The 55730-nt window shown below is 70.7% G+C and carries 59 protein-coding genes and 1 pseudogene (2 of these 60 running past the window's edge); 25 read left to right on the top strand and 35 right to left on the bottom strand.

What is annotated here, in order from left to right:
- Both AB0J91_RS18605 and AB0J91_RS18600 read left to right on the top strand, forming a co-directional pair.
- Positions 1–1073, top strand: partial view of a CBS domain-containing protein gene (locus AB0J91_RS18605; protein WP_363789523.1) — the 3' portion only. It extends 211 nt beyond the left edge of the window; 1073 of the gene's 1284 nt are visible here — the last part of the coding sequence; its start codon lies off the left edge, out of view; its stop codon occupies positions 1071–1073.
- Complete coding sequence (locus AB0J91_RS18600; RefSeq protein ID WP_363870249.1) at positions 1073–1594, top strand: DUF1003 domain-containing protein; 522 nt, start codon at positions 1073–1075, stop codon at positions 1592–1594. Before AB0J91_RS18605 ends, AB0J91_RS18600 begins: the two co-directional genes overlap by 1 nt.
- On the opposite strand, the gene AB0J91_RS18595 is transcribed toward AB0J91_RS18600, so the two are convergent.
- Together AB0J91_RS18595 and AB0J91_RS18590 are read right to left on the bottom strand one after the other, a co-directional pair.
- Positions 1589–1984 carry an NUDIX domain-containing protein gene (locus AB0J91_RS18595; RefSeq protein ID WP_363870246.1) on the bottom strand — a complete coding sequence of 132 codons (396 nt, stop codon included), beginning with the start codon at positions 1982–1984 and terminating at the stop codon, positions 1589–1591. The genes AB0J91_RS18600 and AB0J91_RS18595 overlap by 6 nt on opposite strands.
- A gap of 4 nt (positions 1985–1988) precedes the next feature.
- A complete protein-coding gene (locus AB0J91_RS18590; RefSeq protein WP_363789520.1) occupies positions 1989–2477 on the bottom strand; it encodes a MarR family transcriptional regulator in 489 nt (162 codons plus the stop codon).
- 211 nt (positions 2478–2688) lie between these two features.
- On the opposite strand from AB0J91_RS18590, the gene AB0J91_RS18585 reads away from it, so the two are divergent.
- A complete protein-coding gene (locus AB0J91_RS18585) occupies positions 2689–3828 on the top strand; it encodes an Mrp/NBP35 family ATP-binding protein (RefSeq protein ID WP_363789519.1) in 1140 nt (379 codons plus the stop codon).
- A gap of 117 nt (positions 3829–3945) precedes the next feature.
- On the opposite strand, the gene AB0J91_RS18580 is transcribed toward AB0J91_RS18585, so the two are convergent.
- Positions 3946–4563, bottom strand: a complete 618-nt coding sequence (locus tag AB0J91_RS18580) for a class I SAM-dependent methyltransferase (protein ID WP_363870243.1) — start codon at positions 4561–4563, stop codon at positions 3946–3948.
- Positions 4564–4875: 312 nt separating this feature from the next.
- Here AB0J91_RS18580 and sigE point away from each other — a divergent pair, with 312 nt between their 5' ends.
- From sigE to tatB, 4 genes are all read left to right on the top strand, one after another.
- Positions 4876–5499, top strand: coding sequence for an RNA polymerase sigma factor SigE (sigE, locus tag AB0J91_RS18575; protein ID WP_235875309.1), 624 nt, complete (start codon positions 4876–4878; stop codon positions 5497–5499).
- Positions 5496–6245: a zf-HC2 domain-containing protein gene (locus AB0J91_RS18570; RefSeq protein ID WP_363870240.1), complete on the top strand. Its 750-nt coding sequence runs from the start codon at positions 5496–5498 to the stop codon at positions 6243–6245. Before sigE ends, AB0J91_RS18570 begins: the two co-directional genes overlap by 4 nt.
- A 145-nt stretch (positions 6246–6390) precedes the next feature.
- Positions 6391–8046 (top strand): trypsin-like peptidase domain-containing protein, encoded by a 1656-nt coding sequence (locus AB0J91_RS18565; protein WP_363870237.1) that lies wholly within the window; start codon positions 6391–6393, stop codon positions 8044–8046.
- Between the two features lie 156 nt (positions 8047–8202).
- Entirely contained in the window at positions 8203–8622 is a 420-nt protein-coding gene (gene tatB, locus AB0J91_RS18560; protein WP_363870234.1) for a Sec-independent protein translocase protein TatB, read from the top strand.
- A gap of 162 nt (positions 8623–8784) precedes the next feature.
- On the opposite strand, the gene AB0J91_RS18555 is transcribed toward tatB, so the two are convergent.
- The 3 genes from AB0J91_RS18555 to AB0J91_RS18545 form a co-directional block, all read right to left on the bottom strand.
- On the bottom strand, positions 8785–9966 hold the full coding sequence (locus AB0J91_RS18555; protein WP_363870231.1) for an MFS transporter: 1182 nt from the start codon (positions 9964–9966) through the stop codon (positions 8785–8787).
- A 70-nt stretch (positions 9967–10036) separates the two neighbouring features.
- Complete coding sequence (locus tag AB0J91_RS18550; RefSeq protein WP_363870228.1) at positions 10037–11599, bottom strand: leucyl aminopeptidase family protein; 1563 nt, start codon at positions 11597–11599, stop codon at positions 10037–10039.
- Between the two features lie 214 nt (positions 11600–11813).
- A complete protein-coding gene (locus tag AB0J91_RS18545; RefSeq protein ID WP_009949794.1) occupies positions 11814–11981 on the bottom strand; it encodes a DUF3117 domain-containing protein in 168 nt (55 codons plus the stop codon).
- A gap of 375 nt (positions 11982–12356) precedes the next feature.
- Here AB0J91_RS18545 and AB0J91_RS18540 point away from each other — a divergent pair, with 375 nt between their 5' ends.
- Positions 12357–13139: an enoyl-CoA hydratase-related protein gene (locus tag AB0J91_RS18540; RefSeq protein WP_363789512.1), complete on the top strand. Its 783-nt coding sequence runs from the start codon at positions 12357–12359 to the stop codon at positions 13137–13139.
- A 152-nt stretch (positions 13140–13291) separates the two neighbouring features.
- Here AB0J91_RS18540 and AB0J91_RS18535 read toward each other — a convergent pair whose 3' ends face one another.
- The 3 genes from AB0J91_RS18535 to AB0J91_RS18525 all read right to left on the bottom strand — a co-directional run bounded on the left by AB0J91_RS18535 (position 13292) and on the right by AB0J91_RS18525 (position 14641).
- Positions 13292–13870 (bottom strand): DNA-3-methyladenine glycosylase I, encoded by a 579-nt coding sequence (locus AB0J91_RS18535; protein WP_363870225.1) that lies wholly within the window; start codon positions 13868–13870, stop codon positions 13292–13294.
- On the bottom strand, positions 13863–14219 hold the full coding sequence (locus tag AB0J91_RS18530) for a DivIVA domain-containing protein (protein ID WP_363870222.1): 357 nt from the start codon (positions 14217–14219) through the stop codon (positions 13863–13865). The genes AB0J91_RS18535 and AB0J91_RS18530 overlap by 8 nt, the downstream gene beginning before the upstream one ends.
- Positions 14220–14311: 92 nt before the next feature.
- The gene (locus tag AB0J91_RS18525) at positions 14312–14641 is read right to left on the bottom strand and encodes a helix-turn-helix transcriptional regulator (RefSeq protein WP_363870219.1); all 330 of its coding nucleotides are present in this window, start codon (positions 14639–14641) and stop codon (positions 14312–14314) included.
- A gap of 228 nt (positions 14642–14869) precedes the next feature.
- Between AB0J91_RS18525 and AB0J91_RS18520 the strand changes: the two genes are divergently transcribed.
- The gene (locus AB0J91_RS18520; RefSeq protein WP_363870216.1) at positions 14870–15223 is read left to right on the top strand and encodes a hypothetical protein; all 354 of its coding nucleotides are present in this window, start codon (positions 14870–14872) and stop codon (positions 15221–15223) included.
- Between the two features lie 6 nt (positions 15224–15229).
- Here AB0J91_RS18520 and AB0J91_RS18515 read toward each other — a convergent pair whose 3' ends face one another.
- Entirely contained in the window at positions 15230–15772 is a 543-nt protein-coding gene (locus tag AB0J91_RS18515) for a TIGR00730 family Rossman fold protein (protein ID WP_363870213.1), read from the bottom strand.
- Positions 15769–16554, bottom strand: coding sequence for a TIGR00730 family Rossman fold protein (locus tag AB0J91_RS18510; protein WP_363789505.1), 786 nt, complete (start codon positions 16552–16554; stop codon positions 15769–15771). Before AB0J91_RS18510 ends, AB0J91_RS18515 begins: the two co-directional genes overlap by 4 nt.
- 234 nt (positions 16555–16788) lie before the next feature.
- Between AB0J91_RS18510 and AB0J91_RS18505 the strand changes: the two genes are divergently transcribed.
- Positions 16789–17718: a slipin family protein gene (locus AB0J91_RS18505; RefSeq protein WP_363870210.1), complete on the top strand. Its 930-nt coding sequence runs from the start codon at positions 16789–16791 to the stop codon at positions 17716–17718.
- A gap of 143 nt (positions 17719–17861) precedes the next feature.
- Here the strand turns inward: AB0J91_RS18505 and dapE are convergent, their stop codons facing one another.
- Entirely contained in the window at positions 17862–18938 is a 1077-nt protein-coding gene (dapE, locus tag AB0J91_RS18500; RefSeq protein ID WP_363870207.1) for a succinyl-diaminopimelate desuccinylase, read from the bottom strand.
- Between the two features lie 128 nt (positions 18939–19066).
- On the opposite strand from dapE, the gene AB0J91_RS18495 reads away from it, so the two are divergent.
- The 7 genes from AB0J91_RS18495 (at position 19067) to AB0J91_RS18465 (ending at position 24637) form a co-directional block, all read left to right on the top strand.
- Positions 19067–19360 (top strand): hypothetical protein, encoded by a 294-nt coding sequence (locus AB0J91_RS18495; RefSeq protein WP_363870204.1) that lies wholly within the window; start codon positions 19067–19069, stop codon positions 19358–19360.
- A gap of 5 nt (positions 19361–19365) precedes the next feature.
- Positions 19366–21102: an alpha/beta hydrolase gene (locus tag AB0J91_RS18490; RefSeq protein WP_363870201.1), complete on the top strand. Its 1737-nt coding sequence runs from the start codon at positions 19366–19368 to the stop codon at positions 21100–21102.
- Positions 21099–21614, top strand: coding sequence for an LppA family lipoprotein (locus tag AB0J91_RS18485; RefSeq protein ID WP_363870198.1), 516 nt, complete (start codon positions 21099–21101; stop codon positions 21612–21614). The genes AB0J91_RS18490 and AB0J91_RS18485 overlap by 4 nt, the downstream gene beginning before the upstream one ends.
- 4 nt (positions 21615–21618) lie before the next feature.
- Complete coding sequence (locus AB0J91_RS18480; protein ID WP_363870195.1) at positions 21619–21954, top strand: hypothetical protein; 336 nt, start codon at positions 21619–21621, stop codon at positions 21952–21954.
- A 109-nt stretch (positions 21955–22063) separates the two neighbouring features.
- Positions 22064–22498 carry an LppA family lipoprotein gene (locus AB0J91_RS18475; protein ID WP_363870192.1) on the top strand — a complete coding sequence of 145 codons (435 nt, stop codon included), beginning with the start codon at positions 22064–22066 and terminating at the stop codon, positions 22496–22498.
- A 52-nt stretch (positions 22499–22550) separates the two neighbouring features.
- Entirely contained in the window at positions 22551–23537 is a 987-nt protein-coding gene (gene dapD, locus AB0J91_RS18470) for a 2,3,4,5-tetrahydropyridine-2,6-dicarboxylate N-succinyltransferase (protein ID WP_363789497.1), read from the top strand.
- 176 nt (positions 23538–23713) lie between these two features.
- Positions 23714–24637: a CHAD domain-containing protein gene (locus AB0J91_RS18465; RefSeq protein ID WP_363870189.1), complete on the top strand. Its 924-nt coding sequence runs from the start codon at positions 23714–23716 to the stop codon at positions 24635–24637.
- Positions 24638–24716: 79 nt separating this feature from the next.
- On the opposite strand, the gene dapC is transcribed toward AB0J91_RS18465, so the two are convergent.
- The 7 genes from dapC to typA all read right to left on the bottom strand — a co-directional run bounded on the left by dapC (position 24717) and on the right by typA (position 32719).
- Positions 24717–25832 (bottom strand): succinyldiaminopimelate transaminase, encoded by a 1116-nt coding sequence (dapC, locus tag AB0J91_RS18460; protein ID WP_363870186.1) that lies wholly within the window; start codon positions 25830–25832, stop codon positions 24717–24719.
- The gene (gene fdxA, locus AB0J91_RS18455) at positions 25829–26149 is read right to left on the bottom strand and encodes a ferredoxin (protein WP_363789494.1); all 321 of its coding nucleotides are present in this window, start codon (positions 26147–26149) and stop codon (positions 25829–25831) included. The genes dapC and fdxA overlap by 4 nt, the downstream gene beginning before the upstream one ends.
- 140 nt (positions 26150–26289) lie before the next feature.
- Positions 26290–27057 (bottom strand): hypothetical protein, encoded by a 768-nt coding sequence (locus AB0J91_RS18450; protein ID WP_363870183.1) that lies wholly within the window; start codon positions 27055–27057, stop codon positions 26290–26292.
- A gap of 97 nt (positions 27058–27154) precedes the next feature.
- The gene (locus AB0J91_RS18445) at positions 27155–27502 is read right to left on the bottom strand and encodes a hypothetical protein (protein ID WP_363870269.1); all 348 of its coding nucleotides are present in this window, start codon (positions 27500–27502) and stop codon (positions 27155–27157) included.
- A gap of 11 nt (positions 27503–27513) precedes the next feature.
- Positions 27514–28425 (bottom strand): N-acetyl-1-D-myo-inositol-2-amino-2-deoxy-alpha-D-glucopyranoside deacetylase, encoded by a 912-nt coding sequence (mshB, locus tag AB0J91_RS18440; RefSeq protein WP_363870180.1) that lies wholly within the window; start codon positions 28423–28425, stop codon positions 27514–27516.
- Between the two features lie 246 nt (positions 28426–28671).
- Positions 28672–30423, bottom strand: a complete 1752-nt coding sequence (locus AB0J91_RS18435; protein ID WP_363870177.1) for an ABC transporter family substrate-binding protein — start codon at positions 30421–30423, stop codon at positions 28672–28674.
- Between the two features lie 382 nt (positions 30424–30805).
- Positions 30806–32719, bottom strand: a complete 1914-nt coding sequence (typA, locus tag AB0J91_RS18430) for a translational GTPase TypA (protein ID WP_363870174.1) — start codon at positions 32717–32719, stop codon at positions 30806–30808.
- Positions 32720–33070: 351 nt separating this feature from the next.
- Here typA and AB0J91_RS18425 point away from each other — a divergent pair, with 351 nt between their 5' ends.
- Positions 33071–33229, top strand: a complete 159-nt coding sequence (locus tag AB0J91_RS18425; RefSeq protein WP_363870171.1) for a hypothetical protein — start codon at positions 33071–33073, stop codon at positions 33227–33229.
- Between the two features lie 43 nt (positions 33230–33272).
- Here AB0J91_RS18425 and AB0J91_RS18420 read toward each other — a convergent pair whose 3' ends face one another.
- Positions 33273–33584 (bottom strand): YciI family protein, encoded by a 312-nt coding sequence (locus AB0J91_RS18420; protein ID WP_132678267.1) that lies wholly within the window; start codon positions 33582–33584, stop codon positions 33273–33275.
- Positions 33585–33781: 197 nt separating this feature from the next.
- Here AB0J91_RS18420 and AB0J91_RS18415 point away from each other — a divergent pair, with 197 nt between their 5' ends.
- Complete coding sequence (locus AB0J91_RS18415; RefSeq protein WP_363870168.1) at positions 33782–34459, top strand: Uma2 family endonuclease; 678 nt, start codon at positions 33782–33784, stop codon at positions 34457–34459.
- On the opposite strand, the gene AB0J91_RS18410 is transcribed toward AB0J91_RS18415, so the two are convergent.
- Genes AB0J91_RS18410 through AB0J91_RS18400 form a run of 3 tightly spaced genes read right to left on the bottom strand, consistent with a single transcriptional unit; the run spans position 34456 to position 37310 of the window.
- Positions 34456–35289 (bottom strand): NUDIX domain-containing protein, encoded by an 834-nt coding sequence (locus AB0J91_RS18410; protein WP_363870165.1) that lies wholly within the window; start codon positions 35287–35289, stop codon positions 34456–34458. The genes AB0J91_RS18415 and AB0J91_RS18410 overlap by 4 nt on opposite strands.
- Before the next feature lie 21 nt (positions 35290–35310).
- Positions 35311–36630: a HAMP domain-containing sensor histidine kinase gene (locus tag AB0J91_RS18405; RefSeq protein WP_363870162.1), complete on the bottom strand. Its 1320-nt coding sequence runs from the start codon at positions 36628–36630 to the stop codon at positions 35311–35313.
- Positions 36627–37310, bottom strand: a complete 684-nt coding sequence (locus AB0J91_RS18400) for a response regulator transcription factor (RefSeq protein WP_132619623.1) — start codon at positions 37308–37310, stop codon at positions 36627–36629. Before AB0J91_RS18400 ends, AB0J91_RS18405 begins: the two co-directional genes overlap by 4 nt.
- Before the next feature lie 142 nt (positions 37311–37452).
- Here AB0J91_RS18400 and AB0J91_RS18395 point away from each other — a divergent pair, with 142 nt between their 5' ends.
- Entirely contained in the window at positions 37453–37746 is a 294-nt protein-coding gene (locus tag AB0J91_RS18395) for a 4a-hydroxytetrahydrobiopterin dehydratase (RefSeq protein WP_363789483.1), read from the top strand.
- A 15-nt stretch (positions 37747–37761) separates the two neighbouring features.
- Here the strand turns inward: AB0J91_RS18395 and AB0J91_RS18390 are convergent, their stop codons facing one another.
- The 3 genes from AB0J91_RS18390 to AB0J91_RS18380 all read right to left on the bottom strand — a co-directional run bounded on the left by AB0J91_RS18390 (position 37762) and on the right by AB0J91_RS18380 (position 39677).
- Positions 37762–38709, bottom strand: coding sequence for an FAD-dependent oxidoreductase (locus AB0J91_RS18390; RefSeq protein ID WP_363789482.1), 948 nt, complete (start codon positions 38707–38709; stop codon positions 37762–37764).
- Positions 38710–38777: 68 nt separating this feature from the next.
- Positions 38778–38975: a hypothetical protein gene (locus tag AB0J91_RS18385; RefSeq protein WP_363789481.1), complete on the bottom strand. Its 198-nt coding sequence runs from the start codon at positions 38973–38975 to the stop codon at positions 38778–38780.
- A 189-nt stretch (positions 38976–39164) separates the two neighbouring features.
- Complete coding sequence (locus AB0J91_RS18380) at positions 39165–39677, bottom strand: hypothetical protein (protein WP_363870159.1); 513 nt, start codon at positions 39675–39677, stop codon at positions 39165–39167.
- A gap of 232 nt (positions 39678–39909) precedes the next feature.
- On the opposite strand from AB0J91_RS18380, the pseudogene AB0J91_RS18375 reads away from it, so the two are divergent.
- Positions 39910–41064 (top strand): annotated as a pseudogene (locus AB0J91_RS18375) (CHASE3 domain-containing protein); the annotation flags it as partial.
- Positions 41065–41216: 152 nt separating this feature from the next.
- Positions 41217–42413: an EAL domain-containing protein gene (locus AB0J91_RS18370; RefSeq protein WP_363870156.1), complete on the top strand. Its 1197-nt coding sequence runs from the start codon at positions 41217–41219 to the stop codon at positions 42411–42413.
- A gap of 80 nt (positions 42414–42493) precedes the next feature.
- Here the strand turns inward: AB0J91_RS18370 and AB0J91_RS18365 are convergent, their stop codons facing one another.
- From AB0J91_RS18365 to ychF, 5 genes are all read right to left on the bottom strand, one after another.
- Positions 42494–43231, bottom strand: a complete 738-nt coding sequence (locus AB0J91_RS18365) for a hypothetical protein (protein WP_363870153.1) — start codon at positions 43229–43231, stop codon at positions 42494–42496.
- Positions 43232–43503: 272 nt separating this feature from the next.
- Positions 43504–43923: a type II toxin-antitoxin system VapC family toxin gene (locus AB0J91_RS18360; protein ID WP_363870150.1), complete on the bottom strand. Its 420-nt coding sequence runs from the start codon at positions 43921–43923 to the stop codon at positions 43504–43506.
- Positions 43920–44159: a type II toxin-antitoxin system prevent-host-death family antitoxin gene (locus tag AB0J91_RS18355; protein WP_363870147.1), complete on the bottom strand. Its 240-nt coding sequence runs from the start codon at positions 44157–44159 to the stop codon at positions 43920–43922. The genes AB0J91_RS18360 and AB0J91_RS18355 overlap by 4 nt, the downstream gene beginning before the upstream one ends.
- 271 nt (positions 44160–44430) lie before the next feature.
- Positions 44431–44613 carry a PspC domain-containing protein gene (locus AB0J91_RS18350; protein ID WP_363870145.1) on the bottom strand — a complete coding sequence of 61 codons (183 nt, stop codon included), beginning with the start codon at positions 44611–44613 and terminating at the stop codon, positions 44431–44433.
- 69 nt (positions 44614–44682) lie between these two features.
- Positions 44683–45762, bottom strand: a complete 1080-nt coding sequence (ychF, locus tag AB0J91_RS18345) for a redox-regulated ATPase YchF (RefSeq protein ID WP_363870142.1) — start codon at positions 45760–45762, stop codon at positions 44683–44685.
- A gap of 106 nt (positions 45763–45868) precedes the next feature.
- Between ychF and AB0J91_RS18340 the strand changes: the two genes are divergently transcribed.
- Together AB0J91_RS18340 and AB0J91_RS18335 are read left to right on the top strand one after the other, a co-directional pair.
- Complete coding sequence (locus tag AB0J91_RS18340; protein ID WP_363870139.1) at positions 45869–47356, top strand: AlkA N-terminal domain-containing protein; 1488 nt, start codon at positions 45869–45871, stop codon at positions 47354–47356.
- The gene (locus AB0J91_RS18335) at positions 47350–47853 is read left to right on the top strand and encodes a methylated-DNA--[protein]-cysteine S-methyltransferase (protein ID WP_363789748.1); all 504 of its coding nucleotides are present in this window, start codon (positions 47350–47352) and stop codon (positions 47851–47853) included. The genes AB0J91_RS18340 and AB0J91_RS18335 overlap by 7 nt, the downstream gene beginning before the upstream one ends.
- 172 nt (positions 47854–48025) lie before the next feature.
- Here the strand turns inward: AB0J91_RS18335 and AB0J91_RS18330 are convergent, their stop codons facing one another.
- A complete protein-coding gene (locus AB0J91_RS18330; protein WP_363870136.1) occupies positions 48026–50995 on the bottom strand; it encodes an SMC family ATPase in 2970 nt (989 codons plus the stop codon).
- Complete coding sequence (locus AB0J91_RS18325; RefSeq protein WP_363870133.1) at positions 50992–52176, bottom strand: exonuclease SbcCD subunit D; 1185 nt, start codon at positions 52174–52176, stop codon at positions 50992–50994. The genes AB0J91_RS18330 and AB0J91_RS18325 overlap by 4 nt, the downstream gene beginning before the upstream one ends.
- A 262-nt stretch (positions 52177–52438) precedes the next feature.
- Here AB0J91_RS18325 and AB0J91_RS18320 point away from each other — a divergent pair, with 262 nt between their 5' ends.
- Entirely contained in the window at positions 52439–53374 is a 936-nt protein-coding gene (locus AB0J91_RS18320; RefSeq protein WP_132673997.1) for a DNA recombination protein RmuC, read from the top strand.
- Between the two features lie 79 nt (positions 53375–53453).
- On the opposite strand, the gene AB0J91_RS18315 is transcribed toward AB0J91_RS18320, so the two are convergent.
- Both AB0J91_RS18315 and AB0J91_RS18310 read right to left on the bottom strand, forming a co-directional pair.
- On the bottom strand, positions 53454–54377 hold the full coding sequence (locus AB0J91_RS18315) for an alpha/beta hydrolase (protein WP_363870130.1): 924 nt from the start codon (positions 54375–54377) through the stop codon (positions 53454–53456).
- A 240-nt stretch (positions 54378–54617) separates the two neighbouring features.
- Positions 54618–55730: the 3' portion of an FGGY-family carbohydrate kinase gene (locus tag AB0J91_RS18310; RefSeq protein WP_363870127.1), read on the bottom strand. 420 nt of this gene lie beyond the right edge of the window; the window shows 1113 of its 1533 coding nt (coding positions 421–1533); the start codon falls outside the window, past its right edge; its stop codon occupies positions 54618–54620.

Below are 55730 nucleotides of genomic sequence, written 5' to 3'. Positions count from 1 at the left end.
CGGTCACCCTCACCACCGGCTCGGTGAACCTGCGGGCCTTCACCAAGCGCCCCAACGAGATGCTGGTGCTCGGCGAGCTGCTCGACGCCCAGGTGCGCATCGAGTCGGCCTCGGCGGTGCTGGTCGACTCCGCGCTGGAGCAGACCCGCACCCGCGACTGGCAGCTGACCAAGCTCGCGGTCCGCGAGCGCACCGGCAGGCTGGGGCGCCGCGGACCGACGAGGGTGCTGGACTGGGACCAGGTGGAGGGCCTGGAGTTCGCCGAGGTCACCGGCAGCCCGCAGGGCGTGCAGCAGCTGCTGTCGATGTTCGACACCATGCGCGCGGTCGACGTCGCGAGCACCTTGCACGAACTGCCGAGCAAGCGGCGCTACGAGGTCGCCGAGGCGCTCGACGACGAGCGGCTGGCCGACATCGTGGAAGAGCTCCCCGAGGACGATCAGAAGGACCTGCTCGCCTACCTCGACGACGAGCGCGCCGCCGACGTCCTCGAAGCGATGAACCCCGACGACGCCGCCGACCTGCTCGCCGAACTGCCCGAGATCGACAAGGTCCGGTTGCTGGAGCTGATGGCTCCGGAGGAGTCCGAGCCGGTCAAGCGCCTGCTGGAGTTCTCCGCCGACACGGCGGGCGGGCTGATGACGCCGGAACCGCTCGTGGTCACGCCGGACGCCACCATCGCCGAGGCCCTGGCGATGGCCCGCAACCCGGACCTGCCGATCGCGGTGGCCAGCATGGTCTTCGTCTGCCGCGCGCCCAGCGCCACCCCGACCGGCCGCTACCTGGGATGCGTGCACCTGCAGCGGCTGCTGCGCGAACCGCCGTCCACGCTGGTCGCCGGCGCGCTGGACACCGACCTCGCGAGTCTGCCGCCGCTGGCGCCGCTGTCGGAGCTCACCCGCTACTTCGCCGCCTACAACCTGGTGTGCGGGCCGGTGCTCGACGACGAGGAGCACCTCATCGGCGCGGTCACCGTCGACGACCTGCTCGACCACCTGCTCCCCGGTGGATGGCGGCAGAGCGGCCTGCCCGACCGGGAACCGGAGGAGCCGACGTCCCAGGAGGCCCGCTGATGCCCGAGCTGCTCACCCACCGCCGGCTGGACCAGCCCCGCGCCGAAAGGCGGTTGACCGTCTCGTTCGACCCGGAGATGTTCGGGCGGTTCTCCGAGCGCATCGCCCGGTTCCTGGGGACCGGCAAGTTCCTGTTCTGGATGACGGTGCTGGTGATCAGCTGGATCGCGGTGAACCTGCTCGCGGTCGGATACGCCTGGGACCCCTACCCGTTCATCCTGCTGAACCTGTGCTTCTCCACCCAGGCGTCGTACGCGGCGCCGCTGATCCTGCTCGCCCAGAACCGGCAGGACGACCGCGACCGGGTCTCGCTGGAGGAGGACCGGGCGCGGGCGGAGCAGACCAAGGCCGACACCGACTACCTGGCGCGCGAGCTCGCGGCGCTGCGGCTGGCCATCGGAGAGGTCGCCACCCGCGACTACATCCGCGGCGAGCTCGACCGCCTCCGCGAGGAGATCCCCGGCCTGGAGAGCCCGCAGGAGAAGCGCAGGGCCCGCACCGGCCGGGGGCACACGTCATAGCCCGGAGTCGAGATCGGCGAAGAGCTCGACGATCGCCGGAGCCGTGACGCGGTGCTCGGCGTACTCGGCGCGGGTGAACCAGCCGAGCTCGGCGATCTCCGCCGAGGCGACCGGTTCGCCGTCGACGGCGCCCGTGTAGCAGGCGAGATCGACCTGGACGCCGTCGCCGCGACCGACCGCGTCGGTGCGGTAGCGGGCGAAGAACTCGGGTTCGCGCAGGGCGACGCCGAGCTCTTCGGCGACCTCGCGGTGCAGCGCGTGCTGCTCGGTCTCGCCGGGTTCGATGGTGCCGCCGGGCAGGTAGAAGGCCACCTGGTCCTGGGAGCGCACCAGCAGCAACCGCTGGTCCACGTACCGCACCAGGCCGACCGCCTTGATCGGGGAGTTCACCCGCTCATGCTTGCGCACGCTGACCGGGAGGCGAGGGCACACCCCCGTCCGCGAGGCGTTCGCAGGCGCGCACCAGGGTCTCCAGCTCGCCGTCGGCGGCGTCGAGGAAGTAGCGCGCGACACCGTGCCGGTGGGTCGACGCGGCCATCCGCAGCCGTCCCTCACCTCGTTCGGTGATCACCGCCTGCACGCCGCGCCCGTCGGAGTCGACCCGCACGCGGCGGACGAGTCCGAGCCTTTCGAGCCGGTCGACGAGTCGGGTCACCCCTGAGCGGGAGAGCAGCACGACATCAGCTAGTTCGGTCATCCGGAGCCGTTGCTCCGGCGCTTCGGTCAGCGCTTCCAGCACGTCGTAGGCGGCCAGCGTCAGCCTTTGCTCGGCGATCAGATCGCCTTCCAGGCAGCGCGTGACCCGGGCGTGCGCGCGCAGGAAACTGCGGTACGCCAGCAGTTCGTTTCGAGTCGGTAATCGGTCCAGAGCCGTCTCGGCCACGTGACGGATATTACTGTCCGCATCCCCTTGACTCCGCAGCGCCCCGGCCGAGAACACCGGGTGACGGTCCTACCGGCGGCGATGGTGTTGGCCGTCGCGGGCTACTCGTCCGTAACATGGGAATTGCCGATTGGGGGTGTGAGACCCTTTTCTGGTTCGGCGGGATTCGTTCCCGTCCCCACCACGTTCACCAACGCTTGTCGAGGTAACCGTGACCAGTACGCAGTCCGCACCGACCGAGGAAGCCGTCCGCCAGGCCCTCACGAAGGTCGAGGACCCGGAGATCCGCAAGCCGATCACCGACCTGGGCATGGTCAAGGGCGTGTCCATCGGCGACGGCGGGGCGGTCGAGGTCGGGGTCTACCTGACGGTTCAGGGCTGCCCGATGCGCGAGACGATCACGCAGCGGGTGACCGACGCGGTCTCCGCCGTCGACGGCGTGTCCTCGGTGCAGGTCGAGCTCGACGTGATGAGCGACGAGCAGCGCACCGAGCTGCGCCGCAGCCTGCGCGGCGACGCCGAGGAGCCGCGCATCCCCTTCGCCGAGCCGGGCTCGATGACCCGCGTGTACTGCGTGGCCTCCGGCAAGGGCGGCGTCGGCAAGTCCAGCGTCACGGTCAACCTGGCCGCCTCGATGGCCGCCCGCGGCCTGTCCGTCGGCGTCGTCGACGCCGACATCTACGGCCACTCGGTGCCGCGCATGCTGGGAGCCGGCGGCAAGCCCACCCAGGTCGAGAAGATGATCATGCCGCCGCAGTCGCACGGCGTGAAGGTCATCTCGATCGGCATGTTCACCCCGGGCAACACCCCGGTGGTCTGGCGCGGGCCGATGCTGCACCGCGCGCTGCAGCAGTTCCTCTCCGACGTCTTCTGGGGCGACCTGGACGTGCTGCTGCTCGACCTGCCGCCGGGCACCGGTGACGTCGCGCTGTCCACCGCCCAGCTGATCCCCAACGCCGAGATCCTGGTCGTCACCACCCCGCAGCAGGCGGCCGCCGAGGTCGCCGAGCGCGCCGGTGCGATCGCCATGCAGACCCGCCAGCGGCTGGCGGGCGTCGTGGAGAACATGTCCTGGATGGAGATGCCCGACGGCCAGCGCATGGAGGTCTTCGGTTCCGGCGGCGGCCAGATCGTGGCCGACTCGCTGAGCCGCGCGCTGGGCACCGAGGTGCCGCTGCTGGGCCAGATCCCGCTGGACCCGAGGCTGCGCGAGTGCGGCGACGCGGGTGAGCCGCTGGTGCTGCAGGAGCCGGACTCCCCGGCGGCTGCGGCGCTCAGCGACATCGCCAAGCGCCTCGGCACCCGCGCCCGCGGCCTGGCGGGCAAGCTCCTGTCGGTCTCGCCGGCCTAGGCTTCCCTTCCTGAGAAAGCGGCGGCAGCCGCTTTCTCAGGAACATGAGTTGCGGCTCCCGGAGCCAGAGGACCTCTGAGGTTCCGCCACCGCTGAGGAGCCTGGAGCAGTGAGACGTCAGCGCTTCGCGACGGCGAGGAGACCTGGCCCGGTCGGCAACGTCACCGGGACCAGGTCCTCGTCGTCCTGCACGGCTTTGACCAGCGCGCGGACGGCAGCGGCCAGCGCGCTGCGGTTGTCGTGCTCGCCGCCGAGCTGGACCCCGGCGAACACGATGACCCCGCCGGGCCGCAGCAGCCGCGCGCCCAGCTCCAGGTAAGCGGGGTAGTCGGTGCTGGCGACGCCGACCGACACCAGGTCGTAGCCGCCTTCGGTCAAGCGCGGCAGCATCTCCACAGCGCGCCCGTTGATCAACCGCGTGCGCGCGGGCGCGATGCCTTCCTCGCGCAACGCGGCTCGGGCCGTGCGGTGGTTGGCCGGATCGCCGTCGATCGAGGTCAGCACGCCGTCCGGCACCATCCCGCGGAGCAGCCAGCGAGCGCTCTCGCCGGATCCCGTGCCGATCTCGACGACGGCCTTGGCCCGCAGCGCGGCAGCGAGGAACTGCAGCACGTGCAGCGACGACGCACCGACCGGCTGACCCTGCGGACCATCGCCGATCGGGCGGGCGCGTGCCTGCTCACCCACCTCATCGCCGCTCATCGAGTAGCGGGCCACCGACCTCTCGGGTATCACAACGCGAAAGGTTATCGGCGTTCCGCCCGCAGATGATGTTTCCGGACGACATCGTTAGACGGCCGTTTCCATGTGCGACATTCCGTCACGCAGGGTGATCAACGGTGCAGGGCCGAGCGGGTGAGAGCAGCCTCACCCAGACTCTCAGGCCCTTCTCAGGCCGCTTTCATGCCGGTTTCACCAGGGAGGACGACAGTGGCCGTCACAAACCGACACCCATCGGCGTCTCACCGGTGAACGAGGCGCGGGAACAAGGCTCCCGCCCCAGTCGTTCTGGTAGATGCAAGCCCACAGGAGGTGGCTTTTCGCCCGATGGCAACACAGCCGATGAGCGTGGCCCCCGGCACCGACCGGTCCCACGAGAAGAGCGTTACGCCGAGCACCGTCTCGCCCGGCGCGGAGGAAGCGGCCTGGACCCCGCCCAGCTGGGACGAAGTGGTTCGGCAGCACGCGGACCGGGTCTACCGGCTCGCCTACCGCCTGTCCGGAAACCAGCACGACGCCGAGGACCTCACCCAGGAGACGTTCATCCGGGTGTTCCGCTCCCTGGCGTCCTACAAGCCGGGCACGTTCGAGGGCTGGCTGCACCGGATCACGACCAACCTGTTCCTGGACATGGCCCGCCGCAGGTCTCGCCTGCGCATGGAGGGCCTGCCGGAGGACACCGACCGGTTGCCCGGTGGCGGTCCGACGCCGGAGCAGGTCTTCCACGACACCCACCTCGATCCCGACCTGCAGGCGGCGCTGGACCAGCTTCCGCCGGAGTTCCGCGCGGCCATCGTGCTCTGCGACGTCGAGGGCCTCTCCTACGAGGAGATCGGTACCACCCTGGGCGTGAAGCTGGGTACCGTGCGCAGCAGGATCCACCGCGGGCGCCAGATGCTGAAGTCCACGCTCGAAGCGCGTCGCGAACAAGCCGGGAGGATTGACGGATGACGGTTCTGCGGGGGTGGGGGCTGCCCGAGCAGCACCTCGCGCTGGACGCTCTCGTCGCTTTCGTCGACGGTGAGCTCAGCCCGAGCGCCCACGACCGCGCGGTGGCCCACCTGGCCGGATGCCCCGCGTGCACGGCGGACGCCGCCGCTCAGCGGCAGGCCCGCGCGGCGGTCCGCGCGGCCGACACCCCGTCGGTCTCGCCGGAGCTCCTGCAGGCGCTGCAGGCCATCCCCTCCAGCGCCGAACTCCCCGCACAGCCCGAGAACCTGGCTCTGACCGAGGACGGCCAGCTCGTCACCGTGTCCCGCCCGGAACGCCTGAAGCGCTTCGGCAGCGGACCGGTGCTCGGGTCGTCCACGCCGCTCGGCGGCTCGCACCAGCCGCTGGGAACCAGCGTCACCTCCTACGACGACCCGCCTGAGGACTCCGCCGACCGGCGGGCCTCGCGGCGCACCAAGCAGGGCGCCGGCGTCGTGTTCTCCGGGCTGGTGCTCGGTGCTCTGGCGTTCATGAACCTGCCCATCACCGACGAGGACGGGCACCCGCTGCCGGGCGCTCCCGTACCGCTTCCCGGTGGTGCCTTCACCAACGCCGTCATCCCGGCCGCGGGCAACACCGCGCTGCCGTCGGAGAACGTCCCGGCGAGCTCGACCGCGCCACCGAAACCGCAGGTCGCAGCCGTTCAACCCGCACCACCCGCGTCGGCCCCACCGGCTGTCGCCTCCACCGCGCCGCCCAGCGAGTAGCGGGCTGGCGATTTCGCGCCCACTCCACGCGGACTTCACCGAGCTGCGGGCAAGATGGGGTCGTCGGCACCATGCCGGTGAGGCGGGCCGTGCGCCCGTGTGATCCACTCGAACCGACGAGCCCGATCGGACAGCCCGGGGAGCGATGAGCGACCAGCCAGGAACGCCCGCGCAGGGTCCCGACGAGCACCGGGACGGCCCTGCACGAGGTCAGCAGGGGGCAGAGCCGGTGCACCCGTGGCAGGGCGGCGCCATGACGAGCCGCGGCGTGCCCGCGGACCAATTCGCTTCCGCTCCCGCCCGGTCCCACGACAGCAACGGGCGCACGCCCGATCGGCTCCAGCCGCGCCCCCTGGATCGGCCCGAGGTCGACCCGTCGCAGCGCAACGCCTTCGCCCGGCCTCATGGCGTGTCGGGCAGCTTCGATCCCCACGAGCACGGTCTGCCCGCGCGCGGCATCGAACAGGCCCCTCCCCCGCCGGATGCGCTGGTGCAGGCGTTCGGCCGCCCGCCGCAGAGCAGCGACCCGCTGCAACGCGCGCCGGGCGAGCAGCCCATGACGGCGGAGACCGAGCCCGACCCGGTGCTGTGGAACTCCGGCGACCGGGACCCGTGGCGGGACCCGACGGCTGGCGCGATCCTCGGCCCGCCCGCGGTGTCCGAGGAGCAGCCCGACGACGACGGCGAACGCGAACGGGGGCCGCTGCTCAGCGCCCGAGAAGTGATCTTCGGCCATCGTGTGCACCCGCGCGCTCTGGCGATCCTCGGCGTGGTCGCGCTGCTCGTCGGCCTCGTGGGCGGTTTCCTCGGCCGGATCACGGCCGAGGAGGGGAACCCGCTGGTCAACCCGGACGTCACGCTCGCCGAGGTCGATCAGGGCTCCGGTGACCGGCCGCGCGGCGCGGTGTCCCAGGTGGCCCAGCGCGTGGTTCCTGCGGTGGTCTCCATCGAGGTCCGCATCGGTGGGCAGGGCGGTTCCGGTTCGGGCGTGGTCATCGACGGCAACGGCTACGTGGTCACCAACAACCACGTCGTCTCGATGGCCGCCGACACCCCGAACGCGCAGGTCTCGACGGTCTTCCACGACGGCACCCGGGCCCCGGCGAGGGTCGTGGGCCGGGACGTCAAGACCGACCTCGCGGTGCTCAAGGTCGAGGTCTCCAACCCGACCGTCGCCCAGCTCGGCGACTCGGACGAGCTGCGGGTCGGCGACGACGTCATCGCGATCGGCTCGCCGCTGGGCCTGGCGGGCACCGTCACCACCGGCATCGTCAGCTCGGTGCACCGGCCGGTCCGGCTGGCCGGGGAGGGCACCGACACCAACGCGGTCATCGACGCCATCCAGACCGACGCCGCCATCAACCCGGGCAACTCCGGTGGCGCGCTGGTCGACGGATCGGGCGCGGTGGTCGGCATCAACAGCGCGATCCGCACGCTCGGTTCGGGCGGCGAGGGCGGCTCGATCGGACTCGGGTTCGCGATCCCGATCGACGACGTCCGGCGCATCGCGCAGGAGCTCATCCGCACCGGCACCGTCCGGCACGCCGACCTCGGCGTCAACGTGAAGTCCGTCAGCGACGGGCTGGCCGACGGCGCTCAGGTGCAGAACGTGCAGGACGGCAGTTCCGCCGCAGGTGGCGGGATGGCCGAAGGCGACGTGATCATCAAGGTCGGCGACCGCAAGGTCGGTAGCGCCGACGAACTCATCGTGGCAGTGGACCGGCACCAGGTCGGCGACCGCGTTCCCGTGACCGTGGTCCGGCAGGGCCGCGAGCTGGTGCTCGACGTGACGCTGAAATGACCGATCACGAAGGCGTGAACGGCGAGCCACCGGGAGGACACGGCGTGAAGTTGCGCCAGTTCCCCCCTTCGACCGCTGTCACCCGGTCGGTACGCTGGCGATGTCGGCAGCTCGGCGTCGGTTCGCGAGCCACGAGGATCCCAGAGGAGTCGAGAGGTGTTCGATAGCGTCGGCTGGCCCGAGATCCTGATCCTCGCGCTGGTCGGGTTGTTCGTGCTCGGCCCGGAGCGGTTGCCCGAGGGCGCGGCGTGGCTGGGCAAGGCGGTCCGCCAGGTCAAGGAGTACGCGACCGGTGCCCGCGAGCAGATCCGCTCGGAGATCGGCCCGGAGTTCGACGAGCTGAAGAAGCCGCTCGACGAGCTCCGCAGCGTCCGCAACTTCAACCCGCGCACGGCGGTGACCAAGCACCTCCTGGACGGCGAGAACCCGTTCGAGGAGTTCAAGAAGAACTCCTCCCCCCTCAACGGCGCCGCTTCCACCAGCACCAACGGCAGCGCCCCAGCGGCCACCCCCAAACCGGTCGAACGCCCCCTCTCCCCGGGCGAACGCCCCCCGTACGACACAGACGCCACCTGACCAGGCGTTCCCCTTCGTGCCCAGGGGGCACGCCCGTCCCTCGGACCCGATTTCAGTGGAAACCCGGGATCGGACTTCAGTGGAAACCCGGGACCCGATTTCAGTGGAAGTCCGAGACCGGACTTCAGTGGAAATCCGGGTCTGATTTCCACTGAAATCGGGTCAACCGCGTGGGGCGGGGCCGGGGCGGGAGAACAGGACTGCGATTCCGGCCACGGCGAGCCAGGCCGTGAGCAGGAGGGTCATGCCTGACCAGCCCCAGGTGCCATAGGCGATGCCGCCGAGGACTCCGCCGATGCTGCTGCCGCCGTAGTAGGCGAGCTGGTAGAGGGCGGACGCCTGGCCTCGGGCCTGCTTGGAGGCCCTGGTCCCGACCCAGCCGTTCGCGACCGAGTGGGCGCCGAAGAAACCTCCGGTGAAGATCACCAGTCCGACCAGGATCACCGGCACCGAGTCCGGCAGCATCAGCAGGAGCCCGGCGACGGTGACCGCGAGACTGCTCAGCAGCACCCGCACGCGCCCCCAGCGATCGGCCGCGCGCCCGGCCACCGCCGAGGTGACGGTGCCCGCCGCGTAGGCGAGGAACGCCAGCGCGGCCAGCGCCGGGGGCAGCAGCAGCGGCGGTGCCGTGATGCGGAAGGCGAGGACGTTGTAGACCGTCACGAAGCTGCCCATGCCCAGCGCCGCGACCAGGTACGGCGGGTGGAGCCCGGGGTCGCGCAGCGCCGCGCTCAGGCCGCCGAGCAGCGGTTTCCACCGCAGCGGTTGTCTCTGGTGGTGCAGTTCGGACGGGAGCAGGACGACGAACGCGACGGTGCACACCGCGGCGAGCAGAGCGACCGCCAGCACACCGCCGGACCAGCCCCAGAAGTCGCCGACGATGCCGCCGAGCAGCCGGCCGGTCATGCCGCCGATGGTGGTACCCGCGACGTAGAGGCCGACGGTGGTGCCGAGCCGCACGCCGCCGGTCTCGTCCGCCAGGTAGGCGGTCGCGACGGCGGCGAGCCCGGCGATGGCCGCGCCCTGCACCAGCCGGAGCCCGACCATCAGCGGGAACGAGTGCACCCACGGCAGCAGGAGGCCGAGGACTTCGGCGATGACCAACGTCGTGATCATGGTGCGGCGGCGGCCGATCGCCTCCGACAGCGTGCCCAGCGGGATGGCCGAAACCGCCAGACCGAGCGTCGCGGCCGACACCAGCAGCGCGGCCGCACCCGGGCTCAGGCCGTACTCGTCCGCCAGCTGCGGCAGCACCGGCTGCGGCGCGTAGAGCAGGGCGAACAGGGCCAGCGCGCCGAGCAGCAGCGCGAACCGGATCCTCCGCAAACGTCCAGCCGACACCATGGTTTAGACGTTAAACACCAACGATCACCGACGCCCGCGAGCGTGCCGGTCATCACCGGTGGCGAGCGACTCAGGCCAGCGAAGCGGCCAGCTCCGCGAGGGTGCGAGCGGCGAAGCCGGTGCCGCCGACGGTCACCTCGGAGTAGTCCTTGTCGGCCCGCGCGGGACCCGCGATGTCCAGGTGCGCCCAGCGGGTACCGCTGGTGAACTCGCGCAGGAACAGCGCGGCGGTGATGCCACCGGGACCCGCCGGGGTCTGCTTGACATCGGAGAGCGAGCCCTCGACGGCGTCGGCGTGGTCCTCCAGCAGCGGCATCCGCCACCAGGTCTCGCCGACCCGGGCGCCGGCCTCGGTGATCCGCTCGGCCAGCTCGTCGTCGGTGGCCAGCATGCCGCCGGTGCGCAGCCCGAGCGCGACCTTCATCGCCCCGGTCAGGGTCGCGACGTCCACCAGCAGATCGGGCTGGAGCTTGTCGACGGCGTAGGCCATGGCATCGGCCAGCACCATCCGCCCCTCGGCGTCGGTGTTGCCGACCTCGGTGGTCTTCCCGCCGTAGTGCCGCACGACGTCACCCGGCCGGTAGGCGGACCCGGAGACGTGGTTCTCGGCGGAGGGCACCAGACCGGTCACCTTCACCGGCAGGCCGAGCCGGGCGATCGCCAGCAGCGCGCCGATGACCGCCGCGCCACCCGACATGTCGGTGCGCATCAGGTGCATGCCGTCGGCGGGCTTGAGCGAGATGCCGCCGGTGTCGAAGGTGATGCCCTTGCCGACCAGCACCAGGTGCGGCCCGGTCGCGTCCTGCGGCCGGTAGTCGAGCTGGAGCAGTCGCGGCGGGCGCGAGGAACCGCCGCCGACCGCGAGGATGCCGCCGAAACCGTTGTCGGTCAGCCACTTCTCGTCCCGCACGGTCGCGGTCAGGTTCGGGACCGGACCCGCGAGCTCAGCGGCCAGCCCGGTGAACCAGGCGGGGTCCTTGACGTTGGACGGAGCGTTGGCGAGGTCGCGGGCCAGCGCGGTGGCCGCCGCCAGTTCGCGCGCGCGGCGCACCGCTTCGCGCAGCGCGTCGACGTCGGCGCCCTCCGGCGCGACCAGCAGGACCTTGCGCAGGCGCGGCGGGGCGGGATCAGCGGTCACCTTGAACCGGTAACCGCCGAGCGCCAGGCCGAGGGTCAGTTCGCCGACCAGCTCCTCGCCGGCGTCATCGGGCAGCCGGACCTGCAGGTAGTCGGCGTCGGACGCGTCGCCGAGATCGCCGGGCTCGGAGTCGGCGTCGACAGCGCTGGAGAGGCGATCGCGCACCGAGCGGGCCAGCGCCGCACCAGCGGTGCGCCACTTCGCCGGCTCGCCGGAACGCACGCCGACGACCCAGCCGGTGCCGCCGGAGCGCAGCGGGAACGCCTTCGCGTCACCGGCCGACGCCGAGGCGCCGATCGCGGTGAGCACCTCGGCGTCCACAGAGAACGGTTCGGCCGCAGCGGCCAGGTCCGGGCCGGCCTCGCCGTCGAGGACCGCCGTCGCGCCAGGAACTCCGTCCCGCCACCGCTGCACCACGTCCACTTCGACCAGAGCGGTCGGGATCACGGGCAGCTCGGGCTCCACCCCGCGGGCGGGCTGGGCGGAACGGAACACGGAGGAACCTGGCACGAGTAGACCTTCCTGCACGGGCCGGGCCGTGCGAACTCGAACTGGGGCCGACGAGAGCCCCGGCACCGCGCTCGGCACCGGGGCCCGACAGCGGCGAAGCGTTCTCACCACTCGTCGACGTGATCATGAGTTGTCGCCTCGGCCGGGAGGCGCCGTGACCGGGTCCGGCCGGCAGCGCGTCCCGGGCCGCCTGGCGGCCTCAGCCGGTAGCCGACTCCAGGGCGTCGCCCAGGTTCTTGGCCTCCTCGACCGACATCTCGACGACGAGCCGCCCACCACCCTCAAGCGGAACGCGCATCACGATGCCGCGTCCCTCCTTAGTCACCTCGAGGGGACCGTCACCGGTCCGGGGCTTCATGGCCGCCATAGCGTGCTCCCTCCGTGAAATCTTCCCCCGCTGGTCGCCACAACCAGTTCGGGTCCACGTCCATTCTCCCCTATCCCGAGGCATGGACGAAACCGAACCGATCAACTCGTGTCGCCCGTGCGCTGGTCGAATATCGCCGACGGCTGGCAGACTCACCGTTCGTGTGGGGTGTTTCGACGCCGTTCGGCACATCGCGGGAGGCCTCCGCGATCACCGTGAGGAGTCGTTTCGCTCCGGCGTGTCACCGATCTCGCGGCGGCCATCCCGTCGACCAGCGGGGACACCGTCCACCCGGGACGGCGCGCCGGCCGCGCGGTCCACAGTGGAAGTGCTCGCGCGACCCGCCACAACGGACGTCAAGGCAAGGAGCTTGGAGTGACCGACGTACTGCTGACCGAGGACACCGCGGGTGTGCGGCTGCTCACGTTGAACCGCCCTGAGTCGTTCAACTCGCTCAACATCGAGCTCAAGCAGGCGCTGCTGACGGCCCTGCGCGAGGCCGCGGCGGACGACTCGGTGCGAGCCCTGGTGATCACCGGCTCGGGCAAGGCGTTCTGCGCGGGACAGGACCTCAAGGAGCACATCGAGCTCCTGTCCACCGGCGACCCGAGCCCGCTGAAGACCGTCGAGGAGCACTACAACCCGATCACCAAGGCGCTGGCGACCATGCCCAAGCCCGTGATCGCCGCCGTGAACGGCACCGCCGCGGGCGCGGGCGCGTCGCTGGCCTACGCCAGCGACCTGCGGATCGCCGCGACCGGCTCGAAGTTCCTGATGGCCTTCGCCAACGTCGGCCTGTCGACCGACTCCGGCGCGTCCTGGACGCTGCCCCGGCTGATCGGCTACGGCCGGGCGATGGAGATGCTGCTGCTGGCCCAGCCGGTGCCCGCCGACGAGGCGCTGCGCATCGGCATGGTCAACCAGGTGGTCGACGACGCGCTGGCCGTCGCGATGGAGCTGGCGACCCGGATGGCTGCGGGCCCGACCTTCGCCTACGCGCGGATCAAGGAGGCCGTCCAGGCCGCCTCCGCCGAGGCCCTCGACGAAGCGCTGGCCGTCGAGGCGGGCGCCCAGAACGAGGCCGGCCTCACCGCCGACCACAAGGAAGCCGTCGCCGCCTTCGTCGAGAAGCGGACCCCGAACTTCACCGGTCGCTGACCCGCCGACTCACCGGTGGTGACGGATTTCCACTGAAGTCCGGAACCTGATTTCCACTGAAGTCCGGTTCCCGACTTCCACTGAAATCCGGGACCCGACTTCCACTGAAATCCGGGACCCGACTTCCACTGAAATCGCGTCACCGCCGGGGGTCAGGCTCGCCAGCAGTTCTTGAGGTGGTCGTCGACCATGCCGGTGGCCTGCATGAGGGCGTAGCAGGTGGTGGGACCGACGAAGACGAATCCGCGGCGCTTGAGCTCCTTGGCCATGGACTTGGACTCGTCGGTGATGGCGGGGACGTCGCCGAGCTTGACCGGGCGTTCGGCGTCCGGGCGCGGCGGCGGGGCGAACGACCAGAGGAGGTCGTCCAGCGGGCGGTCGAGCTCCAGGACGGCGCGGGCGTTGGTGATGGCAGCGTCGATCTTGGCCCGGTTCCGGACGATGGAGGCGTCACCGAGCAGCCGCTGCCGATCGTCCTCGCCGAACCGGGCGACGGCGGCCGGGTCGAAGCCCGCGAACGCTTCCCGGAAGGCGGGCCGCTTGCGCAGGATCGTGAGCCAGGACAGGCCGGACTGGAACGACTCCAGGGTGATCCGCTCGTAGAGCTCCGGCTCACCGCGCAGCGGAACGCCCCACTCCTGGTCGTGGTAGGCGGCGTAGTCCGGCTGCCCGGCGCCCCACGGGCACCGCGCGCGACCGTCCTCGCCGACGACCGCCGCGCCGTCACTCATCCCCGGCACCGCCCTCGGTCACCGCGCTGCGGGCCTTGTCGAGCTCCTGCCCGGCGACGTCGAGCTGGCGCTCAAGGACCGCGACGCGGCCGTGCAGCTCGTCGAGCTCGCCGGCCAGCCGGTCCAGCACCCAGTCGACCTCGGTGACCTTGTAGCCCCGCAGGACCTGCTGGAACCGGACCGCGCGCACGTCGGAGCCCTCGACGTCGGCGGAGGGCAGCCGGGTGGGCGTGGAACCGGGCGGCAACGGCGCGAGCTGCTCGCCGCGTCCGAAGACCAGCGAAGCCAGCAGGTACACCGCGGCCGCGACCGCCAGCACCACGAACAGGTAAATGAGCGCACTAGCCACGAACCAATCGTGGCACGGCCCACCGACCGTCCGTCAGACAGCCGGAGCGCGAACGCGAGCAGCGCGGTCGACCTCCGCCGCGCGGGTGGTCGTCAGGTCTTGGCCGGGGCGGTCAGGACACCTTCGATGGCGTGGGTGAACTCCCGCCAGGCGCGGCGTTCGGCCTGGAGGGTGTGGGATCCCGCCTGGGTGAGCCGGTAGGTGCGCCGCTGGCGTCCGCCGACGGTGCTCCAGGAGCTCTGCACGAAACCGGCTCGCTCGAGTCTGCGCAGCGCCGGGTAGACCGTGCCGGTGGGCAGGTCGAGGGCGCCACCACTGCGATCCTGCAAAGCCTCGATGATCGCGTAACCGTGCAACGCCTTGCCGTCGAGGGTGGCCAGGAGCAGGGCGTCCAAGTGGCCGCGGAGCGCGTCAGCCTTCACAGGTAGCGACTCTACGGATATTTGCCTGCACTGTCACCGTCCCCACACAAGAGGACGAAGGTCCTTTCGCGATCAGGCCCCGCATGATGTGAATCACAACAACGGGAGTCGGCCGTTCGGGTGGCGCGAACCCGAACGGAGGCTCCCGATCGGCTGAACCGAGCACACTCGGAGATCGATAAACGGAGACCCGCTCTCCCCGGCCGATCCGATCAGGAGCCGATACCCGTGGCCGACCGCGAAGCCGAAACGACCAACGGCGCCGGCCTGCTCGCCCGGAGCGCCCCGAACCGCCGGGACGACCCCGAGCACGCGGCCCAGCTGTCCGCGCTGGACCAGATCCGCGTCTACCTGAACTCCCTCGTCGAGGTCCTCGACCAGCACCCCGAGCCGGGCCTGGACCTGGACGAGGCGAAGTGGCGGCTCGCCGAGCTCGTCGACGAGCTGGCCACCGAGCGGCCCAGCGCTCCCCGCGTCCAGTCGTTCTGGATCCGGCTCGCGCCGGTGCTCGGCGAGGTCCGCCCGGACATCCCGCTGCCGGCGCTCACCCACCTGATCCGCACGGCGGTCGGCGCGTCCTGATCTCGCTCAGCCGACCAGGGCGTCCAGCGCCTCGTCGACGTCGGCGGTCACGGTCAGCACGTCCAGCGAGCTCTGCGAGGCGAAACCGCTGCGCACCATGCCGTTGAGCCAGTCCAGCAGGCCCTGGTAGTGCCCGTCGGGGTCCAGCAGCACGACCGGCTTGCTGTGCATGCCCAGGTAGCGAGCGGTCCAGATCTCGAAGAGCTCCTCGCAGGTCCCGATGCCGCCGGGCAGCGTCAGGAACGCGTTCGCGTGGGCGTCCATCAAGCCCTTGCGCTCGCGCATGGTGTCCACGACCAGCAGCTCGTCGGAGTCGGTGTCGCCGACCTCGCGGTCGACCAGCGCGCGCGGGATGACGCCGATGGTGCGACCGCCGTCGGCGCGGACCGCGCGGGCGATCTCACCCATCATCGAGACCTTGCCGCCGCCGGAGACCAGGGTCCAGCCGCGCTTGGCGATCTTCCGGCCCACCTCGGCGGCCAGGTCCAGGTACTGCTGCGGCACCGGCCCGGACGCGCAGTAGACGCAGACCGAAACATCCGTGCTCAATGCGCCGCCTCCCACGCCTCGTACGCCTCCTGCACGATCGACACCGCGTCGTCGATGTCGTCGGTGACGTGCAGCAACGACATGTCCTGCTCACCGATCTTGCCGCCTTCGAGCATCCGGTCGCGGATCCAGTCGTACAGGCCCTGCCAGTAGTCGCTGCCGAACAGCACGACCGGGAACTTGGTGACCTTCTTGGTCTGCACCAGGGTCAGCGCCTCGAACAGCTCGTCCATGGTGCCGAAACCGCCTGGCAGGCAGATGAACGCCTGCGCGTACTTCATGAACATCGTCTTGCGGACGAAGAAGTACCGGAAGTTGACGCCCAGGTCGACCCACGGGTTCAGACCCTGCTCGAAGGGCAGCTCGATGCCCAGGCCGATCGACAGGCCACCGGCCTCCGAGGCGCCGCGGTTGACGGCCTCCATCGTGCCGGGGCCGCCGCCGGTGATGGCCGCGCAGCCGATGCCCGCGAGCGCCCGGCCCAGCTCCACGCCGGAGGCGTACTCGGGGTGCTCCCGCGGGGTGCGGGCGGAACCGAAGACGGTGACCGCGCGCGGCACCTCGGCCAGCGCGCCGAAGCCCTCGACGAACTCGGCCTGGATGCGCAGCACCCGCCAGGGGTCGGTGTGCACCCAGTCGGAGGGACCTCTGGAGTCCAGCAGGCGCTGGTCGGTGGTGGTCGGCTCGCTCAGCCGCGAGCGGCGCAGCACCACGGGGCCGCGTTGCTTCTCGTGCGGACGTTCCGCACCGTTGGGTTCACCCCACTGGCCATCGACTGTCATGGCGTCGAGCCTACGCACGCACCGATCGTTCTCCGAACCGCCCCGCCGCTGGACAGCCCGGGTGAAATGCCTGTTCACGGGGGATTCACAGGGCGGTCTCGCGGCGTACGATCGAAAGAAAAGATCTAGCGGCGCCGGCGACGCGAGCCGGGCGCGACACGCAGATCTGCTCCGCGATCTACGCAGGCGTTCGGGCGCCGTCGGGCCGTTCCTCCGCGAGCCCGGGAGCCGGTCATGCTCATCGAACTGCTCATCGCCATCCTCGTGATCGGTGTCGTCTGCGTCGCCGCGAGCACCAAGGTCATCAAGCAGTACGAGCGGGGCGTGGTGCTCCGCTTCGGTCGGCTGCAGGAACGCACTCGCGGCCCCGGCATCACCATGATCATTCCCGGGGTGGACCGGCTGCGTAAGGTCAACCTGCAGATCGTCACGATGCCCGTACCCGCGCAGGAGGGCATCACGCGCGACAACGTCACGGTCCGGGTGGACGCGGTGGTCTACTTCCGGGTCGAGGACGCGGCGCGCGCCGTGGTCAACGTCGAGGACTACCTGTTCGCGGTGGGGCAGGTCGCGCAGACCTCGCTGCGGTCGATCATCGGCAAGAGCGACCTCGACGACCTGCTGTCCAACCGCGAACGGCTCAACCAGGGCCTGGAGCTGATGATCGACAGCCCGGCGCTGGGCTGGGGCGTGCACATCGACCGGGTGGAGATCAAGGACGTCTCGCTGCCGGAGTCGATGAAGCGATCCATCGCCCGTCAGGCCGAAGCCGAGCGCGAGCGCCGCTCGCGGGTGATCTCCGCGGACGGCGAGTACCAGGCCTCCCGCAAGCTCTCCGACGCCGCGCACGTCATGGCCGACACCCCGGCCGCCCTGCAGCTGCGGCTCCTGGAGACGGTCGTGGAGGTGGCGGCCGAGAAGAACTCGACCCTGGTCCTGCCGTTCCCGGTGGAACTCCTGCAGTTCGTCGACCGCATCCACCAGCCGGCCGCTGAGAAGCCCCGGACTCCTGCGGAGGAACCCGAAGAACCCGAGGCCCCGGAGCTCACCGAAGCCGAACGCCAAGCCGCCGAACTCCCGGAAGAACCCGCCCCAACACCGGCCCTCCCCAAGCAACGCGTCACCGAGGAACCCACCGAAACCGAGGTCCTGGGCACCGCCTGACCCCCTCACACCCCTTTCGGTGACCCGAATACCCCGGTAATCAGGGCCCCGATTACGGCGGTATTCGGGGACCACCCCGGATTACTCCGGTAATCGGGGACCTGAATACCGCCGTAATCCGGTTGCCTCTGGGGGGTGTCGGGTTAGGAGAGGAAGCGGTGGAGGGTGGTGGTGCAGTGGCGGATCTCGGTGGTGCGGACGTGTTCTTGCTGGGTGTGGGCGAGGGTGGGGTTGCCGGGGCCGAAGTTGACAGCGGGGAGGCCGCGGGCGGCGAAGCGGGCGACGTCGGTCCAGCCGAGCTTGGCGACCGGTTCGGAGTTCGACGCCTCGACCAGCTGAGCGGCGGCCGGGGACGTGAGACCCGGGAGGGCACCCGCTGACAGGTCGGTGACCACGACCTCGTAGCCGGAGAACAGCTCCCGCAGCTCCGCCTCGGCCTGCTCGGCGGACTTGTCTGGGGCGAAGCGGTGGTTGACGGTGACCACGCAGGAGTCCGGGACGACGTTGCCCGCGATCCCACCGGTGATCTTCACGGCCTGCAGCCCCTCGCGGTACTGGAGCCCGTCGATCACCGGGTTGCGCGCCGTGTGGTCAACCAGCCGCTGCAGGATCGGCTGCGCCGCGTGGATCGCGTTCTCCCCCATCCACGCGCGGGCGGTGTGCGCGCGGGTGCCCGTGGTGCGAACCTCGACGCGGATGGTGCCCTGGCAGCCCGCCTCGATCGCCGCGTTGGACGGCTCGCACACCACCGCCAGATCGCCGTCGAGCCATTCCGGCAGCTCGCGCTCGATGCGGCCGAGACCGTTGCGCTCGGCCTCGATCTCCTCGCAGTCGTAGAACACGAAGGTCAGGTCGTGACGCGGTTCGGTGAGCGTGGCCGCGAGGTGCAGCATCACGGCGTCGCCGCTCTTCATGTCGGTGGTGCCGCAACCGTGCAGCAGCTCGTCGTCACCGGATCCGGTGCGCCGCGAAGGCAGGTTGTCGTTGATCGGCACGGTGTCGAGGTGCCCGGCCAGCACGACGCGGGTGTCGCGGCCGAGGTGGGTGCGCGCCAGCACGGCTTCGCCGTTGCGGACCACCTCCAGGTGCGGGGCCTGGGCGCGCAGCGCCTCCTCCACCGCGTCCGCGATGTTCTTCTCCGACCCGGAGACGCTGGGGATGTCCACCAGCGCGGCGGTCAGCTCGACGGGGTCCGACGTGAGGTCCAACGAAGCGGTCACGACCGGCAGGCTACCCCGCTGACCTGCGCGGGCCGCATCGGCGGGAACCGGATCGCCGGAACCCCCATCGAACCGATGATCAGCGGGCTAGGCTCCCGCATCGAACTGGTGGGCTCGCGGAGGCTGACATGGGGTTGAGGGCGGAACCGGAAGCACTGCACCAGGCGGGGCGCAGCGCGGACCTCGCCGGTGAGCAGGCGGCGCGGATCAAGCTCGGCGAACCGGCGGCGGACATCGCCGAAGCTCTTCCCGGCGGGAAGAGCGAGGGCGCGGCGACCCGGGTCGCCCAGAGCTGGCAGCGCGCCCTCACGACGTGGAGCGACGAGGCGACCGCGCACGGCGAATCGCTGGCGGCGTCCGCGAAGACCTACGAGCGCAGCGATTCCGACAACGCCCGCGCCATCGACGCGGCCGGGCGGTGAGCGGGATGGTCAGCTACGCCGACGTGCGGCGCTGGAACGCCGATCGCCTCGACGCGGTGCACGGCGATCTCGGCAAGCGCCGGGACGGCCTGATCAACCTGCAGGACGAGCTCGACGGCGCCCGCAACCCCGACGGCTGGACCGGCGAAGCCGCGCAGCGCTCCGCCGAGCAGCACCGGCGGCTGTTGGAGGAGATGCGCTCGCTGGTCGCCGAGGTGGCGACGGTCCGGGCGGCGGTCGCCACCGCCGCCGACGACGTCGCCGCGCTCAAACGCCGCGTCGACACAACCGACCACGAGGCCCAGGCCCACGGCTTCCAGATCACCGAGGACGGCGGCGTCCGCGACGTCGCCCCGCCCCAGAACGTTCCGGCCGACCAGCTGGAGCAGGTCAAGGCCGAGCGCACCCGCGTGCGCGACGACCTGGTCGCCGAGATCGAGAAGATCCTCGACCAGGCCGAAGCCATCGACGCCGCGCTCGCCAAGACCCTCACCGCCGCGGACGAGGACCAGATCAAGCCCGGCAAGGGCACATCACTGGCGGACGCGGCCGAGACGGACGAGCTGAAGGCGCTCGCCGCCTCCGCCGGAAAACCGCCGCACAACACCGCTCAGGCCAACGCCGACTGGTGGAAGTCGCTGTCCGACGAGCAGCGCTCGGCGCTGCGGGAGAACCCGCCCGCGTGGCTGGGCAACCGCGACGGCATCCCGGCGGTCGTGCGCGACGCGGCCAACCGCGCGAACCTCGACGACACCCGGGCGCAGCTGCGCGGCGAGCGGAACCGCTTGGCGCAGGGCGGGATCAGCGAGGACGAGCAGGAGAAGGCCGACCAGATCGACGCGAAGCTCAAGGGCCTGGACGCCGTCGAGGACACCATCGCCCGCGACGACCGGCAGCTGCTGGTCCTCGACGCCGGCGGTGAGCGGCTGAAGACCGCCGTGGCCGTGGGCGACGTGGACACCGCCGACCACGTCTCGGTGTTCACCCCCGGGTACACCACCACCGTCGAGGGCAGCCTGAAGGGCGCCGACGCCGAAACCCAGGAACTGGTCGCCGAATCCCAGCGGGAGATGATGCGGTCCGGCAAGGAGGGCGAGGTCGCCGGTGTGTTCTGGCTCGGCTACGAGGCCCCGCAGGAGTCCGAGAACACCGACCTGCTGGGCGATTCCGTCGCCAGCTCGAAGTCGGCCGAGGAGGGCGGGGCGAAGCTCAACGAGTTCTACAAGGGCATCAACAGCTCTCGCGAGACCGATCCGCACCTGACCGCGATCGGGCACTCCTACGGCTCCTCCACGACCGGCTACGCGCTGCAGGGCGGTGGGCACGGCGTGGACGACGCGATCATCTACGGCTCCCCCGGAGTCGGCACCAACGACATCGAGGACCTGCACGTCCCGGAGGGTCACACCTACCGGCTGGAGGCCAAGAACGATCCGGTCGCCGACTTCGCCCGCTTCGGCGGCGACCCGTCGCACATGGACGGGTTCACCGACCTGTCGACCGAGAAGTCCGACGAGGGCGGGCAGGTCACCGGGCACAGCGATTACCTCGACCCGGACACCACCAGCCAGCACAACATCGCCTCGGTCGTCGGCGGCGTGCCGGAGAACGCGGTGGAGGGGAAGACCGACGGCGTGGGCGACGGGCTGTCGTACGTTCCGCACCAGGTCCAGGAAGGCGCTTCGGCCGTCCAGGACTGGGGCAGCGACCGGGTTTCGGACATCAAGGACCTGTTCTCATGAGGCGATTCGCCACACTGATCCTCAGCGCCGCGCTCCTCTCCGGTTGCGCGGCCGGCGGACCCGATGGGGGAAGCATGGAAGACCAGCTCAACGCACTGCGGCAGCGACCCAGCATGGAGGAGGTCGTGGCCGACTACGACCGGATGCAGCAGGAGCTGCGGGAACGGCTGGTCGCCGAGATCGGGCTGCCGGAGTTCACCGACGAGGGCAACACCGGTGAGTCGGCGTGCCCGGACTTCGCCGACGTGCGAGGTGCCGAGCAGCGCACCCTGGCCACGTGGATGCAGAAGGGCGGCATCCCGGACGAGCAGTGGGCACGAGCTCTGCGGATCGCCACCGAGGTGGGTGCTTCTCGCGGGTTCACCGAGCTGCACGTGGTCACCGACCGGCCGGGCGACCACAAGATCGAGCTGCACAACCCCTACGGGGCCCGGTTGCAGCTCGGCGCCGCCGCCAACACGGTTCTGAGCGTGCGGACCGGGTGCCACCTGCTGCAGTCTGCGAAGGGGTGAGGTCGTGAGCGCGCCCGACACCAGCGGCCGCACGGCGGCGGTGGTCTTCGCCGTGCTGGCCACGCTCGCGGCGCTGCCGATCGCGGCCTTCACCGCGTTCATCGGCGTCTGGAGCGCGGCCGTGCCCTGTCACCCGGGCGGGCAAGGCGGCTGCACGCCGGCCGGGGCCGTCACGGCGGTGTCCGTGCTCGTGCTGCTGGCCGGGCCGGTGTTCCTGTGGTTCCGGGTCCGGCGGCCGGGCTCGACGGGCACCGCGGCGGTCGTCGGGCTGGTGGGGCTGGTGGTCGGACCGCTGGTCGCGCTGGTGCTGATGAGCGTCGTGCTGAACCTGTTCGGTTGAGTGTCGAGGCTCACAGGGAACTCAGAGGGGTGCCGGGTCCGGCCAAGATCGACGATCCGGCATCATTTCTCTACGTCCGGATCTACGTCCGACCGTGACGGGGGTACCCGTGTTGGACCCGCGAAGTGCGCTCCAGCAGCGTCCGAGCATCGAGCAGATCAGCGCGCAGTACGAGCAGATGCAGCAGCGCCTGCGCGACCTGCTGGATCGCCTGGTCGGGCCGTTGCAGTGGGCGGTGTCGTCTCCCGAGACGAAGGTGGGCTGCTCGGAGTTCGCCGGTGCCGACGCCGAGAGCCGGGTGTTGGAGTCCTGGCGGGCCGCGCAGCCGGTCGCCGACGTGGACTGGCCGAGCGCGGTGTCCATCGTCCGGTCGATCACCGCGGAGTACGGCTTCGGCGAACCGGAGATCATCGTCAACCGCACCGGCGACCACGAGATCACCGGCAACGACTCCTACGGCGGGGTCTACACCTTCGGCACCTCGCGCGGCACGATCCTGACGGTCACCACCGGGTGCCACCTCCCGAGTGCGCTGAAGAGCTGAACGCCCCACCCCGTGCGGGCCGAGCACCGCGTTGCCGATTACCGTTTTGGGCATGAGCGCGAACATCCCCGACCCGCAGACCACGGGTGCCCACGGCGTGGGCCTGGCGACCGTGACCGACGACGGCACGGTTCTCGACACCTGGTTCCCCACCGTCAAGCTGAACGAGTCGGGCCAGTCCGGCACGACCAAGCTGACCGCGGAGCAGGCCGCCGAGTCCCTCGGCGAGGCCGGTGTCGCGCTGCTCGGGCGGGATGACGCCCGCGGCGTCGAGGTCATCGCGGTCCGCGTCGACATCGCCAAGCTCGCCGACGCCCCGGCCGACGCGCACGACGTCTACCTGCGGCTCCACCTGCTGTCGCACCGCCTGGTGCACCCGCACGGGTTGAGCCTCGACGGCCAGTTCGGCCTGCTCGCCAACGTCGTGTGGACCAACCACGGGCCGTGCCCGGTGGAGGGCTTCGAGGCGACCCGGCTGCGGCTGCGCGCGCGCGGCCCGGTGACGGTCTACAGCATCGACAAGTTCCCGCGCATGGTCGACTACGTGGTGCCCTCCGGCGTGCGCATCGGCGACGCCGACCGGGTCCGGCTGGGTGCCCACCTGGCCAGCGGCACGACCGTGATGCACGAGGGCTTCGTGAACTTCAACGCCGGGACGCTGGGCGCGTCCATGGTGGAGGGCCGCATCTCGGCCGGTGTCGTGGTCGGCGACGGCTCGGACGTCGGCGGTGGCGCGTCGATCATGGGCACGCTGTCCGGCGGCGGCAAGGAGGTCATCTCCATCGGTGAGCGCTGCCTGATCGGCGCCAACGGCGGCATCGGCATCTCGCTGGGCGACGACTGCGTCGTCGAGGCGGGCCTCTACGTCACGGCCGGCACCAAGATCACGCTGCCGGACGGCACGCTCACCAAGGCCGCCGAGGTCTCCGGCAACGACGGCCTGCTGTTCCGCCGGAACTCCACCACCGGCGCCGTCGAGGTCACCGCCCGCTCCGGCGGCAAGGTGGAGCTCAACGCCGCCCTGCACGCGAACGACTGACCTTTGTCGCTGGTCGTCTTGCACAGCGGTGCGGGTAGCGGAACCTGAGACACCGCCATGCTCCGGATCCCGGACTGAGAAGGGCCCCTTCCACCGCAGGTGGGAGGGGCCCTTCCTGTTGAGTTTGGTCCGTTCGGAGCAGCCTGTCGGGTGAGTTGTCCGTTTTAGCATGGGGGATGGCTGTTTCCCGGCTTCTCGAGGACGTGCTCTCCGCTGAGCCCGTGGAGGTGGGGCGCGGGGCGTCGATCGCGGCTCACGTCCGCGCCGGGCTGGACGCGCGGTTGCGCGCGCTGCGGGCGCACGAGGCCGGGACGCGCGTCGGGGAGGATCCCGAGGAGCTGCACCAGATGAGGGTGTCGGTGCGGCGGATGCGCGCGATGCTGCGCTCGGCGCGGCCGTTCCTGGACCGCGACGAGTCCGAGCCGCTGCGCGCCGAGCTGGGCTGGCTGGGCAGGGCTCTCGGCCCGGTCCGGGATCTGGACGTGCTGCTGGAACGGCTCCGCTCGGAGTTCACCGGCCTCACCGAGACCGAGCGCAGCGCCGCCGAGCAGCTGGTCTCCGGCCTCGACGCCGAGTACCTGCGGGCCAGGGACGACATGCTGGCAGCGCTGGACGGCGACCGCTACCAGGATCTTCTGGACCTGCTGGCCCGTGCCACGCGGGAACTTCCCGGCCGGGGCTCCGATGTGGACGCCGCGGCGCAGCTGCGCCGCCTCGTGCGGCGACAGTTCGGCAGGCTGCGCAAGGCCGTCGAACGGCTTCCGGCCGAGCCCGCCGACGCCGAGCTGCACGCGCTGCGCATCGACGGAAAGAAGGTCCGCTACACCGCCGAGCTCGCCGAACCGCTGCTGGGCGCCCCGGTGAAAGTGCTGATCAAGGCGACCAAGGGCTTCCAGGACGTCCTCGGCGAGCACCAGGACGCCTGCGTCGCGGAGGAGCGGATCCGGGCGCTGCTCGACGGCTTCGGGCCGCGCCCGGATGCCGGAATCGCCTTCGCCGCAGGACGTCTCGTGGAACGCGAGGAGGTCCGCAAGGCCGACCGCCGCGCCCGGTGGCCGGAGGCCTGGAACACCCTCAGCGGAGCCGCGGCCGAGGTGTGAGACCGACCGGCCGTTCTGGTCCGAACCGACCGGGCACGAGGGACATGATCATGGGGCGGTTCGGGCCAGAACCGCCCGATCAGGCGTCCAAGCGCTTCGCCGCGGTGGCGATCCGCTCGTCGGTGGCCGTCATCGCGATGCGGACGTGGCGAGAGCCGTCAGGCCCGTAGAACGTGCCCGGCGCGGCCAGGATCCCTCGCTGCGCGAGCCACTCCACCGTCGCCCAGGCGTCCTCGCCCCGCGTCGACCACAGGTACAGCCCGGCCTGCGAGTGCTCGATGGTGAACCCGGCCGACTCCAGCGCGGGACGCAGCACCGCGCGGCGGGAGGCGTAGAGCTCGCGCTGAGCGGAGACGTGCTCGTCGTCGCGCAACGCGGCGGTGACCGCCTCCTGGACCGGGCGCGGAACGATCATCCCGGCGTGCTTGCGCAGCTCCAGGAGCCGCGCGACCAGCACCGGATCACCGGTGACGAACCCGGCCCGGTACCCGGCCAGGTTCGACGACTTCGACAGCGAGTGCACGGCCAGCAGGCCGTCGCGGGCGGCGCCGACCGAGGGGTGCAGCACCGAGACCGGCTCGGCGTCCCAGCCCAGCGCCAGGTAGCACTCGTCGGAGGCCACCACGGCGCCCATGTCCTGCGCGGCGCGCACCATCCGGCCGAGCTCGTCGGCGGTGAGCACGCGTCCGGTCGGGTTGGACGGCGAGTTCAGCCACAGCAGCCTGGTCCCGGCGGGCGGCAGCTCGCCGGGGGCGAGCCGGACGACCTCGGCACCGGCGATCTTCGCGCCGACCTCGTAGGTCGGGTAGGCCAGGTCCGGGATGGCGACGACGTCGCCGGGCCGCACGCCCAGCAGCGTCGGCAGCCAGGCGACCAGTTCCTTGGAACCGATGGTCGGCAGCACCGCGTCCGGTTCCAGACCGGTGATGCCGTAGCGCCTGCGCAGCGACTCCACGGCCGCTTCGCGCAGGGCCGGTGTGCCGTGCGTGGCCGGGTAGCCCGGCACTTCCGCCACGGCCGACAGAGCTTCCTGGAGCTTCGCCGGTACCGGGTCGACCGGGGTGCCCACGGACAGATCGACGATGCCGTCCGGGTGGGCGTTGGCGGTCGCCTTGTGCGGTGCCAGCGAGTCCCAGGGGAAGGCAGGAAGCCGTGGCCCGGACGCGGCTGCGCCCGGGCCGGTCACGGAACTCATTCGCCCTGAGGCGGCAGGCTCGTGATGGGCTCGACGTCCTTGCTGACCTTGCCCACCTTCGCAGCTCCACCCGGCGAGCCGAGCTCGTCGAAGAAGTCCACGTTCGCCTTCGTGTAGGCGGCCCACTCGTCCGGCACGTCGTCTTCGTAGTAGATGGCCTCGACCGGGCAGACCGGCTCGCAGGCACCGCAGTCGACGCACTCATCGGGGTGGATGTAGAGCATCCGCCCGCCCTCGTAGATGCAGTCGACAGGGCACTCTTCGATGCATGCCTTGTCGAGCACGTCCACGCAGGGCTCGGCGATCACGTAGGTCACGGTTGCACTCCTGCTCGAAGCGTTGTCCAACGCACGCTCAGGAATCTCCTGGCGCGACTGCTGACAGTATCTCTCGGACCCCCCTGAGCGCGTAACTGGTCCCACAGCTCGGGAGTCCCATCGACTCTACGTCGCATGCGTTAACGGCGTAAACCGTTCTGGTGCAACCACTCCGCCCCCTTCCGGCCGATGCGCTTGAGGGCCGAACGTTCCCCCAGGTAACCACCGACAACACCCACCACGGGAAGGTTCCCGAGGAGCTGGTGGTGCAGCCGTCCCTGGGGTCTCTTGTCGAGTTCGGAATCGAACTCCCACACCGCACGTGCCATGCGCCACACCGTGCGCACGACGGCCTTCACGGTCGCTTTACCGTGCTTGCGCTTCGAGGCGTCGATGTCCTCGGTGAGCTCCTGCGTGCGCGCGTCGTCCTCGGCGGACCCCGCGGACCCGGAGGCCAGCTCGCGGCTGATCTTCCGGCCCAGCAGCACCTCGGCGATCAGCTGGACCTTGACGGCTGAATCGGTCACCCCGTGCTCGCCCGCGATCGCGCACAGCACCAGGCTCTGCCCGGTGATGCCCAGGGCGTTGCGCATCGGCAGCCGGGAGGTGATCGCCCCGCCGAACCGGGGCAGCCCGGCCGCCAGCGCCAGGAACCGGCCGACCCGCAACGTCCACCATTCGCAGCGCTCGTCGACGCTCATCGCGTCCCAGGTGGAGCTGCCGGGCAGCTGCATCGAGTCGAGCTGCCGCAGCAGCTTGTGGATCGCCCCGTCGCCCAGGGCGTCGATCTCCCGCCCTCGCAGCCGAACCGGGTCGGCTTCGCGCAGCGCGGCGAGCACGGGCGTCGCTGCCCGCACGAACGGCCGCAGCACGGCTGCGACGCGTTCATCGGTCAACACTTCGGCCATCGGTCCTCCCGGCTTCCATTCTGCCGAACCGAGGCCGACGACCGGGTGCGAGAACCCGGTGTTCGCCCACACGAAAACCGCCGTACTCCCCGAGGGGTCAGCGCGCGGGTTTGGCGAGGACGATGCCGAGCATCAGGGCGCTGGGCAGGGCGCCCCCGGCGATGAGCAGCAGGGTGCGCCAGTCGCTGCCGAGCAGCACGACGTCACCGCCGGGCCCGAACACGCCGAACACCAGCACCACCGCGAACCACAGCACCAGCGGTGCGCCCGCGACGCGGCGGCTCCGGGAGATCCGGCCGGCTTCGGCGACCAGCAGCGGAGTCGTCACGGCCGCCACGGCGGCGGTGATCGGGAACTGCACCGAGCCGATGTAGAGCGGCAGGTACAAGAGCTCCAGGATCGCCAGCAGGACCGCGTCGAGCAGCAGGAAGCCGAACAGGGTCATCTCCCGACGCGTCACCGGTCCCCCACCGGTTCGGTGCCGCTCACCCCGAGTCCGCCGAACAGGTCCGCCTCGCAGCCCTCGGACGGGCCGGTGGCCAGCACGTAGTGCTCGCTGCTCAGCACGGGGTGCGCCACGCCGTTGGACAGCGCGTAGGAGGCGACGCCGTCGCCGTTGCGCCACTGCTCGACCCAGACCTTGACCTGGGTGCCGTGCGCCCGCAGCGCGCTGATCTTGGCGGGCAGGTGCTCGGCGATGTCGATGACGGTGGTGATCGTCTCGTCGGCGACGCTGGCCAGCTCGTGCGGTTCGGGCAGGTCGAAGGGCAGGTCTTCGGCGCGCGCGAGGTCGGCGAGACCCTTGGCCAGCGCATCGCGCGAGGGCACCGCGTAGAACAGCCTGTCCACGTCCGGGACGCGGTCGACCGCGGCGCGCGTGATCTCGTGGGCGCGGACGTGGTCCGGGTGCCCGTAGCCGCCGTCCTCGGCGTAGGTCACGACGACCTGCGGCTTGACCTCGTCGAGGATGTCCGCCAGCGCCGCGACCTGCGGCTCGCGGTCGCCGATGGCGAAGGCGCGCGGATGGGCGTCGGGGCGGGCAGTTGCCTGGCCGGGCTGCTCCCAGAGCATCCCGGAGTCGCGCCACCGGCCGACACCACCCAGGAACCGCTGGTCGGCGACCCGCAGCGCGGCGCAGGCCGAGCGGAGCTCACCGACCCGGTAGCCGCCGAGCTGGTCGGCCTGATCCGACACCAGCCCCTGCAAGCTCTCCGGGATGACCTCGCCTTCCTCGCCGAGGGTGCAGGTCACCACGTAGACCTGCACGCCGCGGGCGGCGTAGCGGGCGATCGTCCCGCCGGTCCACAGGGTCTCGTCGTCTGGATGCGCGTGTACCAGCAGCAACCGCGGTGGGGCCGTCAGCGTCACCGGTCCAGCCTAATCGGCGCACAAGAACAACAACGAAGGCCCCGACGTCAGGCAAGCACCGAAGGTGCTTCCTCAGTCCCCACCAGAGCAACCGGCACCGCCGCGGGTTCTGACACGTCTTCTGGGGAGGACAGCCGCAGCGCCGCGTATAGACATGCTCAAGTCGCGGATCCGGAGCCAGAAGGCGTGTCAGGTTCCGCCACCCGCACCGCCAAGCACAACGACCACGGCCTCTTCGAGAGAGAATTAATAGCCGTCGTTCTCAGCTGGTGTTCCGAGCCATTGGGCGGCCGTGGAGAACGGCCCGGCGAACCCGTTGCCCGCCTGGACGCCGGTGGCCTCGTTGCTCAGCGCCAGGACCTGCGCCTGCTGGTAGAGCGGCAACGCGATCGCGTCCCGCCACAGCACCGACTCGACGTTCGCCGACGCCTGCTGGAACGGCATCCGGCCGGACAGGGCCGCGTCGATCGTGGGCTGCAGGAGCTCGTCGCAGAAACCGGCCGCGTTGTAGGGCAGCGGCTGCTCGCTGTCCGGGTCCACACCCGGACAGCCGTAGGACGAGGCCATGGTGGCGGCCGGATCGCCGCCGGCCGGGCGCGGCGCCACCGCCATGTCGACGGTGCCCGAGGTGCCCGCCTCCGCGGAGTGCGGATCGGTGGCGAGCATGTCGCCGAAGAGCTGATCCCCGGTCGGCGTCACCACCGTGGCCTGGATGCCCTGCGCGCGGAGCTGCTGGGCGGAGGCTTCGGCGATGCTGATGTAGCCCTCGTGCTCGAAGGGCGCGGCGATCACCAGGTTCAGCGGACGTCCGTCGCGGATCCACGAACCGCCCGTGCGCTGGTACCCCGCCTCGGTCAGCAACCGTTCGACCTGCGCCGGATCGGGACGCTTCGGCAGCGCCCCCGCCGGTTCCGTCGGCTTGTAGCCGTGCTCGGACGGCGCGAGGACCTGCGCGTGCGCCTGCAACTGCTCGCCGGGCCCGCCGCCGGTTCCCGCCTCGATCAGCGCGGGGCGGTCCAGCGCGGCCAGCACGGCCTGCCGGACCTTGACGTCGGCGAGCGCGCGGCTGTCCTGCCGCAGCAGCATCTCCATCGTCGCCGGGCGCGGAACGGTCATCATCTGCACCTGGTCGCCCAGGTCGCGCAGCGACCGCACGGTGCCGGCGTCGGCGCTGAACAGCGCCAGGTGGCTGTCTCCGCTGCGCAACGCCTCGACCTGGCGGGCCTTGTCGATGGCGCGCAGCACGATCCGGTCGGACTGCGCGGGCGGACCCCAGTAGCGGTCGTTGCGCTCCAGGATGATCTCGCCGCGGTCCAGGTCGATCTGCCGGATCGCGAACGGCCCGCCCGAAGCCGGGTAGCCGTCGTCGAGGACGGTTCCCCAGCCGCGCGGCGCCGCGCGCAGCAGGTGCGCGGGCAGCAGGTTGTTGAACAGCGTCTGCCATCCCGCGAAGGGCTTGCTGAAGGTGACGTCGACGGTCTTGCCGCCCTGCCTGGAGGCGACGTCGTCGATCAGCCGGTAGCCGGCCGGGTCCGCCACTCCGGGCTGCGACCGGAGCTGTTCCCACAGGTAGACGAAGTCCTCGGCGGCGATCGGGGCGCCGTCGGACCAGCTGGCCTGCCGCTTGATCCGGTACCGGACGGTGAACTTCTCCGCGTCCGGGACGACCTCGGCGGATTCCATCAGGTTGGTGTCGAGCTGCAGCGCGCCGTCCTGGCCGGGCCGGAACACCGACGGCAGCATCAGCCCGGCGAGCGCGGAGCTCGTCGGCGACAGGTCGGCGAGCGTGTGCGGGTTGAACCCGCCCTCCAGCTCGTCGACGCCGACGACGACCTCGATCGGCATCGGCTGCGCAGGAGTGCTCGTGCTGGGTTCGCTGGTCGTCGGGCTCGGCTCCACCAACTGCGGTGGCGGAGCGTCCGTGCAGCCCGCGACCAGGCTGACGACGGTCACCAGCAGGGGAACCGCGCCCAGTGCGCGGCGTCGACCCTGGGTCACGCCGAACCTCCCCTCACATCGGCCGCCGGAGGATCACCCCGGGCCACGCGACTCGGGTCCGGACGACACCGTCCGAACGCAGGACGCGCGAGAGCCCCCCATGGTTCCGCAAGCGATCCGATGATCGTCCCTGGGGTCCATCAGCGCCAGCCGCCACCACCATCAGGCCGAACCATCAGGCAAGCGCCGAAGCGCTTCCTCTCCACCCCACCTGAGCGCAACTCGCACCGACGGTTCTGAGCGGTGCTGTGGCGAGCACGCCTCGACGCCGATGTCCACCCCCTGGGTAAGCGGAATACATCAGTCGTGGCGCGCGGAGTCCACAGCGCCGCTCAGGCTCCCCCACCGGCGCCGCCGAGCAAGGCGACCACCGGCACCAAGATCAGCTATTGTCGCGGGCCTTCTGGCGGGAGCGCTCGCGTCCTCGGGTGGTGCTGTCCAAGGTGATCTTCCGGACGCGGATGGCCTCCGGGCCGACCTCGACGCACTCGTCGCCGGAGCAGAACTCCAGGGCCTCCTCCAGCGAGAGGGTGCGCGGCTTGGCCAGCTTCTCCAGCTCATCGGCGGTCGAGGACCGCATGTTGGTGAGCTTCTTCTCCTTGGTGATGTTCACGTCGAGGTCCTCGGCGCGCGGGTTCTCGCCCACGACCATGCCCTCGTAGACCTCGCTGCCGGGCTGCACGAAGAACGAGCCGCGGTCGGCCAGCTGCAGCAGCGCGTAGTTGGTGGCCGGGCCGGACCGGTCGGCGACCAACGAGCCGCTGTGGCGGGTGCGCAGCTCGCCCACCCACGGGAAGTAGCCCTCGAAGACGTGGTTGGCGATGCCGGTGCCGCGCGTCTCGGTGAGGAACTCGGTGCGGAACCCGATCAGGCCGCGCGAGGGGATCACGTAGATCAGCTTGATGCGGCCGGTGCCGTGCCCGTCCATGGTCTCCATGCGGCCCTTGCGGCCGGCCAGCAGCTGGGTGACGGCGCCGAGGTGCTCCTCGGGGGCGTCGATGGTCAGCCGCTCGAACGGCTCGCACAGCTTGCCGTCGATGGTCTTGGTGACCACCTGCGGCTTGCCGACGGTGAGCTCGAAGCCCTCGCGGCGCATGTTCTCGACCAGGATGGCCAGCGCCAGCTCACCGCGGCCCTGGACCTCCCAGGCGTCGGGCTTCTCGGTCGGCAGCACCTTCATGCTGACGTTGCCGATCAGCTCGGCGTCCAGACGGGCCTTGACCTGCCGGGCGGTGATCTTGGAGCCGCCGTTGCGACCGGTCAGCGGCGAGGTGTTGACGCCGATGGTCATCGAGATGGCCGGGTCGTCGACGGTGATCCGCGGCAGCGGCTTCGGGTTGTCCGGGTCGGTGAGGGTGTCACCGATGGTGATGTCCGGGACGCCGGCGATGGCCACCAGGTCACCCGCGGAGGCCTCCTCGGCGGGCACGCGGGTGAGGTTCTCGGTGATCAGCAGCTCGGTGAGGCGGACCTTCTCGACGCTGCCGTCCTCGCGGCACCAGCCGACGGTCTGACCCTTGCGCATGGTGCCGGAGTGGATCCGGCACAGGCCGATGCGTCCCAGGAACGACGAGGCGTCGAGGTTGGTGACCAGCGCGCTCAGCGGCGAGTCGAAGTCCGCGACCGGCGCGGGCACGTGGTCCAGCAGGACCTTGAACAGCGAGTCCAGGTTCTCCTCGGCGGGCAGCTCGCCGTCGACGGGCTGCTCCATCGAGGCGCGGCCGGCGCGGGCGGAGGCGTAGACGACCGGCAGGTCGAGGATGGCCTCCATGTCCAGCTCGACCTCGCCGTCGAGCTCGCTGGCGAGCTCCAGCAGCAGGTCGTGGGCTTCTTCGACGACCTCGGCGCAGCGCGCGTCGGGGCGGTCGACCTTGTTGACGACCAGGATGACCGGCAGCTTCGCGGCCAGCGCCTTGCGCAGCACGAAGCGGGTCTGCGGCAGCGGGCCTTCGCTGGCGTCGACCAGCAGGGTCACGCCGTCGACCATCGACAGCGCGCGCTCCACCTCGCCGCCGAAGTCGGCGTGGCCGGGGGTGTCGACGACGTTGATGGTGACCGGTCCGTCTTCGGTCTCGCGACGGATCGCGGTGTTCTTGGCCAGGATCGTGATGCCCTTCTCACGTTCCAGGTCGTTGGAGTCCATGACGCGGTCGACGAGCTCGGCGCGTTCGGAGAAGGCACCGGACTGGCGCAGCATCGCATCGACCAGGGTGGTCTTGCCGTGGTCGACGTGCGCGACGATGGCTACGTTGCGCAGATCACTGCGCGTGGGGGCGGCGACGCTGGTGGCGGACACGCGGGTACTCCATGGCTCGGCGCGGAAAGGTCGCGGCGGTTCGTCGATGTGATGCACCGCTGGGCGATGGCACCGGATGCGGATCTCCCCGCATGGCGCCTGCTGACTTCCAGGCACCGGCCGCGGCTCCACTGCGCCGCTGCTGCGGAGCTCATTTCGGGCGGCACCCCGCGGTTGCGGGGGCGCTACGTCGACACGCGGCCCCCTCCAGGGTAGTGCAAGCACATCCCGGGCCGACGCGCACGTGCGCAGCGCAACAGCGAACAGTCGGCGAACATCAAGTTCGCCAGGTCGGGTTAGGTTCACCTACGCTCGGCCACAACCCCGTCCCCAGCGCCGGAAAGAAGCACCGTGGGCAAAGGCACCATCAAGGTCAAGAAAAAATGTTGCCATTCGCAACCACCGTGCAAGAGCTGCCCCATCGTGGCTCTGCGCAAACTGCTCAAGGATCAGAAAGCGGCGGAGGTCAAAAAGGCTCAGAAGAAGACCAAGAAGAAGGACGCGAAGTGACCCGGCCGCGGCGCCGGCACCGCGGCCCGGGACAGGTCGGCCGCTACCGCTGAGCGACCGTGGTGAGCGGGTCCGCGTACGCGGCGAGCTCCGGGATCGTGCGCAGGGCCTGGAACTCGACGACCTCGTAGCGAACCAGCTTGTGCAGGGCGAACGGGTCGGTCGCCAGGATGGCGTCCAGCCTGCCGCGGGACATCGCACGAGCGATGATCACCGCCCCGTTGCGCGGGTGCCGGTGACCAGCGGCGATGAAGTCGCCTGCGTCGTAATGCTGGGTGACCCATTCGTAATGATCGACCAGTTGGGCGTCTATATCCGATTCTGGCGCGGTGTATTGCAGCAGCACTACAAACATTCTTTCAATGTAACTCCCCCACCTGGCGTTTGCCGATCAATTTCGCCCGCTGAATCCAACGAGAACAAGATCAAAAATCCGAAAATCGGACTCCCCGCCACACACCCCGCGAAACCCCTCACTCACTCAGCGCAACCACTTCCACGAACGTCGGACCCGGGAACGGGTGGAACCCCTGGCGCCCGCTGATCACCACCGTGCAACTTGGCCGCATGGGTACTGTTGTGATGCACAGCGACACCGAGTCCCAGGTCGAGAGGAGTGCCGCCGTGGCAGCACCGGCATTCGACCCGGAAGGTCCGTTCGACCCGCTCGTCGACCTCGACGGGCTGTGGACGCCTGAGCTCGCCGACAGGTACCTGCCGATCCCGGGGATGCCCCCGGCCAAGTACGAGTGCCTGGACGGAAAGCTGATCATGAGCCCGCGTGAAGGTACGGCCAACATGTTCGCCGTGTGGCAGCTCGGCAAGCAGTTGGAAACCGCCGCCGACCAGGCGGGACACCACTTCTACCTGACCGTCAACGTGTTGCTCGACGTGCAGAAGTGGATCGAGCCGGATTTCGTGGTGCTCAGACGGCCTGGACACGGACGCATGTGGATCCCACCGGATGACGTTCTGCTGGTCGGCGAGTGCGTGTCGCGATCGAGCAAGCACAACGATCGTGTCAACAAGCCCGGCATGTGCGGCGAAGCAGAGATCCCCTACTTCATGCGCGTTGAAGTCAACTACAGGTCCCGACGCGTCGAAGTCGAGCTCCTACGGCTCGAGAACGGCAAATACCGCACCGAGGCCGTCGGCTCAGAGGCTGAGCGATTCGAGACCGACCTGCCGTTCCAGCTTTCGCTCGACCCTGCTGAGCTGCTCGAACGCTAGGCGCCGAGTAGTTCGCGCAAGGTGTGCAGGAGGACTCGGTCGGTTTCGAGCCATTCGAGTGCGGGCAGCTCACCGGCGCTCACCCAGCGGACGTCGCGGTGCTCGACCGCCGTGGGCTGCTGGGCGGGGTCCTTGAGCTCCGCTGTGTGGATGCGCAGCAGCATGCCGTTGTCCAAGGGCACGTCGGTGCCGAGGCGGCCGGTGGGACGGACCTCGACGTCGAGCTCTTCGCGGCACTCGCGGACCACGGCGTCGGGCTCCTCCTCGCCGGGTTCGACGCGCCCGCCCGGCAGCTCCCACTGACCGGCGTGCGAGGCCGGGTAGCCGCGCTGCTGAGCGAGCAAACGTCCCTCGTGCACGATCGCGGTCCCCACGACGATCTCCCGCGCCGCCCAGGACTCGGCGAGTTCGCGGACGGCGCGGATGCGAGCGGCCAGCACGTCGAGCACCAACCGCCGACCCACGGCCACATCGCCGAGCCTGCCCAGCGGGCCGAACGGGCTCGTCCACCGCACCGAATCGGTGAGCAGCGTGCGCGGGCCGACCTGGGCCAGGACCGCGTCGTGCCGCAGCTGTGCGAGCGGCCCGGCGACCAGCACCGAGCTCAACCGGTCGGCGTCGGCCCGCACGATGCGCGTGGTCAGGGTGAACGCGGAGAGCCGGAACGCGAGTTCATCGCCGGGCACCAGCAGCGAATCCGGGCTGGTCAGCGACCGGCCGCGAATGCCGAGGTCGGCCAACCCCGTCTCAGCCGTCCGGGTGTGCCGCAGCGCGGCCCCCACGGTGGCCAGTGGTGCCTCGATCAGACCGGTACTCCGCAGAACCGCCACGTTCACGAATCTTGCCCGACGTCAGCGCGCGGCCGGCCAGCGGACCTCGATGCGCGCACCGCCCGAGGGCGCCTCGCCGGCGCGCACCGATCCGCCGCGCCTGCGCACGGCCTCGGCCGCCAGCGCCAGGCCGAGCCCGGCACCGCCGGTGCTGCGGGCCCGGTCCGGTTCGACGCGGTAGAAGCGGTCGAACACGCGCGGCCGGTGCTCGGCCGGGATGCCGGGACCGTCGTCGTCGACCAGCAGTCGCACGCCCATTCCCGGCTCGGCCTGCACCGACACCCGCACCGACGTCCGGGTGTAGCGCTGGGCGTTGCCGATGATGTTCTCCAGCACCGTCGAGACCTCGGCGGGCGCGGCCAGCACGAGCACCGGGTCCTCGGGCACGTCCAGTTCGACGTCGCTGCCGAGCCGTTCGGCCGCCGTGCGCGCGGCCGCAGCCAGGTCCACCGGGCGGGTCGGTTCGACCTCGCGCTCCGCGCGGGCGAGTGCGAGCAGGCTCTCCACCAGCGTGGACAGCCGCTGCGCTTCGAGGGCGATGTCCTGCAGCGTCTCGTGGGCGATGTCCGGGTCGGGGTGCATGACCGCGACCTCGGCCTGGGCGCGGATGGAGGCGACGGGGTTGCGCAGCTCGTGGGCCGCGTCGCCGGTGAACCGGCGCAGCCGTTCGGTGTCGGCGTCGCGGCGGGCGAGCATCGCGTTGAGCTCTTCGGCCAGCGCCCGGATCTCGTCGGCGGCCTCGGGGACCGGGAGCCGCTCGCCTTCGGGCAGTCCGGCGGCGGCGCTGCGGATCCGGTCGACCGGCCGCAGCGAGCGGTGCACGACCAGCCAGGTCGCGAAGCCGACCAGGGCCGCTGCCAGCACCGATCCGAAGCTGAGCAGCTTCCCGGTGCGCCCGGCGGTGTCGGCGAAACCGACCAGGCGGGCTTCAGCGGCCACCAGCAGGTGCCGGCCGCCGGGGTCGATGACCGGGACGCCTCGCCAGCGGTGCAGCTCGGCGGGTGCCTCGAAGTCGAGCACGCCGCTGCCCGCGCTCAGCTCGGCGATCTGCCACTCGCTCAGGTTCGCGCTGGGCAAGCCGTCGACCGGCTCCCCGTTCTCGCCGAGCACGCGCACGTCGGGCCGGCCGACGACGGGCGAACCGGCGGCGACGTGGCTCGCGGTGCCGCCCGCGATGCGCTTGAGGTCCGCGTCGACGGAGTCGATCAGCAGCCAGCTGACGATCCCGGCCCCGGCGTGCGCGACCACTCCGAGACCGATCAACGCGACGACGGTGGCCACGACGCTCGTGCGGAACTGGATGGTGCGGCGCTGCCACCAGCCGCGCAGCCTCCTGATCATGCTTCGGCGCACACGCGGTAGCCCTGCCCGCGCACGGTCTGCACCAGCTCCCCGGCCCCCACGGCGGTGAGCTTGCGGCGCAGGTAGCCGACGTAGACCTCGACGACGTTGCGGGTGACGAACTGCTCCTCGCCCCACACCATGCGCAGCAGGTCGTCCTTGGGCACCACCGACTCGGGGTGGCTGGCGAGCGCGACGAGCAGCCCGAACTCGCGCGGTGAGAGCGTGACGGGTTGGCCGTCCCAGTGCACCTCGCGGTTGCTGCGGTCGATCTCCAGCGCCCCGACCCGCAGGCACGCCTGCTGGCTCGCGTTGTCGCGCCGCCGCAGCAGCGCCCGCACCTGAGCCACGAGCACCAGGAAGGAGAAGGGCTTGACCAGGTAGCCGTCGGCTCCGAGATCGAGCCCGTCGGCCTGGTCGACCTCGCCGCTCTTGGCCGAGATCAGCAGCACCGGCGTGGTCACGTCCTGCTCGCGCATCCGCTCCAGCACCCGGTAACCGGACATGCCGGGCAGCATGACGTCGAGCAGCACGACGTCGAAGGCGCCGGTCATGGCCAGGCGCAGCGCTTCGGGGCCGTCGGCGGCGACGCTGACCTCCATGCCTTCCGCGGACAACCCGCGGCGCAGCGCGGTCCGCACTCCCGGCTCGTCGTCGACCACCAGAACCCGAGGCAACATGGTGACCAGCATGCCGACCGCCACCCGCCGCGAGCATCCGGTCTCAGCGCCTTCTCACGGTGATCGGCCGGATTCTCAGCTCGATCTCAGGCTGGGCACGTCGCAGGCGGTCGATTCGCTCTCACTCGGGCACCATGAGGGCATGACCGAACTCCTCACAGACGCGCAGATCGCCGAGGCGCTGGAACACCTGCCGGAGTGGCACCGGGACGGCGACAACATCGTCCGCGTGGTCGACTTCCCCGGGTTTCCGCAGGCCATCCAGGCTGTCATGCGCATCGCCGAGATCGCCGAGAACGAGAACCACCACCCCGACATCGACATCCGCTTCAACAAGGTGACGTTCTACCTGTCGACGCACTTCAAGGGCGGCATCACGAGCAACGACACGTCGCTGGCGCAGGAGATCGACAGCGTCGTGGAGCAGTTCGGGTAGGCCTGAACGGCTCGCCTAGCCCTCGACCAGGTCAGCGACTTCGAAGGCGCAGCCCCAGGACAGGCCGACGCCGCAGCCGGCGTGGCCGTAGTCGTGGATGATGCGGGCGCCCTCGTAGTGCTCGACGTCGACCCGCACCGAGTCGCGGCCCGGCCGCAGCCCGACGGTCTCCTCCAGCACCTCGGCGTCGGCGAGCCGCGGTTCGAGCTGGGCGACGCGGCGACGGATCCGCGCGCTGACCTCGGCTCGCGGTGTCCGCCGCCAGTCGTGGTCCACGGCGATGCCGCCGAGCACCACCCGATCGCCGTGCGGCATCCACGACGTGAACTCGCCGCCCTCGCTGAGCTCGATGAAGTACTCGTCGATGCCGGGGTTGCGCACCACGACGTGCTGGCCGAGCACCGGGTGCACCCCGGGGTCGCCGACGAGTTCGTGCGCCCCGACGCCGGTGCAGTTGACGACGATGTCCGATTCGGCGGCGGCGTCGGCCAGCGACGGCACGGACGCCAGCAGGATCTCGCCACCGGCCGCCTGGAACCGGGCCAGGAGGTAGTCGAGGTAGCGGGGCATGTCGATCAGCGGGACCGTGCCCCGGTAGCCCCAGACGAAGCCCTCGGGCAGCTCCTGCTCGCCGCATCGATGCAGGTCGGGGATCAGCTTGGTTTCCGGCGGGACGACGTCGCCGAGGTCGAAACGCGCCGCCATCCGGCCGGGGGCCAGGTGCACGCCGGAGTCCTCGTCGCGCGCCAGCGCGGTGAACTCGGCGTGCGACAGGGTCGCCCAGTAGAGCACTCGTTCCGGTGGTTTGAGCCGCGCCGGGCCCCACATCGCCCCGGCGACCGCCGAGGTCGTCTCGCGGGGCCGCTCAGCGGTGCGGATCCGCACTTGCCGACCCGCTTCGGCCAGCACGACCCCGCAGGTCAGGCCGTGCACGCCCGCGCCGATCACGAGTACCGGACTCACCCGTCCGACGCTAGCAGTCCCGTGGTGGGACGGAACCCCGAAAGGCCCCGGGTTCACCCGGCCGCCGGTCAGCCGTCGTAGTCGCGGAGGTGGTCGGCCAGTTCGGTCAGCACGTCGGCCAGCCTGTGTCGTTCGCTCCGGGAGACCTCGCCCCTGGGCAGCCGGAAGGCCACCCGGTCGAGCTCCCACTGGGCTTCCCGCAGCACCACGGCGAAGTTCGCCGAACGGCACATCGGCCTGCCGATCCTCCGGTTCTCCTCGATCATCACCGCTCCCCACCCCAACGTCGGTCGTTCCACGATGTTGCAGGTCAGCAGGGGTGCTGCGGCAGAGGTGAAGAACGTTCCCGCGCTGAGTAGATGTACGCCGCGCCCTCCCCCAATTCCGCCCAACCCGGACGGAGCAGAGCGGGCAGGGCCAGGGTTTCGCCGCAGTCCGAGCCCGGGCTCACGGGCTCAGCGGAGGCCGTGTTCGTGGAGGGTTTCGGTGAGGATGCGGATGGCTTTCGGGCCCACTCCGTGGAGTGCGAGGAGATCTTCGTCGGTCCAGGTGGTGAGCTGGGCGAGCGTGGTGACTCCGGCGCCGTGCAGGGCTCTCGTCGCGGGACGGCCGATCGACGTGGGCAGGTCCGAGTCGGCGGGATCAGCTTGCTGTGCCCGGACCAGGCTCTCGGGCGCGCGGCAACTCCAGGCCAGGAGGATCAGCTCGTTGAGGTCCTTGCCGTTGATCTCCGCCAGCGGCACGGCGATCCCGAACGGCTCGCCCGCCCGCGCCAACTGCTCCCCCGGAACCTTCGCCAGGAACGCCTCGGCGTCCTCGTCGGTGAGCCACACCTGAACGACGCCTTCTCCGGTCAGCGACGCGAAACCCTTGCCCCGCACCGAGAACGACAGCGTTCCGAGGTGGCTCCGCTCCTCCACCTGGGGCAACCCCAAGGCCGCTTTCCGCAACTGCGTCTTCGACGTCATCGCCCCTCCCGCGCTCCGAGCACGTCCTAGGAGAACACACCGCAGCAGCGGGAACGGCCGCCAGTGATCCCCCGTGCGGCGAGGGCCTGGCCAGGGGTTCAGGGGCGCTTCGGGGAGCACCCCCCCGGAACCGCTGGAGCGGCGTGGCCACCTCTCCCAGCGGCTCGGCAACGGGGTGACCTGCGGCTTCGCCTGGCCAGTGTGGTGCGCGCCGGTCTCGCATACTCGTGGGATGGGTCCACGACGGCGAGGACGGTTTTCCCTGCTGGGACGCCTCTACGCACTCGTCGGGGCATTGATGGTGGTGACCGTGGTGATCACCGGCGGGATGTTCGCCCTGCGACAGCGGGTCGAGGACTCGACGACGAAACTGATCACCAAGGTCGTGCCCGCGCAGAACGGCACCGCCAACCTGGTCACGACCTACGCCCAGCAGGAGAACCGCGTGCGGGCGTTCCTGCTGACCGATGACCCGGCCTTCCTCCAGGCGTACGCAGCCGACCAGGCCAACGCCGCCCAGTTCCACGACACCGTGGGGCTTCGACTCGCCGACGACCCCGCGGTGCAGGACCTGCTGAGCCAGGTCGACGCGGCCGCGCAGGAATGGCGGCACGAATCCGTCGAGCCGCTGATCGCGCGAAGCCGCAGCCCGGGTCCGCTCAACCTCTCGACTCCCGAGAAGGAGTCCGAACAGCAGCACGCCGCCGTGCTGCGGGGCGAGCTGAAGGAGCTGAGCACCCGAGTCGACGCGATCGAAGCGGCGGAAGAAGCCCGAGCCGCGGCAGCGCGCACGGCCGCGAACTGGCTCACGCTGGCGCTCGCCCTGGTCGGCCTCATCTCCTGGGCGACGGCGATCCTGCTGCTCCGCAACTCGCTCACCCGCCCGCTGCGCACACTCGTGTCGCAGGTCAACAAGGTGTCGGAGGGCGACCTCGACCGCCCCGTCCACGAGGCCGGCCCGCCCGAGTTGACCGCGGTCGCGCGTGCGGTGGAGACGATGCGCGCGCGCATCCTGAGCGAAACCCGCCACATCGCGCGGATGCAGCAGGAGCTGGCTCGCCACGAGAAGGCGGAGCGGCACCGGGCGGAGCAGGACTTCGCGACGGTGGTCGACACGCTCGACGAAGGCGTCGTCGTGCTCGGCTCCGCGGGCATCATCGAGTCGGCCAACCCGGCTGCTCGACGCGTGCTCGGCGCACGCGAATCCGAGATCGTCGGTTCCGTGCTCGCCTCCTGGCGCCTGTTCGACGAATCCGGGGCAGCGCTGCGGCTGGAGGGTCGCGTACCCGTGTTGAACTCCCAGGTGGTCCGCCTCGAACGAACGGACGGCCGCATCGCCTGGTTGGCGGTCACCTCTCGCTCGTTGAACACCGCGACGGGAACGCCTTCCAAGGTCGTCGTGTCGTTCACCGACATCACCGAGAGGCGCGCCGCCCAGAACCGCTTGGAGCACGAGGCCACCCACGATCCGCTGACCGGCCTGGCAACCGCACGCTGGTGCTCCGACACCTGGAGCAGGCGCGACACCAGGAGCAGCCGATGGCCGTGCTGTTCCTCGACCTGGACAACTTCAAGATCATCAACGATTCGCTCGGGCATGGCGTCGGCGACGCCGTCCTGGACCACGCCGGGCAGCGGCTGGTGCGCGCGACGCCCCCGAACGGCCTGGTCGGCCGACTGGGCGGCGACGAATTCGTGGTCCTCGTCAACGACGAGAGCGATCACCACGCGCTCGCCGAGCGCTGCACGCGCCTGCTCGACGCCCTGACCGAACCGATCCGAATGCAGGGCAGAGCGCTGCACGTCAACGGCAGCATCGGCATAGTCGTGGCCCTGCCCGGCGATGACCGATCCGGTGAAGACCTCCTGCGCGATGCCGACGTGGCCATGTACCAGGCCAAGACGCGGGGTGGCGGGCGCCACGCCTTCTTCGACGTGGTGCTCCGCAAGCGCGTGCAGCGGCACATGGACCTGGAGCAGGACCTCCGCCACGCCGCGGGACGGAACCAGCTCTGGGTGGCCTACCAGCCCGTCGCCGATCTGCGCACAGATCGCACGGTGGCCGCGGAGGGATTGCTGCGGTGGCGCCACCCGGTCCACGGCCCGATCTCACCCGCCGAGTTCATCCCGGTGGCCGAGGAGAGCAACCTGATCAACTCCATCGGCGCGCACATGCTGCGCTCGGCGACCCGCGAACTCGCCACCGAGCGCGAGCGACATCGACTCGACCTGACGCTCAACGCGAACCTCTCGCCGCGCCAGCTCGACGACCCCCGCCTGCCGAGCCTCGTGCAGCACGCCCTCGCGGATTCGGGTCTGCCCGCCCACGCCTTGTGCCTGGAGATCACCGAGGAGGCGATCATGCACGACCCGGCCGCGGCAGCGCGCGTGCTGGAAACCTTGCGCGAGTTGGGCGTGTCACTGGCGATCGACGACTTCGGCACCGGCTATTCGTCCTTGGCCCAGCTCCGCCGGCTCCCGCTGGACACCCTCAAGATCGACCGATCCTTCATCACCGACCTGAGCGATTCGGAGGAGCTCCAGGTCATCGTCACCAGCATCATCACCATGGCCCACGCGATCGGCCTCGACGTCGTGGCCGAAGGCGTCGAGACGGCACAGCAGCTCGACTTCCTCCGCGACATCGGTTGCGACCACGTCCAGGGCTACTACCTCAGCAAACCCGTCTCCCTCGACGAACTGCTGACGTCCGCGCTCAGACTCCCCACGGGTTGACGCCGACTCCACCAAGCCGCGAGGACGTGCGGGTGAGCGACGTTCGTCGTCCCGAAGAAGTCGTAGGCGATGGACTCGGCTCAGTCGCCGGTGTAGTTCTCCGGGCCGATCTCGGTGACGGCCGCATCCGCCGCCGCGTCGGTGGCGGTCTCCGCGTCGGGAGACGAGCTCAGGTTCACGTACAGGGCGACGGCGTGGACCACGTACCGGTGGTCGTAGCTGACGTAGCTCTCGGTCCGCGCCCGCTCGTAGCCGTCGCAGGCGTCGCTCCCGCGCCCCTCGTTCGGGCACCAGATGCCGAAGTCCCACGAGCCTCCGGCGACGATGCGCTCCTTGACCGCCTTCGCCGTCGAGATGTCGTCGAAGCGGATGACCTGGACCGACACGAGCACGTCGGCGTCCTCCGAGACGTCGCCCGATTTCAGGTAGTTCCCGGTGACGGTCAGGTCGCAGTCGTAGCCGCTCAGCACTCGCCGGACGTTGTCGGACATGTGGGAGGCGTCGGTGCAGCCGTGCACCCCCGACGCGACGCGGGCGTAGCCGACGCCGCGATCGTCCTCGAAGTCGTCGGGCAGCAGAGCAGCGGTCGTGAACGGGGTTTCGTCGGTCGCCGAGTCGTCCAGCGATGCGGTCTTCGTCGGCTCGGTCGTGTAGGTGCGCGTCGGCCTGTAGGTGGAGCTCGGCTCGTCGTCCTCGCTGGTCACCGAGGCTCTCGACGGCTCAGCGGACGAGGAGGCGCTACCACCCAGGGCGTCGTCGAGCGCGTTGCCCAGCTGCCCGATGTTGGCGAACCCCAGGAACCCGAGGAGGGCGACCACCGAACCAACGGCTCCGATGTTCGCGACCCATCTGGGCGTGTCCGAACCCCTCGATCCCGACCGCTCGCTGTTGTCGCCCTCCGGCAACGCCCCTCACCCCGTCCAGCCAAAACCGATGGCACACCACCGTTCTCGGCAGGAGGCTAGGGCAACTCAGGGACGAAAACAGGCGTTTCCCCCAAGATCAGCCACTCGGACGCTCCCACGACGCAGGCCCGGACCGATCCGGCCTGAGCAACCGCCTCGCTCGACGAACCGCTGCCCGCCCCCGCTCAGGATTCCCACGGGTTTACGGCAGCCACCCCAGTGGGTTGGAAGTCGGCGACGTTGCGAGTGGCCACCGTCAATCCGTGCACGACAGCAGTCGCGGCGATGAAAGCATCGCGCTCGGGACGCGGGTCCGGGACGTGCAGCAACGCCGCCCTGCGCGCGACAGGCACATCGACGGGCAGCACTCGCCCCGAGAACCCGACCAAGACCTGCTTCTCCAGCCAGTTGCGCAGAACAGCCCCTTGCGCGGCGTCACGGCGTTCCACGCGCGCGATGCCGAGCTCGATCTCCATCACGGTGATGACGCTGATGCACGCCTCTCCTGAGGAGAGAGCCGTCGCCCACTCGAGGACCCGCGAGTCGACCACGCCGGGTTTCTTGCGAAGTTCGCTGATCACATTGGTGTCGAGAAGGAAGCTCACAGTTCAGCCGCCCGGGGGAACGATTCGAGGCGCGGCGGCTCGAACTCGATCTCGTCGTCCAGCTGCAGCCAATCGGCAACGCTGCGCTGCTCTGCCAAGCGCTCGTAATCCTGGACAGTGAGCAGGACGAACGCGGATTCGCCGCGATCGGTGATGAACAAAGGCCCGTCTTCCGCCGCAGCCCGCTTGGCCGCGCTGACATCCTGGTTGAACTCACGCGCGCTCATGGTCGACATCGAGACCACCACCTTGTAGGTACGTACCTACTTTATACGCAGCAGCGTCAGAGCAGTCAATTCACTGGTCAAGCGGATGACGGCCCGAACCGATCTGGGTCGGTCCGGGCCTGCCGTGGAGTGCGCGGATCAGAACGCGCTCCGCGACGAAGGTCTGCTCAAGTCCAATTCGGGAAGGGAACGTTCGTCTCCCCGAAGAAGCCGTACGCGCTCGGTCCTCGTTCGCGGACCTGGCAGCGAGGCGTCCGGTGTGGTGGCCGACCGGGGCGGGCTATTCGGCCTTGGTGAACGTCCACAGCAGGAAGTAGACGATCACGCCGGCGCCCCCGGCACCGGCGGCCAGCACGAACAGGAGTCGCACCAAGCTCCTCGGCAGCCCTAGTCCGTCGGCGACCCCAGCGCACACGCCGACGATCCAGGAGCCCCGCTTGGGGCGGGTGACGCGTTCAGCCATGCCCACACCATAGGGGGATGCCGCTGATCTCGATCACCACCCGCTCCAGAGCGAGGCGACCAGGGCAGATCAGACGTTGAAGCGGAACTCCACGACGTCTCCGTCGACCATGATGTAGTCCTTGCCCTCCATGCGGACCTTGCCCGCGGACTTGGCGTCGGCCATGGAGCCTGCGGCGATGAGGTCGTCGTAGGAGACGATCTCGGCCTTGATGAAGCCGCGCTCGAAGTCGGTGTGGATCACGCCTGCGGCCTGCGGGGCGGTCGCGCCCTGCGGGATCGTCCAGGCGCGGGCCTCCTTGGGGCCTGCCGTGAGGTAGGTCTGCAGGCCGAGCGTGTGGAAGCCCGCGCGGGCCAGGGCGCTGAGGCCCGGCTCCTCCTGGCCGATGGACTCCAGCAGCTCCCGCTGCGACTCCTCGTCGAGCTCCATGAGCTCCGCCTCGACCTTGGCGTCCAGGAACACCGCGTCCGCCGGGGCGACCAGCTCGCGCAGCTCCTTCTGCTTGGACTCCTCGGACAGCACGCCCTCGTCCGCGTTGAACACGTACAGGAAGGGCTTGGTCGTCAGCAGGTTGAGTTCCCGCAGGTCGGGGTCGTCCTTGCCGATGCCCGCGGCGAACAGCGTCTTGCCGTCCTCCAGGATCGTCTGCGCCTTCTTGACGGCCTCCAGCGCGGGACGCTTGTCCTTGTTCGTCCGCGCTTCCTTCTCCATCCGCGGCAGCGCCTTCTCCAGCGTCTGCATGTCGGCGATGATCAGCTCGGTGTTGATCGTCTCGATGTCGCTGGACGGGTCGACGCGGCCGTCGACGTGCACCACGTCGGGATCGTCGAAGACGCGGATGACCTGGCAGATCGCGTCGGCCTCGCGGATGTTGGCGAGGAACTTGTTGCCCAGGCCCTGACCCTCCGAGGCGCCCTTGACCAGGCCCGCGATGTCGACGAACGAGACGGTGGCGGGCACCGTCTTGGCGGAGCCGAACACCTCGGCCAGCTTGTCCAGCCGGGCGTCCGGCAACGGCACCACGCCGACGTTGGGCTCGATGGTGGCGAACGGGTAGTTCGCCGCGAGCGCGTCGTTGCTGGTCAGCGCGTTGAACATGGTGGACTTGCCGACGTTGGGCAGACCGACGATTCCGAGGGTGAGACTCACGCCTTGGGAGTTTAGGCGTTCCGCTCCCGGACCATCGGGCCCGGTCGTCCCCGTCGTGTCCGATTCCCGCTAGTAACCGCTCCCCAGCGCTGGGAACATCGAGGTCGTGCTGGTGGAAACAGAGGAAGCGTTCAGGGCCGTGGCCGCGCGTGACGCGCGGTTCGACGGCTGCTTCATCCACGCCGTGCGGTCGACCGGGATCTACTGCCGGCCGTCCTGCCCGGCTCGCACGCCCAAGCGCAGCAACAGCGAGTTCTACCCGACCGCCGCCGCCGCGCAGGCCGCCGGGTACCGGGCGTGCCGCCGCTGCCTGCCCGACGCGGTTCCCGGATCCCCCGAGTGGGATCTGCGTGCCGACCTCGCCGGGCGCGCGATGCGGCTGATCAGCGACGGAGTCGTCGACCGCTGCGGGGTGCAGGGGCTGGCCGACAAGCTCGGCTACTCCGAGCGGCACCTGACCAGGGTGCTCACCTCGGAGCTCGGCGCGGGCCCGCTGGGGCTGGCGCGGGCGAACCGGGCGCACTCGGCGCGGGTGCTGATCGAGACGACCGACATCTCGTTCAGCGACGTCGCGTTCGCGGCCGGCTTCGCGAGCCTGCGGCAGTTCAACGACACGATGCGGGAGATCTTCGGCCGCACGCCCACCGAACTGCGCGGGCAGAAGCGCGGTGCGCCCAGCGGGGCGGGGACCGTGCGGCTGCGGCTGCCGTTCCGCGCGCCGTGCGACATCGCCGGTGTGCTGCGGTTCCTGGCCCGCCGGGCGCTGACCGGGATGGAGGAGTCCGGTGACGGCTGCTACTCCCGGTCGCTGCGACTCCCGCACGGCACCGGCATCGCGACGCTGCGCGCGGCCGACAAGCACGTCGCCTGCACCCTGCGGCTGTCCGACCTGCGGGATCTGGGCAGCGCGGTGGCCAGGCTGCGCCGGTTGCTGGACCTCGACGCCGACCCGGTCGCGATCGGCGAGGTGCTCGGCACCGACCCGCTGCTGCGGGAATCCCTCCAACGCTCCCCCGGGATCCGCGTACCCGGGGCGGTGGACGGGCTGGAGATCGTGGTGCGGGCGGTGATCGGCCAGCAGATCTCGGTCGCCGCCGCGCGCTCGACCACTGAACGGCTCGTCACCGAACTCGGCGATGAGCTGCCGCACCCCGAAGGCGGGGTGACCAGGCTGTTCCCCACCGCCGAGGTGCTCGCAGAGCACGCGGCCGCAGCACTGCCGGGCCCCCGGCGACGTGCGGAAACCGTGCGGGACGTGGCCGCCGCCGTCGCCGAGGGGAGGCTCGCGCTGCACCCCGGGCGCGACGAGGCGGAACTGCGCGAAGACCTGGAGCGCATCCGGGGCGTGGGGCCGTGGACGTCGAGCTACGTGGTGATGCGGGTGCTCGGGACCCCCGATGTGCTTCTTTCCGGCGATCTGGCCCTGAAGCGGGGTGCGGGGCTGCTAGGAATCCCCGAAGAACCCGCCGATCTGTCCGCGCACGCCAGGCGTTGGAGCCCGTGGCGCTCCTACGCCGGTGTGCTGCTGTGGGAGGCCGCGGCCAACGGCCCCGCGACACGGCAGAAATCCTACGAAAACTGGGAGAAATCGTGATCAAGTGGTCCACTGTGGAAACTCCGGCGGGACCGTTCTGCGCGGTGGTCGACACCGACGGCGTCGTGCTCGCCTCCGGCTGGACGGCCTGGACCGATGACCTGCTGCCGCAGGTCGCGCCGTCGCTGATGTTCGAGGAGCTGGTGCAGGTCGACGACCTCGGCCCGGTGACCAAGGCGATCACCGCCTACCACGAGGGTGATCTGCAGGCCATCGACGACATCCCGGTCAGCCAGCACTCCGGCCCCTACCTGCAGCACGCGTGGAAGGTGCTGCGCACCGTCACCCCCGGAAAGCTCTTCAGCTACTCCGAATTCGCCGGTCTCACCGGAAAGCCCCGCGCGGTCCGGGCCGCGGCGACGGCGTGCTCGCGCAACGCCGCAGCGCTGTTCGTGCCCTGCCACCGCATCGTCCGCAGCGACGGATCGGTGGGCGAGTTCCGCTGGGGCTCCGACCGCAAGAAGTGGCTACTCGAACACGAGCGCCGCAACTCCTGAGAACTGTTGAAATGCGGCGTAGCCGTTGCTTCAGGTGTGGGACTCAGCTCGCACCGCCGCGGGTTCTCAGCGGTTCTCCGGGGCCGGGCGCCGCGACGCCGTGCATTGGCACACATCAGGAGTGGCGCCCGGTTCCAGGGGGCCGCTGAGGTTCCGCCACCTGCACCGCTGATCAAGCGCTGCCCTGACCATTGGCCGACAGTTCCAGGCTTGAGCCGTGGCGGGACTTGCGGACCCTGAGGCGAACGGCGATGCGCTGGCGCATCTCCTCGACGTGGGAGACGAGGCCGACGACCCTGCCACCTGCGCGGAGTTCGTCGAGGGTGTCCATGACCAGGTCCAGCGTGTCCGCGTCGAGCGTGCCGAACCCCTCGTCGATGAACAGCGTGTCCAGCAGCGCGCCACCGGTCTCGGCCGCGACGACGTCGGCCAGGCCCAGCGCCAGTGACAGCGAGGCCAGGAACGATTCGCCGCCGGAGAGGGTCTTGGCCGGACGGATCTTGCCCGAGTAGTCGTCGAGGACGTCCAGGCCCAGGCCGCCGCGCGTGCCGCGAGCACCGGCCGCGTCGGAGTGCACGAACGAGTAGCGGCCGTCGCTCATCCGCTGCAGGCGGCGGGTCGCGGCGACCGCGACCTCCTCCAACCGGGCCGCCAGGACGTAGGCGCGCAGCGACATCTTGCGCGCGTTCTGGCCGCGCCCGTTGACCACGTCCGACAGGGCCTCCAGCTCGGCGTGCTCGGCCATCGCCGGCCCCAGCTGCGCCCACGCCGAGCGGAGCCGTCCGCCGAGGTCGGCGAGCTCGGCGTGCCGCTGCTCGGATCGGTGGGCCAGCGCCGCCGCGCGCTCGGCGGCTTCGCGGGCCACGGTCGCCGCTTCCGACGCCCGCTCCAGGCCGACCTCGGTGTCCGGGTCCACGCCGAACAGCTCGGCGCTGGCGAGCGCCTCCCGCGCGCCTGCGGCCCGGCGGTCGACCTCGGCCAGCGACTCGTCCAGTTCGGCGAGGCGCCGGTCGTCGCGCTCGGCGGCCAGGGCTTCGTCGACGTTCGCGAAATCCGCTGCGGTGGCGGCTTCGGCGAGCGCGGTGCGTGCTTCGGCGAGGCGCAGCTCGGCGTCGTCGCGGGCCGTGCGGGCGGCGATGAGCCGTTCCAGCCTGTCGGCGACGTCGAGCAGGTGCGCGCGGCGGTCGGCGATGCTGTCGAAATCGCCTCGCCCGTCGCGCAATCGGGCCTCGCGCTCCTCGATAGCCTTGGTGAGCGTGCTGTTCTCGCTGCGCGACGCGGCGATCTTTGTTCGCAGCGCGGAGATCTGATCGCCGAGCTCGTCGGTCGCCGACTCCAGCTTGGTCAGCTCGGCCTCGCGCCGGGCGATGTCGGCGGCGGTCTCGCTCAGCCGGTTCTGCTCGGCGCGCAGCTGCTCCAGCTCGTCGGCCAGCTCGGACTCGGTGTGCTCACCGAGGCGTTCGCCCAGGTTGGCGAGCTGCTGCTCGGCCTGCTGCGCGGCGGTCGTGGCGCGTTCCCGATCGGTCTGGGCTCGCTGCTCAGCGGTCTGGGCGGCGTCTTCGTCCTCGGCGCGAACCTGGTCGTCGACCGGGCGCTTCGGGTCGGGGTGCTCCGCCGAGCCGCAGACCGGGCACGGTTCGCCGTCGGCGAGCCGGGTGGCGAGTTCGGCGGCCATGCCCGCCAAGCGCCGCGAACGCAGGTCCTGCAGCCGGTCGCGGGCCTGCTGGTGGGCGTCGACGGCCTGTTGCGCGCGGGTCTTCGCCGATTCGAGTTCCCGCTGCGCAGCGGGGATCTCGCGCGCGGTGGTCAGCAGGGAGGCGACCTCGGTGCCCCGGGTGCGCACGGTTTCCAGGCGGACTTCGGCGTGCTTGGCCTCGTCGACGCGCTTGCGGGCCTCGGTGATGCGGTCGGGCAGACCGTCGCGCTGGCCGACTAGTTCGGTCTCGCGCTTCTCGTCCGCCGTGATCGCGGCGGCGAGTTCGGCGAGCTTGCGCTGGTCGGATTCCTGTTGCTGCGCTTCGGGAATCAGCTGCGCCAAGGCGCCGGCCCGCTCGCGCTCGGCGCCCGCGCGGGTGCGCAGCTCGTCGAGCGGCTTCGCGGGGTCGACCTCGCAGCGGGCGGCCCAGGTGGTGACCTCGGCGTGCGCTCGGTCGCGCTCCTGCTCGGCTCGGTCGGCGGCACGGCGCGAGGAGATCACCGGGACCGCGCGGATGGCGGCGGCGCGCTCGGCCCGCCAGGCGTCGTGCTCGGCCTGCTTGGCGTCGATCTCGGCGAGCGTGGCGTTGGCCTGGCGGACGCGGCGGACCTTCTCCGCGAGCTCGCGGCGCTCGGTCAACGCCGCTTCGGCCTGGTCGCGTTCGCGGCGGAGCCGGGTGTGCTCGGCGCCGGTGTTCTCCAGGTCGCGCAGGGCCTGCTTCTCGATGTCCTCCAGCCAGTTCTCGTCGCCCACCTCGGAGGTCTGCGGAGCGCCGGACACCTGCGAGATGCGGGCGTTGAGCTCGCGGACCTGCTGCGACTGCGCTTCGACCTCGCGGCGGCGCTCGCGGCGGCGCTCGGTGAACCAGTTCTCGACCTGGCCGAACCGCTCGGTGCCGAACAGCCGCTCCAGCAGCTTCTCGCGTTCACCGGTGTCGGCGCGCAGGAACTTCGCGAACTCGCCCTGCGGCAGCATCACGACCTGGAAGAACTGCTCGACGCTCATGCCGAGCAGCCGCTGCACCGTGCGGCCGACCTCGTCGATGCGGGTCAGGCCCTCCGGCGGCTGCGCGTCCGGCGTCCCGCCGATCCAGATCAGCGACGCCTTCGCCTGCTGGGTCGTGTAGCCCTCGCCGCGCTTCTTCGGGCGCTGGTACTCCGGGCTGCGTTCCAGCCGCAACCGCTGGCCCTGGATCGTCAGCTCCAGCACGACGCTGGTGTTGACCTCGTCGGCGGCGGTGTCGCAGCGCAGCCGCTTGGCGTCGTTGCGCGCGCCCGGCACGGCGCCGTAGAGGGCGAAGGCGATGGCGTCGAGCAGCGTGGTCTTGCCCGCGCCGGTGTCGCCGTGCAGCAGGAACAGCCCGTCGGCGCCGAGCTGGTCGAAGTCCACGACCTGATGATCGCGGTACGGGCCGAAGGCGGTGACTTCCAGGCTGTGCAGCCTCATTCGGCCCCCTCGGCGTTGGTGACCGCGTGCAGCGCCTGGTCGAGCAGCGCGCGCTCGGAAGAGTTGGGTTCTGCTCCCCGGCAGTCCTCGACGAACCGGGCGGCCAGCGAGTTGTCGTCGCGGCCCCGGACGATCTCGGCGTAGCGCAGCGGCGCGGTGGCCTTGCCCGCCGCCGGTCGCCACTCGAGGTGCACCGCGTACGGGAAGCGTTCTTGCAGGCGGCGCATGGCTTCCAGCGGGCGGACCTCGTCGGTCAGCGTCGCCGAGACGTAGCAGTCCTCGATCTCGGCGTGCTCCGGGTCGGCCAGCAGGTCGTCGAGCTCGCCTTCGACGGTGGCCAACCGGCGCGGGACCGGCAGCTCCCGGCGTCGCACCTCGGTGAGCCCGTCGGCGCCGAGGTCGACCAGCCACACCGACTTGTGGTGCCTGGCCTCGGAGAACGAGTAGGCCAGCGGGCTGCCCGAGTAGCGCACGTGCTCGGCGAGGGTCTGCGGACCGTGCAGGTGGCCGAGCGCGACGTAGTCGACGCCGTCGAACACCGAGCCCGGCACCTGCTCGACGCCGCCGACGGCGATGGTGCGCTCGGACTCGCTGCCCTCGCCACCGGTGACGAAGGCGTGCGCCAGCACCACCGAGCGAGTCCCCTGTGGACGGTCGCCGAGGTCGGCGCGGATGCGGTTCATCGCCTCGGTGAGAACCGCGGTGTGGCCGCGGCTTTCGATCTCGGAGCTCGCGCCGGGCGCGTCGGCGCTGGCCTTCAGCGCGTGCTTGGCGGGGTCGGGTTCGAGGTACGGGATGCCGTAGAAGGCGACCGGGCCGTGCTCGTCGTCGATCAGCACCGGCTCGTGCAGCCGGTCGATGCGGGTGCGCAGGTGCAGGCCGCCCGCGGCGGCGAACTCGGCGAACGCGCCGACCCGGGGCGCGGAATCGTGGTTGCCGGAGGTGATCACCAGCTGCGCGCCGGTCTCGCGCAGGCGCGAGAGCACGCGCACGCACGTCTGCACCGCCTCGCCGGAGGGCACCGCCCGGTCGTAGAGATCACCGGCGACCACCACGACGTCGACCTGCTCCTCGGTCACCAGCTCGGCCAGTCCGCCGAGCACGGCTTCTTGATCTTCGAGCAGGTCACGGCCGTGGAAAGTCCGGCCCACGTGCCAGTCCGAGGTGTGCAGTACCCGCATGGCACCCAAGCTAGCGGCGCCGCGATCAACGCCGCTCGACCCCCCAGGCCACTTCGGCGTGTCGCACCGCAGCGTGATCCGATGTTCACCAGACGCGATCAGATCCCACCCGTCAGGGTGAGCCATTCGAATTTCGCGCGAAATTGGAAGGCCAAAGCTCGGGCTCGAATTTCGCGCGAAATTCGAATGGCCTGCGCGCCTCGGGTGATCTTGTCGGAGGCGTCTTGGATGATGCGGGGAACGTCTCACGGATGGAGGTCGTGTGGGAACTGGGGTGCTGGTCGGGTTCGTCGTCGTGCTGATCCTGCTGGTCGCGGCGGCGTTGTTGCTGATCTGGCGGCTCTACAGCGACAGCGCGCGCCGTGCCGACGAGGCGATGCGGATGGTCGAAGCCGAACGGGCCCGCAGCACCGCGCAGCAAGCCGCGCTGCGCCGCTACGAGGTCGCGTTCGCCTCCATCACCGGCCGCGGCGAGCTGGGCGAACAAGTCCTGGTGGAGACCGCGCGGTCGCTGGGACTGCGGGAGGGCATCCACTTCACGCTGCAGACCGACCTGGCGGGCGGCGGCGCGGCACGCCCGGACATGGTGCTCGAAGTCGGCGGCGGCCGACAGGTGCCGGTGGACTCCAAGGCCAGCCTCGCGGTGTGGGCGGAGGCGATGGAGACCGACAACGCCGAGGAGCGCGCCGACGCCCTGCGGGTGCACGTGCGCAACATCCGCTCCCGGGCCACCGAGCTGGCGAGCAAGGGGTACCAGCGCTGGGCTGACGCGATCTACGGCTCGATCATGTTCGTGCCCTCCGACGCCGCCGTCGTCGCGGCGCTGGACACCGACCCGCAGCTGCTGTCGTGGCTGCTGGGCAAGCGGGTCTTCCTGTGCGGCCCCACGGGTTTCGCGGTGCTGGCCTCGGCGGCGATGTTCGCCTCGACCGAACGCACCCTCGCCGAGGACATCGAGCAGGTCCGCAGCCAGGCGGTCCGTTCGCAGCGCGCGGCCTCCAACGCGGTGGACGCGGTCAACCTCTCCAGCACCCACCTGCAGCGCTTCGTCTCGGCCCGGCGCCGGGAGCTCGACGCCCTGGAGACGTTCCGGAACTCGGTGCAGCCGCTCGCCGAGACCGCGGGTTCGGGCGACATCGCCGAGATCCGCCGGGAGGACGACGCCTCTCTCAACGGGGCCGACGTCACCCAGAACTGAGTCGCTCGCCGCCGCGTCCTCCGGGCAGCGAGCGGTTTTCCTTCTTGCCCGGTCAGTCCGGACCAAAACCGCCCGTGGGCTACACGTGCGTGCGCACGAAGGCGTCGAGGGTGTCGACGATGAGCGCGGTCTGCGGGCCTTTGCCGAAGCCGTGGTCGAGGCCCTGGTAGGGGTGCATTTCGGCGGTGACGCCGCGGCTGCGCAGCGCCGCGGCGAAGTCGAGGCTCTGGTCCAGCGGCACCAGCGAGTCCGCGGTTCCCTGCTGGATCAGGAACGGAGGTTCGTCGCCTGAGATGTTGCGCCCCGGGCTGGCCGCGTCGGCGACGTCGGGGCAGTCGACCGGCATGCAGCCGAGCAACCCGGTGATCGCGCGGCGCGCGTAGTCCTGCAGCTGCGGGTGTTCGTGCTGCGCCTCGGCGCTGAGATCGCTGGGGCCGAACCAGTCGACCACCGCCCGGATTCCGGTCAAGCCGCCACCGGGCTTGGCCGGGTCCCCGGCCACCGCCCCGAGCTGCGCGACCAGGTGTCCCCCGGCCGAGGCTCCCCACAGGCCGACCCGATTCCGGTCGATCCCCCACCGCGAGGAGTTCTCCTGCAACCAGCGCACCGCATCGGCGACGTCGACGAACTGCGCGGGCGACCGCGCGACCCCGGTCAGCCGGTAGTCCACGGTGGCCACGGCGTAGCCCCGCTCCAGAAGCCGTTGCGCCGCTAAGGATTCCGGCGCGGACGGATCGGCGTCGAGGGTGCGGACGCCCGCGTCCCAGCCGCCCCCGTGCACGTAGACGACCAGCGGTGTCGCGACCCCCGCGCGCGGCGGCAGGTACAGGTCCAGGCGCAGCGCCCCGGTGTCGCGCTGGGCGTAGACCTGGTGCCGGAACACCTGGTGCGCACCCAGGTCCCGGACCGGCGCGGCAGGCGCGACACCGGCTTCAGACCGCGAACACCCGGCAACCACCAGCGCAACCAGCGCCAACCCGGCCGCGAGAACACGCCGTGCCACCGCGACCTCCCACGATCTCGCACCGCATCACCCAGACGAGTGAGCTTAACAAGATCGCACGCCGCACACCCCCAACCCCGAAAACCGCCGTAATCAGACCCCCGATTACTGCGGTAATCCGGTCCCCGATTACCGCGGTAATCCGGGCAGGGACCGTGGGCGCGGGGTTGGCGATCTTGTTGGGACCGAGGGCGCGGGGCCAGAGAGCTCGTGGGGGATCTGGAGGACGGTCGGCACGGGTCAGGGGTGTTGGTCGGCTGCGTGTTGTTCTGCGGCCAGGAAGTGGGCGATTCGGGTCGTTGAGTCGTACAGGTCGCGGTAGTGGCGGTAGTAGTTCTCGTAGCGCTCGGTGTTGTCCGGGTTGGGCCGAACGGTGTCCACGATCGGGTTCCAGGCGTCCGGGTCCACCGCCGTGCCGGTACCGACACCGGCCAGCAGGGCGTTCCCGTAGGCGGCCCCGACGGTCTCGGCGGGGATCTGCTGCTCCTTGCCGGTGATGTCGGAGACGATCTGCGTCCACAACCCGCCCTGCGTGCCACCGCCGACCGCGACCAGCCGCCGCGCGGAACCACCCGCCTGCCCCATCGCCTCCAGGTTGTGCCGGACGCCGAAGGAGATCCCCTCCAACGCCGCCCGGTACAGCTCGGCACGACCGTGCTCCAAGGTCAGTCCGGCGAGCACGCCACGCGCCGACGGGTCGAAGATCGGCGTGCGCTCCCCGGCGAAGTACGGCAGCAGCAGCAGGCCTCGCGAGCCCGCCGGGACCGTCGCGGCCTCCGAGACGAGCTGCGCGAAGTCGCCGTCGACGAGCACGCGCAGCCAGTCGGTGACCGCACCGGAGGTCGCCATGCCGGCGGCCAGCGTGTAGGTGTCGGGGAAGGCTCCGCAGGTGCCCCACAGCGCCGGGTGGGGCGTGACCTCGTCGAGGACCTCGACGAAGAACATCGTGGTCCCGTACATCAGCATCACGTCACCCGGAGCGCGCACGCCGACGCTGGTCGCCTCGGCCCAGGCGTCCACCGTGCCCGCGGTGACCGGAAGTCCTTCCGGCAGACCGGTTTCGGCCGAGGCCTCCGCCCCGACGCGGCCGACGACCTCGGTCGGCCAGGCCAGTTCCGGCAGCGGCAGGTCCGGTGCGACACGGGCGGCCCAGTCCGCGGACCAGTCCCGCGCACGCAGGTCGTAGATCGGGTCGCACTGGCTGGCCGAGTGGTGGTCGAGCACGTACCGCCCGGTCAGCCGGTGCACCAGGTACGAGCTGCACATCAGCAGCATCTCGGTGCGCCGGTAGACCTCCGGCTCGTGCTCGGCCAGCCACCGGATCTTCGGCCCCACGGCCTGGCTGGACAGCGC

The organism is Saccharopolyspora sp. NPDC049357, assembly GCF_040677225.1.
In the GTDB taxonomy this organism is placed as follows: domain Bacteria; phylum Actinomycetota; class Actinomycetes; order Mycobacteriales; family Pseudonocardiaceae; genus Saccharopolyspora.
The sequence above is the reverse complement of the archived record's forward strand: the minus strand, read 5'-3'. Positions and strand labels throughout refer to the sequence as shown.

Bases quoted from the DNA above. Each gene is read 5' to 3' on its own strand.
- AB0J91_RS18405 (WP_363870162.1), bottom strand. From the start codon at position 36,630: ATGATCAGGAGGCTGCGCGGCTGGTGGCAGCGCCGCACCATCCAGTTC.
- AB0J91_RS18350 (WP_363870145.1), bottom strand. From the start codon at position 44,613: ATGGCTGAACGCGTCACCCGCCCCAAGCGGGGCTCCTGGATCGTCGGC.
- AB0J91_RS18380 (WP_363870159.1), bottom strand. From the start codon at position 39,677: ATGACGTCGAAGACGCAGTTGCGGAAAGCGGCCTTGGGGTTGCCCCAG.
- AB0J91_RS18555 (WP_363870231.1), bottom strand. From the start codon at position 9,966: ATGGTGTCGGCTGGACGTTTGCGGAGGATCCGGTTCGCGCTGCTGCTC.
- AB0J91_RS18495 (WP_363870204.1), top strand. From the start codon at position 19,067: ATGGGGTTGAGGGCGGAACCGGAAGCACTGCACCAGGCGGGGCGCAGC.
- AB0J91_RS18490 (WP_363870201.1), top strand. From the start codon at position 19,366: ATGGTCAGCTACGCCGACGTGCGGCGCTGGAACGCCGATCGCCTCGAC.
- sigE (WP_235875309.1), top strand. From the start codon at position 4,876: ATGGCAACACAGCCGATGAGCGTGGCCCCCGGCACCGACCGGTCCCAC.
- AB0J91_RS18325 (WP_363870133.1), bottom strand. From the start codon at position 52,176: ATGCGGGTACTGCACACCTCGGACTGGCACGTGGGCCGGACTTTCCAC.
- AB0J91_RS18395 (WP_363789483.1), top strand. From the start codon at position 37,453: ATGACCGAACTCCTCACAGACGCGCAGATCGCCGAGGCGCTGGAACAC.
- AB0J91_RS18450 (WP_363870183.1), bottom strand. From the start codon at position 27,057: ATGGCCGAAGTGTTGACCGATGAACGCGTCGCAGCCGTGCTGCGGCCG.
- AB0J91_RS18400 (WP_132619623.1), bottom strand. From the start codon at position 37,310: ATGTTGCCTCGGGTTCTGGTGGTCGACGACGAGCCGGGAGTGCGGACC.
- AB0J91_RS18355 (WP_363870147.1), bottom strand. From the start codon at position 44,159: ATGTCGACCATGAGCGCGCGTGAGTTCAACCAGGATGTCAGCGCGGCC.
- AB0J91_RS18420 (WP_132678267.1), bottom strand. From the start codon at position 33,584: ATGTTTGTAGTGCTGCTGCAATACACCGCGCCAGAATCGGATATAGAC.
- AB0J91_RS18600 (WP_363870249.1), top strand. From the start codon at position 1,073: ATGCCCGAGCTGCTCACCCACCGCCGGCTGGACCAGCCCCGCGCCGAA.
- dapC (WP_363870186.1), bottom strand. From the start codon at position 25,832: ATGAGTTCCGTGACCGGCCCGGGCGCAGCCGCGTCCGGGCCACGGCTT.
- AB0J91_RS18545 (WP_009949794.1), bottom strand. From the start codon at position 11,981: ATGGCGGCCATGAAGCCCCGGACCGGTGACGGTCCCCTCGAGGTGACT.
- AB0J91_RS18465 (WP_363870189.1), top strand. From the start codon at position 23,714: ATGGCTGTTTCCCGGCTTCTCGAGGACGTGCTCTCCGCTGAGCCCGTG.
- AB0J91_RS18565 (WP_363870237.1), top strand. From the start codon at position 6,391: ATGAGCGACCAGCCAGGAACGCCCGCGCAGGGTCCCGACGAGCACCGG.
- AB0J91_RS18505 (WP_363870210.1), top strand. From the start codon at position 16,789: ATGCTCATCGAACTGCTCATCGCCATCCTCGTGATCGGTGTCGTCTGC.
- AB0J91_RS18510 (WP_363789505.1), bottom strand. From the start codon at position 16,554: ATGACAGTCGATGGCCAGTGGGGTGAACCCAACGGTGCGGAACGTCCG.
- AB0J91_RS18445 (WP_363870269.1), bottom strand. From the start codon at position 27,502: ATGACCCTGTTCGGCTTCCTGCTGCTCGACGCGGTCCTGCTGGCGATC.
- AB0J91_RS18570 (WP_363870240.1), top strand. From the start codon at position 5,496: ATGACGGTTCTGCGGGGGTGGGGGCTGCCCGAGCAGCACCTCGCGCTG.
- AB0J91_RS18485 (WP_363870198.1), top strand. From the start codon at position 21,099: ATGAGGCGATTCGCCACACTGATCCTCAGCGCCGCGCTCCTCTCCGGT.
- dapD (WP_363789497.1), top strand. From the start codon at position 22,551: ATGAGCGCGAACATCCCCGACCCGCAGACCACGGGTGCCCACGGCGTG.
- AB0J91_RS18535 (WP_363870225.1), bottom strand. From the start codon at position 13,870: ATGAGTGACGGCGCGGCGGTCGTCGGCGAGGACGGTCGCGCGCGGTGC.
- AB0J91_RS18385 (WP_363789481.1), bottom strand. From the start codon at position 38,975: ATGATCGAGGAGAACCGGAGGATCGGCAGGCCGATGTGCCGTTCGGCG.
- AB0J91_RS18330 (WP_363870136.1), bottom strand. From the start codon at position 50,995: ATGAGGCTGCACAGCCTGGAAGTCACCGCCTTCGGCCCGTACCGCGAT.
- AB0J91_RS18370 (WP_363870156.1), top strand. From the start codon at position 41,217: ATGGCCGTGCTGTTCCTCGACCTGGACAACTTCAAGATCATCAACGAT.